Below are 57671 nucleotides of genomic sequence, written 5' to 3'. Positions count from 1 at the left end.
CCCCGATGGGGTCCACTGGAAGACCGGCCCTCTCCTGGACTACGCCAAGGGACGCCCCTTCGCCTGGGTGGACGACGAGCAGGGCAGCAGCGACGAGCGACACGTAGCCGCCCATCACCCGGGGCCAGGGCTTCTTCATCACGTCAACCCGCGCATCGGTATGCGCGGGGACGACTTCCACAGGCTTGCCGATTTCGCCCGATCACTGGACACCCGACAAACCGATGGCTGAGCAGGTCACGTATCCATCAGACCCGTACAGGCCACCGTGATCATGAGGGGTGCCTTTGAATAGGCCCCGCCGGCGGAGCGGCTCGCGCTGTGCCCGCCCTTCGGCCGGACGACGGCGCTTTGTTCACAGGCTCTCAGCCGAACCGCTGACGGTTGGTTCCGGAATACGCCGGAGAACCGCCTTCTGCCCGCGGCAGAACACCGGCCCGACCGGGCTCGACGATCACTACCGTCAAGGCTCATGACGACGGGAACCACGCGCACGATCGAATACGCGGCCGACGGCCTGACGATGCTCGGGCACCTCGCGCTACCGGCCGGTGTCGACCGCCGGCCCGCGGTCCTGGTCGGGCCCGAGGGGGTGGGTCTCAGCGACGTCGAGCGCCGCCGGGCCGATGCACTCGCCGAGCTGGGATACGTGGCGCTGGCCTTCGACCTCCACGGCGGACGCTATTTGGGCGACCCTGACGAGATGCTGGCCCGCTGCATGCCGCTGCTCGCCGACCCCGACCGGATGCGAGGCATCGGCCATGCGGCGCTCGACGTGCTCCGCGCCGAGCCGCGGACCGACCCGGACCGGATCGCCGCCGTCGGCTATGGCACCGGGGGCGCGATCGCGCTGGAGCTCGGGCGAGACGGCGTCGACCTGCGTGTGATCGCGACAGTCAACGCACTGACTACGGGCCGACCGGGCGAAGCGGCGCGTATTCGCTGCCCGGTGTGGGCCGGGGTCGGGTCGGAAGATCCGATCATGCCGCCCGCGCAATGGGACGCATTCACCGCCGAGATGCAGGCCGCAGGCGTCGACTGGCGCCTGGTGGTCTACGGCGGTGCCTTGCACGCCTTCCATCACCCACCGGTCGACCACACCGTGCGCCCCGGGGTCGGCTACCACCCGCAGCACGCGCGGCGAGCCTGGCGGGACGTTGTCGACCTGCTTGCCGAGTGCCTGCCCATAGCGGAGTGATCTGGTCGGCAACCACGATCCCGGACCGCAACCAAGCCGGTTGACCGGGACTTTTCGGCAACGCCACCAGTGTGCGTGCCGGACGCCACCGGGCGGACGGGGGTTTGTTCACAGGCCCTGAGCTTGTCTTCTGACCTTGGTGTGCTTGGGCTGCGGGCGCTTCACCAGTAGGTCGTGGTTTCTGATCACGTGGAATGGGGGAGCTGTTCGCGCACCCATTGGGGATCGGGGTTCGTGTGTGGCTGGCCGGCCACGACGACCGTCGGCACGGTCTCGTTGCCGCCGTTGGCTGCTCTCACCGCTGCGGCTGCTGCCGGGTCGCGCCAGATGTTGACCCAGTGCAGTTGGCGGGCGCTGCGGCCCAGCCGGATACGCAGTCGTATGCAGTACTTGCAGCCCGGCCGCCAGAAAACGACGGGCCGGCCGTCGACCGCGCTCCGGCGTTGCGCCTCCTGCGCACCCATCGGCCTCGGGAAGATCAGGGGTGAGTTCACGCCTGCGAGCGCCAGGAACGCGAGCAGGAGTGCCGCGGCTGTGCCGGTGTTCCCGTTGAAGATCTGCCCGGTCGCGACGACTGAACCGCTGAGCACAAGCAGCATGGGCAGGATCCAAGCGCGCATCATGGTGATGCAGGCTATCGATGAGTCGAAGTGCTCCTCGAACCAGGTCGTTCACCTGGGTGTTCGCCGGACGTTGAGGCGGCCTTCGTCTGATCATGTGCTCCGGCCGAGGACACATGTGACCACGACTGCCTGACCGCGTGCGGGGACGAACTGTTCGACCTCACTGACGCGTGAGCTTGAGCTGGTGGTAGCGGGCATAGGCACGCAGCGCGGTGAAGACCAGTGGACGCCGACGTCGATGACGTCGGTACGCCCGCCAGGCGCCGGGTAGACCAACCAGCAATCGCGGCAGAAGAGGCGAGAGCCCGCGTCTCCCGGGTGTGCGGCAACGCGTCACGGTGGGGGAGCGGAGGTGAGGCGCGGGACGGCGTCGCGCAGGGTGCGGGTGGCGGCGTGCTGAGGGTGGTGGAGCAGGTCGGTGAGGTCACCTTCCTCGACCACACGGCCGTGGTGGAGGACGAGCACGCGAGGACAGAGCTGCTCCACCACCGCGAGGTCGTGGGAGATCAGCAGGCAGGAGAGCCGGTGTTCGGTGCGGAGCCGGCGGAGCAGGTCGAGGATGCGGGCCTGGACGGTGGTGTCCAGCGCGCTGGTCGGCTCGTCCAGGATCAGGAAGCGTGGCCGCACGGCCAACGCGCGGGCGATGGCCGCACGCTGGCGCTGGCCGCCGGAGAGCTGGTGCGGGAAGCGGGCGGCGTGTTCGGCGCTCAGGCCCACGTCGGCGAGGAGTTCGGTGGCGCGGCCCGGCTCGGTGCCGCGGGGCACCATCCGGTGCGCCCGCAGCACTTCGCCGATCGCCCTGCCCACCCGCATCCGTGGATCGAGTGCACCCTCGGTGTCCTGGACGACGATCTGTACGGCACGGCGATACGCGCGCGGCCACCGCATCCCGCTGAGGTCCACGCCGCGGAACCGCACCGTGCCGCTCGTCGGCGCCACCAGGCCCAGCAGGCACCGGGCCACCGTCGTCTTGCCCGAACCGCTCTCACCGATCAGGCCCAGCCCGAACGGACCCTCGGGCAAGGTCAGGCTCACCCGGTCCACCACGACCGTGTTCCCGTACGCGACGGTCAACTCGCGCGCTTCAAGCACCATCGGTGGCCCCCTCGTCATTTCGTGCGTCAAGTCCGTCGTCGCATCCGCTGCCGGCTCCCTCGCGGTCCTCGCCGTCGTGTCCTTCGCCGTGCTCGTCACGCGCCCCGGGCACCGGCAGCCCGCCCAGTCGTGGTGCGGCCGCGAGCAACTGCCTGGTGCGCTCGGCGCGAGGCGAGGTGATCAGGTCGGCGGCGGGCCGGTCCTCGATCACCCGCCCCCGGTGCAGCACGGCGATCCGGTCGCACAGCCCGGCCAGCAGCGCGAGGTCGTGGCTGATGAACAGCACGGCCGTGCCGTGTTCCGCGCGCAGCTCCGTCAGGAGTGTGCAGATCTGTGCCTGGGCCATCACGTCCAGCGCGCTGGTCGGTTCGTCGGCGATGAGCAGTCGCGTCCCTAGGGCGGACGCCAGGGCGATCGCCACGCGTTGGAGCTGCCCGCCGGAGAGCTGGTGCGGGTGGCGGGCGAGGTGTGCGGCGGGCAGCCCCACGCGCTCCAGTCCGGCCTCCGCGCGACGTCGGGCGTCGGCGCGGGTGCATCCGTGCAGACGCAGCGCCCGCAGCAGCGTCACACCCACCGGCAGAACCGGGTTGAAGGCGGCGGCCGGGTTCTGCGGGACGAGTGTCATCGTGGAGCCGCGCAGCTGCCGCAGCCGTCGTTCCGGCATCGCCAGCAGTTCCTCGCCGGCCAGCCGGATACTGCCGGACACATGGGCGCCCGCGCGCCGGGTGAGCCCCAGTACAGTCAGGCCGACCGTCGTCTTGCCCGCTCCGCTCTCTCCCGCCAGCCCCAGAAACTCCCCCCTTTCCAGGGCCAGTTCATCGACGCGGACCACGGGTTCGACGTCGGCCGAGCCGAACCGGACGTGTACGTCGCGCAGTTGTAGCCATGCGGAGTCACGGGCGGTGGTCACTGCTCAGGCCCGTTGGGTGGGCCGCGGCACGTGACGGGGGTCGAGACGGTCGCGCAGGACGTCGCCGAGGAGGAAGCACACGCCCGCGACCAGCATGATGGCGAGGCCGGGAAAGGTGCCGATCCACCACTGGGTGGTGAAGTAGTTCTGCGACTGCTCCACCATCAGGCCCCAGTCGGGGGTCGGCGGCTGGGGCCCGAGGCCGAGGAAGGACAGTCCGGAGGCGACGAGCAGCACCCCGCCGACGTCGGTCGACGCCTGGACCAGGAGCGGGGTCGAGGCGTTGGGCAGGACGTGCCGCATCAGGATGCGGCGGTGGCCGAGACCGAGTGTCCGGCACGCCTCGATGTACGGGCGGCCGACGACCGACACGGTCTCCCCGCGCACCAGCCGGGCGTACCACGGCCACCACGTCACGGTCAGCGCGACGGTCAGTCCCACCGGACCGGGCGCCAGCACCGTGGCCAGGGCCAGTGCCAGCAGCAGAGCGGGCACGGCCAGGAAGACATCGGTGAGGCGCATGAGGAGCTCGTCGAACCAGCCGCCGAAGTAGCCGGCCACCACGCCGATCGCGGTGCCCGCGAGCAGTGAGGAAGTCACCACCGTCACCGCGACGAGCGGACCGATGCGCGCGCCGTACAGCACGCGTGAGAAGACGTCCCGGCCGAGTTCGTCGGTGCCGAACCAGTGCGCGGCGCAGGGCGGGCGCAGCATCCGGGCGGTCTCGGCGGCACCGGCTGCGTCTGCCGGATACGGGGCCAGGACCGGTGCGAACAGGGCCACGAACACGATGAACGCCACCGCCCCGAGCACGACGAACAGCACCGTGCGGCCGCCCTCGGTGCCGCGCGCCATCCCCATCACCTCACCTCGCTCCTCTCGCTTCACCGCAGTGCGACGCGCGGGTCGAGGGCGGCCTGTGCCAGGTCGACGGCCAGGTTCGCGGCGAGGTAGAGCAAGGCGACCAGGAGGGTCACCCCGACGACAGCCGGTACGTCGAGGGACTGGACCGCGTCGGCCGCGTACCGGCCGAGCCCCGGATAGTCGAACACCGCCTCCACGAGGAAGGTGTTGACCAGCGAGTACCCGAAGATGAGCGCGAGCGTCTGCAGGACCGGGTTCCATGCGAGCCGCAGAGCGAAGCGGCCGATGACCGCACGTTCGGGGAAGCCGAGGGCGCGCACCATCTGGATGTGCGGCTCACCGACCGCGTCCAGGACGCTCGCGCGCACCATGCGGGCGAGGACGGCGGCAGGGTAGGAAGCCACGACGAGGGCCGGGAGCAGCAAGTGGTCGAAGAGATCGACCGCCGCCGCACCGTTCCCGGTGAGTACGGCGTCGAGCAAGGGCAGGCCGGTGACGGTGGTCACCGGATGCGCGGCGCGCACCGCGCGGTCGTAACTGCCCGCGATCGGCAGCAGGGAGAGCCGGCTCGCGAAGAACATCTGCAGGAGCAGCGCCAGCCAGAACGTCGGGATCGAGGCGCTCAGCAGCGCGCCGGACCGCACCAGCCGGTCAGGAGCCCTTCCGTTCCACCGTACGGCCGCCAGCCCCGCGGGGATGCCCACCGCCACCCCGATGAACAGCCCGGCGAGCACCAGTTGCAGGGTGTTGGGCAGCCGCGCGAGCAGATCGGTGAGGACGGGACGGTGGGTGAGCACCGACATGCCCCAGTCGCCCCGTACCACCCCGGCCACGTACGAGACGATCTGCTGGGCGACGGGGCGGTCAAGTCCCAGCTCGGCGCGGATCCTGGCGCGTTCCGCGGCCGAGGCCCGCGGTCCCGCCCAGACGCCGGCCGGATCACTGGGCACCACCCGCGCGATCAGGTACGTCATCACCACCACGCCGACGGCGACCACGACCGCGAGCACCGAACGGCGGACCGCGTAGCGGATCGCGGGCAGACCGCGGCCGTCGTTCACGGCACGCTTCATGCCCACCTCCGGGGTTCGGCCTCCGCGGATCCGTCTCAGGGCTTCACTTGTGGGTGAGGTCGTGGACGAACACGACGTTCGCGTACGCCGGGTTGTCGACGAAGCCCTTGACGTCGCTGTTCAGCACCCGCTGATAGGTGTTGGTGCCGAGGAAGAGCTGCGGTGCGTCCCTGATGATGAACTCTTGCATCGTGCGGTAGGTCCGGACGGCTTCGTCCGGGTCCGTCGCCGTGAGCGCCCCGACCTGATCGATGAGCCGGTCGAGTTCGGGGTTGGAGTAGTAGGCGAGGTTGTAGGAGATCTCCTTCTCCGTGCGGAACACGTTCCGGAAGTACGACAGGGGTTCGGGGTCGTCCGGCCACCACCACATGACGAAGATGTCCTGGCGCTCGTTCACGTTCTTCTTCTTGGCGCGCGGCCACTGCGCCGATGCCCAGGCCAGGCCCTCGACCTGCAAGTCGATGCCGAACGGCCGCAGTTGTGCCTTCATCAGATCACCGAGGGTGCGGACGGTGTCCTCGCCCGCGGGATAGGTCATCTCCAGTTTGACGGTCCTGCCGCTGTCCGGGCCGTACCCGGCCTCCTTCAGCAGTTTCCGGGCGCGGGCCTGGCCACCCGGCATGTCGAGTGTGGTGGTGTGTCCGAACATGCCCTCCGGGATGACGCCGTCGGAGGCCACGAGGGCTCCCCTGCTCGCTTTGACGAGTTCCCGATAGTCGAGCGCGTCCGCGACCGCCTGGCGTACCCGGACGTCGTCCAGTGGCTTCTTCTCGGTGTTCATCAGGCCGATCAGGGTCTGCCAGGAGGGCCGTTCATACACGGTGACGTTCGGTCGGCCGCGCAGCGTGTCCAGGAGCTGAGGGGGCAGCCCACCGGCGTAGGTTGCCTCGCCCGAGTCCATGAGCTGCGCCTCCGTGGACGACTGGGGCGACGCCTGGAAGACCACGTTCTTGTAGCGGTTTCCGCGCCACCCGCCCCAGTAGTCCGTGAAGGCCGTCAGCTCCACCTCGTTCTCGCTGGCCGGATTCCATGAGGCGATCGTGTACGGTCCGGTGCCGCGCGCGGTGGCCCGGTAGTCTTTGGCGTCGTCCGAAACCTCGTAGATCCAGGCCGCATAGGTGGCGGAGGCGATGAGGTCCAGCGGTGCCGGGCGGGACAGCTCGAAGCGGACCTGCCGCGTGCCGATCGCGGTGATCTTCTCCACCGGATCCCATACGTACGAGGCACTGGCCTTCAGCCTCATGGTGCGCTCGAGGGAGGACTTCACCGCCTCGGCGGTGAGCGGGTGCCCGGAGTGGAACCGCACGTTGTCCCGCAGGGTGAACGTCCAGGTCCTGCGGTCCTTGGACGCGGTCCACCGGGTGGCGAGCACCCCCTGGGTCTTGCCGGTCACGCCGTTGTACCGGGTGAGGGTCTCGTACACGTTCGACAGGACCACCACTTCGTCCGAGTAGGAGCGCGCCGGATCCCACTCCGTCACCAGCCCTCTGCTGGACAGGTACACGAAGGTGTTGTCGTCGCTGGGTTCCTCGTCGCCCCCACCGGAACAGCCGGCCGCCGGAAGCGACAGCGTCAGGGCGGCGACCACTGCGACGACGCGGTACCGCCAGCGGCGGTGCGCGGGCCGAGACCCCAGGAGGAGATGCATCGACATGGGCGTGTCCCCGGAACATCCTGGAACGGGTAGCCGTGCCGTCCACCGCGCATGTGCCGCGCGACAATTGCCAGCATGGCACTCGGCCGTCCGGAGGGGCAGAGGCGATTGCGCCGTCAGGCCCGCCCGTCGCCATTCCCTCCAAGCCTCATACGACTCTCAAGCAGCTCAGCCACCTTGAGTGCGAGAGGGCAAGTCCTTCGTCAGTCGGTCAGGCGGGTGGATCGGCGGGGTCCGCGTAGCGGGTCATAGTCCGTATTCGCGCAGCCACACCGGTCAGGCGGCTGCGGCGGGGGCTCCGTCGCTGGTGGCGATGTGCACCGCAGCGCGGTTGGCGCCTGCGCGTAATACGCCGACGCCATCCCGCCTGAAAAGACACCGCGCGGTGCTGTGTGCCGATCTCGGCCGACGGCGCACGAAACTCCGCGACATCCCAGCGGTGGCTGATCCCCGACAGGCGGGCGATGTCAGGTGTCCTGCCCGCGCGCACAGGTGAACGCATGGGCCAGCAGTGCTGCGGAGAAGTTGGGGCCTCGGGTGAGGGAGTCCTCGAAGCCGGCCAAGCGTCCCCCCCCGGATGTTCGTCGCGTGGTTGCACGACCGTGTCCCGTAGGCCGAGCTGCACTGGATCGAGGGCGCTGGCCACTTCCAGCAGGAAGACGCCCCCGACCGCTGTGTGCGCGGGCTGCGCCGGCTCCCGCCATCTGGTGAGCCGTCTCGGTCCGCCTCAGGACGGGTCGTCGGGGACGGCGGACAACAGGTGACGCAGGATCGGGCCGGCCGAGCCGCCGCCCGTGACGCCCTGCTCGACCACGCACGCCACGGCCACGTTGCCGCGCCTGGCCACGAGCCAGCCGTTGTTCTCCTCATCGTCCGCTACCTCGGCCGTGCCGGTCTTTGCGCCGATCTCGCCCGGCAGGTCGGCCAGGACGTGTGCTGTGCCGTCGGTAACGGTCGCCCGCATCATCGTGCGCAGGTGGCTGACCACGGAAGGGGGGAGCGGTGTGGTGGAGGTGCTGTCCTTGCTGCCGGGCACGATCGTGGGCTGGTGGAAGCGGCCGGACGCCGCGGTCGCGGTGACCGACGCCATGATCAGCGGGTTCGCCTGCACGCGGCCCTGACCGATCATCGCCGCCGCCTTCTCGGTCTCGTCCTTCGGCACCGGCACCGCTCCGTCGTACGAGGGGATCCCGACGTGCCACTCCTGGCCGACGCCGAAGTACTTGCGTGCCACGTCGCCGCTCTCGGCGTCCCCGAGCTTGCCGCGCAAGCTGATGAACGCGGTGTTGCAGGACTCGGTGAAGTCCTTCTGGAAGGTGGCGCCGCGGAACTCCGAGGTCTCCACGTTGTGGAACTCCTTGCCCACGGTGAGGTGTTTGGGACAGTCCACGACCGTGTCCGGCGTGACGGCGTCCTTCAGCAGAAGCGCGCTGCTGGTGACGATCTTCCAGGTGGAGCCGGGCGCGTACGTTCCCGAGACGGCGCGGTTGAAGCCGGTAGCGGGGGAGTTGGCCATGGCGAGCACCTCACCGTTGTCGACACGCAGCGCGACCAGTGAAGCGTTCTTCCCGTCGGCTCCGGCGGCGAGCGCGGCGTCGGCGCCGGACTGCCAGGCGGCGTCCAGAGTGGTCTTCACCGGTGCGTCGTCCGCCTCTCCGCTCTCGGCCCCGTCGCCCTTCGGTCCTTTCCCGAACGTGGTCTCCGTCCCCGTCGTCTTTCCGGTGACTCTGTCGACGAGCCGGATGGCTCCGCGCGGCGCGCCGCTGCCGTCGCCCGTGAACTGGGTGAGCAGAGGCTGCAACGAGGGATATGCGTCGCCGGTGAGCGACTTACCGTGACGGTCGGAGACCCGGGGCGGGGCGGTGTCCTCGCGATCAAGGCGGAACTTGGCCTTCTCGCTCAGGTGTGGGTGAACGATTCCCAGGGACCAGTCGACTTTCCAGTCGCCGTTGTCGCCCTCACGGAGCGGCAACTGTGACGTGTACGTCCAGGTGCCCAGCCCCTTCACCGGCATCTTCGCCGAGAACGGCACCCGTACGGTGCCGTCGTCCGCGCTCTCGGCCGCGGACGCGGTCAGCCGCGGCTTGGTGATGTCGAGGCCCGCGGTGAAGCTCTGCAGCACGTCCGCTGCCCGGGCCGGGTTGGTGGTGCGCCCGGCGGCCCCGTCGTAGCGACCGTGGGACCAGTCGGCGAGGAAGGCCCGTGCCTGAGCGGCGGCGGCGGGATCGCGAGTGTCTGAGCTGCGGTCGAAGGGACCGAGCCCCGCGGCGTAGGCGCCACCGGCGGCGACGGCACAGACCACGGCGACAGCGCAGACGGCTTTGAGCGGAGAGCGCGAGGCTCTCCTCCTGGTGGGAAGGTGTGTCATGCCGTGAGGAGAGCAAGCAAGTCCACGACGTGTCCAAGTCCGATATGAGTTGGCCACTCATTAAAATTGGATATGGTTGCTGGTCGTGGACCTGATTCGGCACCTGGAGTGCTTTGTGGCTGTTGCAGAAGAGTCACACTTCGGCCGGGCCGCGACCCGTCTGGGCATGGCGCAGCCTCCTTTGTCGCAGCGCATCCAGCGCCTCGAGCGAGAGCTGGAGGTGCGACTGTTCGATCGGACCAGCCGACAAGTCACTCTCACCAAAGCCGGGACGCTGCTGCTGCCCGAAGTGCGGGAACTGCTCGAGAGGGCCGGGGCACTGCGCGCCGCTGCCCGCCGCATCAGGGATGGGGAGAGCGGTTTGCTGCGCGCGGCGCTGCCGCCCGACATCGCCGGTGTCACGGTCGCCGCTGTGCTCACGGAGTTCCAGAACCGGTGCTCCGAGGTGGAGCTGGAGCTGCATGAGCTGTCGACCGCCGAGCAACTCGACCGCTTCGGGAAACGGGAGCTCGACGTAGGGCTGGTGCACCATCCCTGTGACGTGACCGGCCTCGAGCTCGGCCCGCTGCTCCGCCGCGACCTGGGCGTCCTGCTGCCGCCCGGCGCACCCGCCGCCGAGCACAGTGCAGTACCGCTCGCCGCGCTCACCGGCCACGACCTGGTCCTCTTCCCTCGGGCCGGATCTCCCGCGCTCTATGACGATCTGCTGACCACCTGTGCGCGCGGCGGCTACACGCCGCCCGCGATCCGGCACGGCCGGGGCGCCAGCTTCACCCGAGGCCTCGTTCTGTCCGCCGCGGCCGTCGCCTTCACTCCGCGTGACCCCCAGGGCGACAACGCAGACCCCGATCTCGTGTGGCGCCCGCTGGCCGGCGCACCACTGGCCTGGCGGCACTCCGTCGCCTGGCCCCGCCTGCACGGCGACGCCGCCGTACGCGCCTTCACGGACGCTGCCGAGCACGCACTGCGCACCACGGCCGACGCCCGCCCTGACACCCCCGCACGTCCCATGCATCTGCGCCCCGCAGCGGAGTACTGGCTATGACCGACACATCCACCGCCTTCCGCACGGCCTTCACCGACGCCGGCGTCAACGGGTGGCTGCACGCCCTCGACATCGACACGGGCGCGGAACTCGACTGGCAGGGCAACCAGTTGGTGTGCACCGCCAGCGTTCACAAGCTGCCCCTGCTGGTTGCGCTGCACGAGCGGGCGGCGGCCGGTGAGCTGGACCTCACCGAGCAGGTCGAGTGCCCGCCCATCGGGCGCACGGCCGGGCCGACCGGCCTCGCCGCCATGCTGGACCCGGCCCGGCTCTCGCTGCGCGACCTCGCCTACCTCATGATGGCCGTCAGCGACAACGCCGCCGCCGATCTGCTCCTGGCGCGCGTCGGGCTGGACGCCGTCAACCGCACGACGCTCCGCATCGGCCTTACCCACACCCTGGCCGTGCACTCCTTCGGGGCGGCGATGACCATGATCAAAGAGGACGCGGGACCCGACGGCGCCCGGGCCCTGGCCGACCCGCACGTCATCGCCCGGCTGCGCGCACTCGACCCGACGCGGGCCAACCGCAGCACCCCACGCGACCTGACCCGGCTGCTCGCCGCCATCTGGCGGGACACTGCCGGCACGCCTGAACACTGTTCCGCCATACGGCGTCTGATGGCCCTTCAGGTATGGCCGCATCGGCTCGCGTCCGGCTTTCCCTTCGACGACGTGCACGTCGCGGGCAAGACCGGGTCGCTGCCGACCCTGCGCGGCGAGGTCGGGATCGTGGAGTACCCGGACGGTGGCCGCTACGCCGTCGCCGTCTTCACCCGCTCCGTACGCAGCTCCGCGATCCTGCCCGCTGCCGACGCCGTGATCGGCACAGCCGCGAGGGTCGCCGTGGACGCGCTCCGCGCGAACAGAAAGGCGAGCTGAACCTCGGGCGACGCTCAGCCGCCCCCGTCTCTCCCCAAATGTCCTTCGCCCGTGTCCTGCCCCGCCATGGCCACCCTGCCGCCGTCCTCGAACGGGATCCTGACCCCGGCGCCCGCCCTCCGGGCGGCACGCTGGACCTGCACGAGGGGCTGGGCCAGCGTGCGCTGGACAGGGCCGGGCTGCTGTCCGAGTTCCAGGAGCTGTCCCGTCCCGAGGGGCAGGCCATGCGCGGTCGATGCGCCACATCTTCTGGCCCGGCGGATCAGCGAGCCGCGGCGCGTACGCGAACCCGGCCAGGGTGAGGAGCCCGAAAACGATGTCGCTGTACGGGCGGTGCCAATGACGATCGCCTCCGGGCGCTTGCCGCCGTCCCGGTCGTAGCGGACATCGAGCACATACAGGGAGTCGCGCGGAGTGACGGCCACTACCTTCTCGCCGAGCCCCGCCGCCGGGTCGTTGATCATGCACCGGCTTCGCGGGCTGGAACAGCAGTTGCGACGCGCGGCCGATCCCCCTGGAGCAGATGCGCGAGTGGCAGGGCGCCACCCTGGAGCGCATACGGGAGCTGCCCTGCCGCCCGGGGGCCCCGCAGTTCAGCAGCGCCTCCCACGCCGCGTCCCGCTGCGGTCAGGGCCAGCGCCCGTTGCGAGGCCCAGGTGAAGGAGCGCGTGAGAAGCCGGCCTCTTGTGCTTGCCGGTAGGGATGATCAGGTCGGGCTGGATGTGCTCGAGGGACTCGCCGCCCGCGCGGCGCCGGAGCACGGTGTGGAGCATGTCGTCGGTGATGACGGGCGGCCGACCGCCGTGCTTGCCCTTGCGTGCCGCGGTGTCGAGCCCTTCGAGCGTCGATTCCCGGATGTTCCCGCGGTCTGGTGGCTCGCGGTTGATCCTGCTTGGGGCAAAGGGGAGTTTGTGAGAATTCGACCGTCGCGAGGTCACGAGCTTGAGTCTCCAGCAGGGGGAGACCAGAGAGTGGAGACATGAACGGCCGCACGCTCTACTCGATCGGCGAACTGGCCCGACGGGCCGATAGCACGGTCAAGACCATCCGGTTCTACTCCGACTCCGGACTCCTACCGCCCGCTGACCGCAGCTCAGCAGGCTACCGCCTTTACGACCACGACGCCGTCGCACGACTGGACCTTGTGCGAACCCTGCGCGACCTGGGACTGGACCTCACGGCCATCCGGAAGATCATGAACCGGGAACTCGCGATGTCGGAGGTCGCCGCGGTACACGCCGACGCGTTGGACGTGCAGATCCGAATCCTGCGGCTGCGGCGCGCAGTGCTGACCGCGGTGGCGAACCGCGGGGCTACCCCTGAGGAGACACATCTGATGCACAAACTGGCCAAGCTGTCCGAAGTCGAACGCCAACAACTGGTCGGCGACTTCTTCGACGCCGCGTTCGGTGGCATGGGTACCAGCTCAATGTTCGCGGGAATCACGCGCTCGATGACTCCGGAACTGCCGGACAACCCCGATACGGAACAGGTCCAGGCATGGGTGGAACTGGCCGAGCTGTCGCAGGACCCGGACTTCCGCAGCCTTGTACGAGACCTGGCCCAGGAGCAGACGGCCAGGCACATCCCGGGCCGTCCACCCGCGCTGCACAACGACTTGGCTGCGATCGTCCGTGACCAGATCGCGCCGGCCGTGGCAGCAGGTGTCGAACCGGCTTCGCCCCAGGCCGATCCGGTCGTCGCGACTCTCATGACCCGCTGCGCACATCTCCTCGACTGCGGTGACGATGCCACGTCGCGGGGGCAGCTCCTGGTCCGGCTGGAACGTATGAATGACCCTCGGAGGGAGCGGTACTCCTCGCTGCTTGCAGTGATCAACGGCTGGCCGGATCCGGAAAGCCTGCGGCCCGTGCTCGACTGGGCCGTCCATGCTCTGCAGACTCGGACACGGAGCTGACGGGACGCCTGCGGGGCGGCATGGCTGCCGCTACCTCGACCGCTCCCGCGCTTGCCCTTCGCCCCTGGTGCGCGGAAGACGTTCCCGCGCTGGTTGAGATGTCAGAATGCGCAGGGTGGTGGGCAGGAGGTCTTCGCAGTCGAGATCTGACCCGAACGAGTGCAGACGGCCTGAGCAGCGTGTGGCCCCGACGGGAGTGCCACACGAGGCATTCACTGGAGTAGTGCCAGGAGTGTGTCGGTGGCAGACCGTGCAGCAGCAGGGGCGATCCGGCTGAGTGAGGCAAGTACCGGTGGGCATGGGCTGATGCGCAGTGCCTCGGCGAGGAGCCGGACGCTGGACGGATCATCGGGTGCGGTGTCGGCGCGGCGTAGCAGTGCCTCAGCCTGCCTCCCTGGCGAAGTGTCGGTGTCCGAGGTGGTCGACGGCGGGACGGTATGCGTGCGGCGCCCTTCAGATGTCGTGGTTTGTTGCGTGCTGCGCTGGTCATGAAGGGCGCTGAGCGCGAGTTGTTGCCATGCCGGGTCGGCGATGGCGGCCACGAGACGCTCCGCGCGGACGAGGTCACCGGCGCGCGCGGCTTCCCAGGCGACGGCGACCAGGGACGGCGCCTGGGCGCTGCGGAGGGTGATGGCGTGCGCTGCGTCTTCAGCGGCGTCGAAGTCGCCGCGAGCCGCTGCCAACTGGGCCACGTCTGTCAGGGCGTCTGCCTGCCGGTCCGGGATCGCAATGGTCAAGGCGAGGGTGATGGCCGGGCCGGGCTGTCCGGCCGTGGCCATGGCGCGTGCGACATCCGTCAGAGCGAGTGCTTGCTGGTCCGGGTGGTCGATGGCGCAAGCGGCGGCCTGAGCCTGTGGGAGATCGCCGATGTGGATGGCAGCAGTCAGTCGGGCCTGTTCGGCGTAGAGCCGGTTGTGCGGGTCGGTGATCCACGCAGTGAGCGCGCCCAGTGCGGCAACCTGCCGCCGGGCCGCGAATGGATGGCCGCGATCGGCTGCCGCCATGGCGGAAGCGGCAAGTCGTTCCACCTGCGTACAGGGAATGGGGAAGACGCGTGCAGCCTCTTTGAAGATCCGGTCCGCGTCCCGCTGGCCTTGTGAGGCCATGACTACGGTGGCGACGTCGACGAGCGCAGTCGAGTGTGCTGCCGGGTCCAGGATCTGGCCGGCCGCGGCTTCGGCCCGTTGCACCAGCATCCCGATCCTGTCGGCATCGCCATGCTGTATGAGCGCGCGGGCTGCCGTGGTCAGCGCGGCAGCCCGCCACCCCGGATCCGGGCTGGAGCGTACGGCGGTCTCCGCGGCCTCGAGAAGTTCCCGGGCGCGCTCCGTTGGTGCTGATACGACGGCTGCTTTTGCCACGCGCATCCTCAGCCGTACCTGGGCATCGGGTTGACCGGCAGCGGCCACCAGGGCCTCGGCGACATCGAAGGCCTTCTCGTCGAGGGCTGCTTGGACGAGTGCGGACACGTTCGCCTCGTCAAGAGCCAATGAGTCGGGCAGGCTCTGCGCGACGGCCAGTGCCGCCGGGCGGTCGTGAGCTCGCAGATGCGCTCGGAGGAAACCCGGCAGCAAGGCATTGAGGTCTGATTGATCCGTGATCCGGTCACAGAGCTCCGCGGCCGTATCGAGGTCGTCGGCATCCAGCACACCTTCGACAACGCGGACCAGCACATGCCGTCGGACCTCACGATCGGCGATCTGCTGTGTCTCGGCCAACGCCTCGTCGGCCCGGCCCAGACGAGCCAGCAGGCCGACCGCGTGGTACAGGTTTCCGGACGCCTCCGTCGACTTCGCCCATCTCCGTGCCATGTCGGTCGCCAGAGCCCGGGCGATCTCGTCGCCGTCGGCTGCGGCCTCTGCCACGATCAGCAGGGCCCACTGTCTGGTCGTCTCCTCCTGGCAGGCGCTGGCCGCAGACACAGCAGGTTCGAGGTTGCCGGTCTCGACCAGGGCCCGCAAAGTGTCCGCGAACGCATCGGCGGAATTCCACAGAAGGGGGAACCGTGACGACTGCACCTTCTCAAGCGCCTCAAGTGCCTCATCGAGCAGCCGTCGAGCATGTTCGGCCTGGCCCGCCTTCCACAGGGCGACCCCGACGCTGACGAGTTCAGTAGGGTTGCCGTAGGTCCTGCACAAGGTGCGGGCGCTGACCTCCGCGCTGGCCGGCGCCCCTGTCGCCAGGGCTGTCTCGACCAACCGGTTCAGGACCCTGGACCTGAGGCCACGGTTCAACGGCCCCAGGGCGATCCTCTCGGCACGATCCGCATTGCCTTTCCTCACGGCGCTTTCGACCACGTCGGCGAGGTACTCGAACCAAGAGTCGCTCTGGTGAAGCGCCTCGACGACTGCCTCAGCCCGATCGAGGTCGCCCAAGGCGAGGAACCGCCGGGCGACGCGGTCGGTCAGCTGGGACGGCGGGGTGGCGGGAGCGAGCACGGAGCCGGACTCCTCGGAGAGTTCTCTGGAGACGGCGGCCGATCCTTGTGCCCAGCGGATGGCGTTCCACAAGTTCACGCGCAGTTCGGGATCCCGCACTGAGTAGGCTGTGATCTCTGCCGCGTCGAACCACTTTTCCTCGGTACCGCTGACCGACTGAGCAGCCACGATCAGCGCGTGGACGTCTTCCTCCAGGCAGGCGTCGTCCATCAACCCGGCGTCGTCATTGACTGTGTCGATTGCAGAGGCACTCTGAGCCGCTATGGGCGGATTGCCGGCGACCGAATCCGGCGCTGTGGGGCTGATCTCCGTGGCGGCCGCGATCAACCGCAGTGCCTGCCCGCGCTGCTCCTCGTCGCTGATCGACTGGGCCAGCGCCTCGGCGCGTGCGGGCAATCCGAGTTGGGCCCAGAGCACGGGCAGGTCCGCAGGAATGCTGCGGTTGCGCCGTACCAGGACGTCACGGTGTATCGCGACGATCGCCATGGCGGTGATGTCGGGGACGTCCTGCGCCAGGATCAGGTCCTGCGCCAGGGTGAGTTCCGTCATGGCTGCGCGGTCAGCCCCGGAGCGGGAGAGCAGCCGTGCCTGGCGCACCGGATCGGTGACGAGACCGGCCAGTCGCGCCACGTCGTCATCGGTCTGCAGGAGGCGCAGATACCCCTGCAACAGATAGTCGGGGGTGTCGGCGGGCCAGCCGCGCTGCCGATAGGTGTCGGCCCAGACGTGCAGCCGTTCGCGGTAGGTCTTCAGCGCCTGCTCGCCGAGAAGGTCGACGGTGCTGTTCTGGAGTTCCTCGTGGCCGAGCACGTAGGTGTCCTCCGGCCGCCAGATGCCCGCCCGGGTGCCGAACGTCCTTCCGGCCGTGGCGTGCAGGCGATCCTGGACCTGCCAGGCGAGCCGGTCGGTGAGTTCGGCAAGGTCCAGCGCCGTCAGACCGCCGCCGGCGGTGGCGATGAAGCCCAGCAGATCGCGGTCGGCCGGGTCGGCAAAGAGCCGTTTGACCTCCTGCTGCGTGACATTTCTGGTCGACGCGGCATGGGGGGACTGGGGCAGGGTCCGCACCGTCGTGGCGTCGCGCAGCGGATGGTGCTCGCTCACGTCGGGTGGCAGTGGCGGGTTGGGGCGGCCGGTGACGATGATGCGCATCCCGGCGACCGTCCGCTCCGGCAGCAGCGCGGCGATGCTGTGACCGTCGGTGCCGCGGTCCTCGTCCAGCCCGTCGACGACCAGGACCAGCCGCTCCCCGCGTGCACGGCAGACGGCCGCGGCCTCGTTGAGCTTGGCCAGCAGATGCGCGTCACGGGTCGTCTCGGTCAGCAGCGGGGGCACCTGCTGCCCGAGCAGCGCAAGGGTCTGCTCCAGCACGGCTTCCGCGAAGGCGACCCGGTCGTCCTGGCGCGCGAAGCGGGCGGTGACGAAGAACGACACCATCCGGACAGCCGGAGGAGGGTGCAGAACGAACCACGACATCAAAGCCGACTTGCCTGCCCAGGCACCCGCTCGCAGCCACCGGTAGGTGACACCGTCGGGTTGCGTACAGAACCTGGCCAGCTCATCCAACTCTGCGTCACGTCCGAGCAGTTGCTCTGGGGCGACTCGTTCCACCTGGGACTCGTACGCCGACCGGCGCGGTTCCGCGGCCCATGCCGTGGACGGCTTCGGCACGGGGTGCAGGTGTGCCGGACCGTCGGCGGCACCGAGCTGGCGCCACCACGCCAACGGATCGGGGACACCCGGCCCCCAGCGGGGCCGGTCCGGATCCGCTTCCAACGCGGTCAGCGGCAGCACGGTGACGGTCGAGGACCCCTCGGCGAGCGCATGCTCGACCACCACGCCCAAAAGCCGTTCGTCGGCGACCACAGGGCCGCCGGACATCCCCGACCACGGCGATTCCCCCGACCGCGCCGACGCCGACTGCGGGCCCAGCGGTGCCGGTTCGAGGGAGACCACCATGCTCAACAGGCCCCGGGAGAGCTTGGACAGAGGTGCGATCGCGCCGACCGCGTGGACGCTGTCCCGAGCCGGCCGCGGCTCCGAAGTCTCGGCGAACCCCGGGAAGCCGAACGCGTGGCAGCGCTCGATCACCACGGGTGTCTCGCTGTCCCTCACCGCCCGCCCAAGACCCAGCGGCGGATATCCGTCACCTGGAAGGCCGTAGACCTGCAGGAGCGCGAAATCCGGGACGGGGCCTTCGGGCGAACCCGTGAACGCGGCGTCGACCCTGGCCGGGTAGGACCGCTTACGGGTGTCGCGGATCGTGACACCCACCGCGCCGACGATGACGTGCGCGGCGGTGAGCACCGTCTTGCCGGCCACCACACATCCCGACCCGTAGCGGAAGCCGGCCGGACCGAGATCGGCGATCACCTCGACCAGACGTTCCGACCACGAAACGCCGGTCAAGGCGTCAGTCCTTCAACTCATCGCCGCTGCGCGCGACTTTGACAGGCCTGCCCTGCGCGTCCACAGGGCTTCCGAAGGTGACAGTCACCCGCTGCTCGTCGCCGCGCCCGAGGGTTCCGCCGCCTCCGACCTCGACGAACGGCACCTTGAATCCCGCCTTGCCGTCCACGGACCGCGACGCGGTCACTGTCAGTTCGACCGTCATGGACTCGATGGGGAGTTGCACCGCCGCCTCCGCGCCTGCCTCACGTGCCGCGAGCAACTCGTCACGCAAGATCCCGATCGCCTCCGCCAGACCGAAGCCGGCCACAACCCGTTCTTCACTCACCTTTGTCACCCTCCCCTCCGGACATTGTCTGCCGGGAAAACCCTTGGCCGCCGCGTTTCCGTCAGATCTCTCACGATCATTTGCGTGGAGACCGCCAGTTGGGCCGCTGCTTTGGGCCCTGAACACGGGCGGCCACAGCCTCGGGGTATCCCACAATGCGCAGGGCATGTCCGCGCACGATGAACTCCAAGAGGTCCACGGGTTCACCGAGGTGGTGGGGGCCGTTGCCGCGGTTTGCGTGGATGAAGAACGCTGTTGTCGCCGGGCTCACACCAACCTGCAGCTCAGGACAAGTCGACGGCCAAGCCATCCGGGTCAAGCTGACCAAGCGAGCGGGATACGGCCGAGCCGAAGTCGACCTCACGCTATTGCCCTGGCGGCGAACGTCAACGACATCACACCCGAGCCGCCGCAGGCACGGGGGAGGCTGTCGAGTAGCGCATGGCCGATGGCATCTCTGCCAGGCTGACCGGGCGGGCGATGCCGTGGCTGCGACCATCACCCGCCCGGGGTCTTCAGACGGGCAGCACCGTCCCGTGCTGCTCGTGCGCGCAGGCATCCTGGGCCTCCGGGACGTTCCAGAGAGGGAAGGGATCCTCCTCGCCGCCGGTCCATTCGCCGTCCAGGAGGCAGTCCTCCAGGGCGGTGTGCAGAGTCGCCGGCTCCAGTTCGGTGCCGATGAACACCAGCTCCTGGGCCCGCTGCTCGCAGGCCCCTGGTGCGCTGCTTCCGAGGGGCTCGAAGCGGGCGACGGACCCCGCCTGGGACCACAGCCCGGTCACCCCGGGGCGCCCGGCCAGTGTGAAGAAGCCCTTGCTGCGCAGGATCGTTCCGAACTCACCACTGTCGAACCGCTCGGTGATCAGTTGCCACAACCTCCCCGGGTGGAAGGGCCGGTCGGCACGGAACAGGGCCGAGGAGATCCCGTACTCCTCGGTCTCCGGAATGTGTTCGCCGTTCAGCTCCCTCACCCAGCCAGGTGCCTGCTGCGCCTGTTCCACGTCGAACAGACCGGTTCCGAGTACCTCCGAGGCGCGCACCTGCCCGCGGACCGTCTCGACGAGGCGTGCGCCGGGGTTGAGCCGGGAGAGGATGCCGCGCAGCCGTTCGGCTGCGGTGCTGTCGACGAGGTCGAGCTTGTTCAGGACGATCACGTCGGCGAACTCGACCTGGTCGATCAGCAGATCGCTCACGGTGCGCTCGTCGTCCTCGAAGGGGGCGAGGCCGCGCTCCGCGAGTTCGTCGCCGGTGCCCAGCTCGGTCAGAAAGTTGGCCGCGTCCACCACGGTGACCATGGTGTCCAGCCGGGTGAGGTCGTCGAGGGTCGCCCCGTCGTCGCGTGCGAAGGAGAAGGTGGCGGCGACCGGCATGGGCTCCGAGATGCCGCTGGACTCGATCAGCAGGTAGTCGAAGCGTCCCTCCCGGGCGAGGCGGTCCACCTCTTCGAGGAGGTCGTCGCGGAGCGTGCAGCAGATGCATCCGTTGGTCATCTCCACCAGCCGTTCCTCCGTGCGTGAGAGGGCGGCCTCGCCGCCGCGCACCAGCGCGGCGTCGATGTTGATCTCGCTCATGTCGTTGACGATGACGGCGACCCGCAGGCCCTCGCGGTTCGACAGCAGGTGGTTGAGCAGGGTGGTCTTGCCCGCTCCGAGGAACCCGGAGAGGACGGTCACCGGCAGGCGGTTGTGCGGCATGCTGTGTCAGTCCTCCGGGCGGAGGAGGCCGCGCTCGAAGGCCTTCCGCAGGTGTTGGGGCACCAGGTAGGCGCTGCCGTCGACGGTGACGGGGACGAGCGCCGGGGCGGTCGCGCGCCACTGGGCGCGGCGGTGGCGGGTGTTGCTGCGGGACATCTTGCGCTTGGGGACGGCCATGATCGTCCTTTCGCCGGCGGAAAGCCGGTACGGGGTGGGAGGGGGCCAGCGGCTGGAGTAGGGGTGTGTTCCTGGTTCGCGTGCGGGCGGGCCCGGTGCGGTCAGGGTTCCTCGCGGAAGTCGACATGGCGCCGGGCGAGGGGGTCGAACTTCTTGAGGACCAGCCGGTCCGGTTTGTTCCGGCGGTTCTTGCGGGTCACAGACGCTTAGTCGGTGCTGGCGGTTGAGCGGAGCTTGATGATGGGGCGCAGTTCGTTGCGAGCCATGCGAGCAGCATACGACAATGATTTCCATTACCGATAGCCGGGTCCGCAGAAGGATCGAGCCCGGATGTTCGCTCACTGCCGACTGGCCGGCGCCGAGCCGGTCCTCGGCAAGAAGATCTCCCACTCGCAGAACCTCAGGCCGTCCTGGTCTCGCCGAACACCACGGGCGGCGAGAAGGCGGCCGCACGGGCGGAACTCCGTCGGTAGCTCAGGGGCGCGAGCGCGATCCGCGTGCACGACCGTGGCCGGTCGCCCACTCGGCCACCGGGGCACCCGCGCTGAAAAGCGATGCCGCCCCAGCGCCTGGACTGGATTGTTCGGAGCGATCACTCCCTGGGCGGGCAGCGATCGGTGACCGTGTCCGTTTCGACAGGGTCAGTCCCACCAAAATGTCCAGTAGTTGAGGTCGATGAGCCCCTCGGCGTAGGACGCCAGGTCAGGGTGCGAGCCCTGCCAGATGTTGTCGGGGCAGAAGGCGAAGTGTTCGGCGGCGAGGGCCGAAGCGTCCTCGATCCGAGTCGGTGGTCTGGCGATGCTGAGGTGGAGGGTGCTGAATCCGACGCCGATCACGCGTGCGCCGAAATGGTCTTCCCAGTCGCGCACGACGGCAGCGAAAACTGCGGTGTCGTTGTGGTAGTTGGCGGGACCCATCCACCCGGCCGCGGCGAGGGCGTCGGCGCCTCGGCCGGCTGCGACCAGGCCAAGGCGCGCGTGTGGATTCTGCGCCAGGAAGGCTTCCGCGTACCGTTCGGCAATCTCCTCGGTGTGTGTCGACGGCACCGGCGTGGAGGGCCTGGGTGCGAGGCCGGGCCAGGTCCGGCCGAAGGGGGCGGTGACGGCCACGCGTTCTTCGACGGTGAGCTGGTCGTCGTCTTCGCCGGTGACGGTGTAGTCCTGCCACCATCTGGCGAGGACGGCTGCGGGAGCATGGTCCGCTGGAGAGGACATGAGCTCGGGCCACAGATTGCCGCACCCCCAGGGTCGGAAGTCCTCATGCTGTGGGTCCAGGGCGTCGAGCAGGAGAGGCTACAGACCTGAGATTGCGTGCTCGGCGCGTAGTCGTGACCAAAGTTCGACCGTAGTCGAGTCATCGCTCAGCCATAGCGGCTGCCGGTCGCTGTCCCCGTCGTCCGAGGTGATCGTGCGGCCGGGCGGCAGAGCTGTGCCATGGGTCAGGAGGGATTCGAGGTTCACGGGCGGATGCTATGTCCGGGGGCTGACAACGCATGACTGCGTAACGGCTGGGACCGCGGAGGTAACCCGCCGCCACCCGCGCGCCAGCGCGGCGCCTCCGCCCCACGCAGCGCCGCGGACGGCCGTCGGAGAGACCGGAGCCAGCCCTCACGCGCAGCCTCGCCTGGCGGGCCGGCGCAGCGGCAGAGGGGGCTCGATGCCTAGCTCTGATGGCTGTGGAACGGACATCGGGGCATATGCGTTGGGAGTGATGCTGAGCCGGCCAATCGAGATGCTGGCCTGGAATGGGAGGGCTCTGAACGGTGGACTGGCGCGACTTCGCGGTGCACATGGCGTCGATGGCACGGGGTTTTCTGGCCCGGGACAGTGTGGACACGACCCTGGACAAGATCACGGACGCGGCCGTCGCCTTGGTCGACGACTGCGACGCGGCAGGCATCCTGACCTTGAGCAAGGGGCAGGTGACGACCTTGGCCGCGTCCGGGCACATGGTCGATGAGAGTGACCGGCTGCAGGAGCAGCTCGGCGAAGGGCCCTGCTTCGACGCCGCCCGCATCGGGCACCCTGGCTTCCGTATCCACGACCTGTCCACCGAGACGCCGCGCTGGCCCGTCTACGCCGCCAAGGCCCACGCCCTGGGGATCGGCAGCATGATGGGCTTCCTCCTCTTCACCGACGACCAGGACAACCTCGGCGCCCTCAACCTGTACTCCCGTCGGCCCGGCGCGTTCACCGACGACAGCGAGACCGCCGGCTGGCTGCTGGCCTCCCACGCGGCAGTCGCGCTGTCGGGGGCGCGTGAGCACGCCGGGATGCAGCAGGCCGTGGACACCCGCCACACCATCGGGCAGGCCATGGGCATCCTGATGGCCCAGCATCACATCGACGAGCACGAGGCGTTCGATGTGCTGCGCCGCTACTCACAAGAGAGGAACATCAAACTGCGTGACGTGGCACGCCAGTTGTGTGAACACGGCACGCTGTAGCAGGCCGGGGCCCTCTCCTGGCTGCATTCCGAATTGGGTGTGGTCTTCCTTGGGGGAGAGGGCCGATCTGGACGATCGTCTGTGTCATGCCGGCAGCCCACGACGGCGAGCTCCAGCCGGACACTCCACACCCGGCTCCGCGCACGCACGACGGCATACCCCGCCTCAGCAACCGCCTCGTGCAGGAACGCCAAACCGCCGGGTCGACGCACGCCGCAGTGGCGACATCAAGTCGCGTACGTCGGAAGCCTGTTGATCCATTGCGTCCGTCCAAATTGGTTGACATCCAGGTGCGGAATGTCGGAGGTTCTGCCGGGCACACCGATGCGCCACAGAGACGGAGAGATGGCACGCAGATGACTTTCAGCGGAGGGAACCCGACGCCAGGGCGCGGGAGGCGTCCGGCGGCGCCTGCCGCGGTGGACGGGAGCCCGCGGGATGAGCCGGGGCAACCGGTGCCCGTGGAGGGCGTCTTGGGGCAGGTGCACACCGCAGGGCGGGTCAAGGATCTGGGGGAGACGGTGGAGTTCAGCTGGCCCGGGGTGTACTTCGAGGGCCGCTTCCGCGGGACCGGCCTCGGGGTGGTACTCGACTGCGCGGCCGCCGACTACGACGTCCAGGTCGACGGGGCCACCGTCGCCACCCTGGTCACACCCGGTGATACCACGCACTGGATCAACGGCCTGCCCGACAGCGAGCACACGGTACGGGTCGTCAAACGCAACGACACCCCGGGGGACACCAGCACGTTCGCAGGCTTCGTCGCCGTGCCCGGGGGCGCCGTACTGGGCAAGCCGGCGCCCCGGGACCGCCAGATCGAGTTCATCGGGGACTCTCTCACGGTGGGCTACGGCAATGTCTCGGGCACCCGCGACTGCAATCCGGAGCAGCTCAAGCGGAGCACCAACACCGATCTGAGCCACGGCGCCCTCACCGCCCAGCAGTTGGACGCCGATTACCAGATCAACGCCTTCTCCGGCCTCGGTATGGTGCGCAACGTCGCCGGCATCTGCCCGGACGTCACGTACCGGACCTACTACGACCGCGCGCTGCTGAACGTGGACGGCGACGTCTGGCGGAACCCCGGAACATGGCGCCCCCAGATCGTGGTGGTCAACCTCGGCTCCAACGACTTCTCCGGCCTCACCCCCGGTGAACCGTGGACGCCCGACAGTCTCGCGGCCGCCTACCGCACCGCCTACGGTGAGTTCCTGGGGAAACTGCGGACTCGCTACGGCGCGGGCACCATCCTCGTGGCCGTCGGCTTCGACAGGAACGCCGAGTACGTGCGGCAGGTGGTCCAGGCGCGCAACGATGCCGGCGACGGCGAAGTCCGCTACTGGTTCCTCGACCAGTCGGGCCTGGACTTCCTCGGATGTGACGGGCACACCTCGGCTCACGACGACCGGCTGATCGCCGACCGGCTTGCCCCGTTCCTCAGCAGCCTGCCGACGGGATGGTGAGAGGCACGGCCACCCGCGAACCGGACCAGGGACTGCCGCCCCTCCCTCCGTCGGCGCGAGAACGGTCGGCGTAGGCATCGACCGACGGCATCACGTGGCGCAGCGCGGACAGCGGGTTGCAGACCTGACGGGACACGGCACGGCCTCGCGGGTGGGAGCAGCGAGCGCGGCGCGAGCACGTGATCGGCCGGATGAAGAACTACAAGATTCTCCGCGACTGCCGGCAACGCGGCGACGGGCTCCACCACGCCGTCCAGGACGTTGCCCAGATGCACAACCTCGCTCTCGCATCATGACCGGAGGACCGTGCTCACGCGCCCTGAATCGCCTGAACATGGCCTTGTGCAACACCCACGGACGTCCAGTTCGACCTGCTCAGCGACGAGGACCTGCAAGCCGTAGCAGACGGACTGCCGGCCGAATCGTCGGCCCTGGTCGTGGCATGGGAGAACACCTGGGCCGCGCGCCTCGCCACGGCGATCCGCGGCTCGCAGGGAGAGCTTCGGCTGTTGGAACGCATCCCCAGCGACACCGTCGTCGCGGCCGTCGCCGCGCTCGACACCGAATGACACGGAAGGAAGCGGACCCGCCATGCCTCAGCGCTTCGGACGGCCCGGCCTGCTGGGCACCATCGCCCGTACGGCGGTCATCTCGGGCACCGCGTCGGCTGTCTCCAACCGCGTCAACCGCGGTGGCCGAACGCGACATGCGCCGGGAGACCGAGATGCAGGCCCAGCAGCAGTGGGCGGCACAGCCGCCAGCGCCCCCTGCGGCCACCGACCGCGTGGCCCAGCTGACCGCACTGGCCGACCTCAAGGCCCAAGGACTCCTGACGGACGCGGAGTTCGCCACCGAGAAGGCACGGGTGCTCGGCTCCTGAACGGACGACAGCCGCGCAGCGCCGACGCCACGATGCCGGACAGCCGCCACGCCCTGCCGTCGACCGCGAAGGCCGTCAGACGCTCCACCGTCGTACAGCTCGTGCGGTACGGCGGCCGAATGCCGAGCGCGCCGTAACGCAGCCGGGTGATCGCCTCGTATACGGCGCCCGGGGGACGCGCCCCTTCTTCCCAGCCCCGCCCATCCGCGTCGCTCAAGGCATCGCTCCAGAAGCCTGGAACGTGGACCGAATTTCGGTCGACGGCGGCGACGTTCGACCGAGTTCAGGCCCATCGTCACTCTGGTGCCGAAATGCGCACTCAGTCACCTGAGGGAATACTTCGTTAACCACCAGCGCGTGAATCTGAGCCCGGTAGAAGGATCCGTCAGGAAAGAGGACGTCATGGACGACTACCCGCTTCTCGACCTCTTCCTGACGATGCTGTTCTTCTTCCTGTGGATCATGTGGCTGTTTCTGCTGTTCCGGGTCGTCATGGACATCTTCCGCGACGACGACCTGAGCGGCTGGGCCAAGGCCGGCTGGCTGATCTTCTGCATCGTTCTGCCCTACCTCGGCGTGCTCGTGTACGTGATCGCACGAGGGCGGGGCATGGGGCGCCGCGACGTGAAACAGGCGAAGGACGCCGAATCGGCCTTCAAGGACTACATCCGCACCACGGCCTCCGAAGGGAACGCCGGGTCCGGCGGCACGAACGAACTCGCGCGGCTCGCCGAGCTCCATGACTCCGGCGCCCTCACCGACGAAGAGTTCACCCAGGCGAAGACGAAGCTGCTCGCCTGATTTCACTGACGGCACGACGTGGAGGGCAAGTCCGACGTGGATTCACGGAACGGTTCCTACGGCCGCTCGAATACGCCGTACAGAATTCCGCAGCCGTCGCCCGAACCCCCTCCTCCGGCCGGGCCGCGCCTCGACGCGGGCCGGCTGTGGGCGGGCGGCGTGATGACCGCCGTGGTGGCTGCCCTCACCGCGGTCGTCGCATTGCTGCTCGTACGAGGAGTGCTCGGAATTGCCGTCTTCGCCCCCGAAGGGGACGGAGCCATGGGAAACGCCACCACCGGGGCCCTGGCCGGTAGCGCCGCCGTCGCGGCTCTTGCCGCAACAGCCCTGCTGCACCTGCTCATGGTGGCGTCGCCGCGCCCGGACCGTTTCTTCATCTGGATCATCACCCTCGCCACAGCCGTGCTGGTGCTCCTGCCGTTCACGACAGGGGCCTCACTTTCGGCGAAGTGCGGCACCGCGGCGGTTTATCTCCTCATCGGCATCGCCATCGGGACTCTGCTGTCCTCAGTGGCTCGCAGCGCGGCGCGGAGCGACTGATTCGGCAGAGTGTCACCAACTGCGCGCGCCGCCTCACCGCTGGGGCTGACGGAGCGACACCTCACCGCCGTAACTGATCCGCGCAGTCCTTCTGCCTGCAGAACCTCGCCGCCCTGCTGGGAGGCGAAGACCAGGCCGTCACGCCGGCCATGGCGACCTGGCGTGAGACTGCCGAAGATGTCGCACACGTTCCCGACCGCGCCGGGCGAGGTGGCACCCTCGTCGTGCGCACCCCGAGCATCGAGCGCATCGCCTTGCGCCGCCTGGAATGCATCGGCGACGTCAACGGACGGAAATGCCCGGCCTGCGAAACGGAAGTAGTCCGTGCGACGAAGCGATCGGCCCGCGCTCATTTCCATGGGCATTCTTCATGGCACATCGGCCGGACTCCGGCGCTGGTTGCCGTTGAGGGCGACCATCATCAGATGCTTTGCCCATCTTTGTTCGCACCATCAACTCGGGGAGCTTGGGTGCCGTCCCCCAGTGCGCGCGGTGTGTCCGAGACGACGCGGGCGAGGTCGAGGACGGCCTCGGTCGCGTGGGCGGTGGGCCAGATCAGCGCCCAACTGACCGTCGGGGCGTCCACCGGGCGCAGATAGCGCAGGCCCGGCCACGGGTAATAGCGCGACGCGACTTCATGGACGAGGCAGATCGCCGCCCCTGCTGCGACCACGGCCGCAACCTCTTGGAACGTCGAGACCTTCGGCCCGCGCCGGATGGGCCGGCCGCTGGGAGTGTGGGCGGGTACCAGGGTCTGTTGCCAGTATTCGGGGATGGAGGAGGCGCAGTGCGGAAGAGTCCAGTCGGCGAGGTCCTCCATCCTGACGGCTTCGCGCCGGGTGAGGGGGTGGTCGACACTGACCATGAGGAGCGCGGGGCCGGAGATGAGGACGGGGCCGACGGTGAGGTCGGGTTCACGCACGGGCAGCCAGGCTGTCGCGACGTCGACCGAGCCGTCCCGCAGCGGGCCGAAGGGGTTGGCGAAGGTCATCTCCTTGACGACGAGTTCGGTGTGGGGGTGCCGTTCGCTGAACCGGTCGAGAAGGTGTGCCTGGTCCTGTGGCTGCGGGCCGTGCAGCCCGAGCCGCAACGTTCTTTTGTCGGGCGTTGCTCGTGCGGCAGCGGCGGCACGGGCGACGCCGTCCCGGATCTGCTGAAAGCCGGTACTGAGATCGTCACGCAACTGAGCCCCGATTGAGGTCAGTTCGACCCTGCGACTGGTTCGGACGAAGAGGCGCGCACCGATGTGCCGTTCTTGCTTGGCGATCGACTGACTCACTCGGGCTTGGGAAACGTGCAGCCGGGTCGCGGTCCGGCCGAAGTGCAGTTCCTCGGCCAGCGCCAGAAAGATCTCGATGTCACGCAGCTCCACCGTGCCTCCGCCTTCGTCGATAACCCGACGCTTATCTGACCATGCGCATCCGCTCGTTGTTCGAGCTTCTGTCCTACGGCAGCCTGAGATCGCTTCTAGTGCCTGGGCGCGCCGCACGAGACACTGGGCCACGACAGCCTGACCCGCGCGGGAACGCCTGTCGGCTGCACGGGTCGGCACGTGTCCGACTTTTCGAGGACGGTTGCGAGGCCCCTCGTACTCAGGACGTGACTTGCTGGCCCAACAGCCGGGCCTGTTCCTTTTTGAGTGTGGTGAAGCCCTGGCGCGCATAGGTTGCGAGTTCGCCGCTGGGGAACGACACCACCGACAGATGCTCGTCGTGGTGGCCCTGCGCCCACCGGGCTGCGGTGATCTCATACCCCGACACATGTGCGCACAGAGTGAGCAACAGTGGCGGCATCATGTGCTCGTTCAAAAGGTCGCCATGCTTGACGACCAGGTCACGCATGGCCTGGATGTTCGGCAGGAACACGGTGGTGACCCACAGGCGCCACTCGGCGAGCTCGTCCTCGGTCGGTGCAACTCCGCCGGCGAACGGCGATCGGCCGCCAGGACGACCGTGCCGTTCCACGAACGCCGCGAACGTTCGGCTGTTGGCCTCCGTGAGAGCGAACAGCGGCCCGTAGAACGAACCGAGTTGACGATTCACGCGAGCCAAACGCTCCTGACGCTGCGCCAGGCGCACGCTGTTGAGATATGTGACGACATAGCCGACCAGCGCCAGCCCGATAGTCACGACCAGTGCGATCATGAAAGGAGATCCTAGCCATCGGCCTTACTCAGGTCTGGCTTCCGGACGAGGCCAGGCTGAGGAGCTCGGCCAGTTGGGCACTGGTGGATCGGTCGGCCGGCAGGAATGCCTCGAGACGTAGTTCGGCGATGGTCACGTCGGTGGCGGTGCCGAAATGTGTGAGTGTGGTGATGAGCGTCAGCTCCCTGCCGTCGGCTGGATCAGGTGCCCGCAGGCGCAGTGGTACGGCGAAGCCGAGGTGGTGCGATGACGCGCTTGGGCGTGGTGGTGCCAGGTGGGTCAGATCGCGGGCCAAGCGCCCGAGCCGGTCGTCCGGGTTGCGCAGGTTCTCGGCCTGAACGCTGTCGATGATGTGCCACGCCCACTCGTCGAGGTTGATGATGCGCGACGCGAGTCCCTGGGGGTGCAGCAGCACCCGGGGGACGCTCACCGGCGCTTCGAGCAGATGTGGAGCGACACCGGTGGTGAGGACGTGGAAGGCGGTGTTGGCCGAGACCAGGTCGCCGTGCCGGTCGACAACCACTGCCGGGTACGGCAGGTGGCCGTGCAGGATGCGTTCGAGAGCGGCGCGAATCGGTGCGAGTTGGGGGCCGTCCAGGCGGGTCTCGGGGTAGGCCGGTGCGAATCCGGCGGCCAGGAGCAGTTCATTGCGCTCGCGGATCGGCACGTCCAGGGCTTCGCCCAGCCGGATGATCATTGAACGGCCGGGGGCCGATCGTCCGCTCTCGATGAAGCTGAGGTGCCGCTGCGTGGTCCCGGCACGCAGGGCCAGTTCCAGTTGGCTGACGCGCCGCCGGGTGCGCCACTTGCGCAATGCTCCGGCGAGCCCGTCTCTGGTCGATTCGCTGGTCACGGTCCTTGTGTAACGCGATCGGTTACTGATCCGCCATTCCCTGCGAGGAATTGCCGCGCGCCGTCCGGCGCAGCAGGGTCATGGCCGCACGCCGACCGTTCACGACCGAGGAGTCCGCCATGGCCGACATCGACATCGACATCCACGACCTGACCGACCGCTACGTTGCCGTATGGAACGAACCCGACCTGGAGCGCCGCCGCGCTGCGATTCGCGAACTGTGGTCCGCCGATGCCGTCCATGTTCTGCAGCCTCCGAAGGAGATCCTGCAGACCGTTGAAGGGCTGGGCTTTGACCGTCTCCTTCTGGAGGCCCGCGGGCACCGCGCCTTGGAGTTCCGTGTGACTCGAGCCCACGAGGAGTTCGTCGCTCCGGGGACCTTCGTCTTCCGGTCGCGCGGGAACAGCGACCGGCTCCACGACGTCGTCAAGTTCAACTGGGAGATGGCACCCCGGGTCGGTGGTGAGGTCGCCGGTGTCGGTCTGGAGGTCCTCGTGCTCGGCCCTGACGGTCGCATCGTCAGCGACTACCAGTTCATCGAGGGATGAGCACGGCGATGGCGATACGCTCAGCGATGTGCCGCGGCCGCCCCGAAAGCCGTCGGCATCGCTGTGCGGGCCACAACGGGCCCATCTCAGCGGCGAGTTCAGCGATCACATCCCTGGCCGGCCCCGTGATCCGCGAACGGTTGACGATCACCGAACGGGCTACGGTTCCCATGGAAGCGACCGCCTAGCAGGCTCAGTTCGAGGTCACCTTGGGTGCGCTACCTGCGGTCATGCCCACCACCCCGCTGACGCCGCGCGCGGATCGCTGACGGATGCGTCCCGTTGCGCGGGCAGCAGGTCCAGGTCGCTTGCACGCGCGCTCAGACCGGTGACCGGGCCAGGAATGGGCAGACGGCGAGCCCGCTACTCATCCTTGAATCGATAACCCCAGGCTTATCCGATCATGCAAAATCGCTCATTGTTCGAGTGCTGAGGTCACGGCATTCTGAGATCGCTTCCGGCACGAGGGGTGCGCTCCGGGGTGGAGCGTGCCCTGCCACCGCTGTGTGGTGGCTGTCACGGACAGTTGTTCACCGGAAGTGCCGGCGCATCGGACAACGGGGGACGAGGCCCGGCAGCGAGCCTGCCAGGGGGGGGCAGGCTCGCTGCAACGACGCGTAAGACGTGGGGGATTCAGTGAGATCAGTCGTGCGGGTGGCGGCTTTGGCAGCTGCCTTCGTGGTGTCGTTGGCCGCGTGCGACGACGCCGGAAGCGGGGATGACCACGGCGCGCGCAGCACCCGTCAGGTCGGGGAGGGACAGGAGGGAGGCGGCACGGACGAGAGTCCGGCAGCACTGTCCCCGGCGCAGCTGCAGAGCGCCGTTTCGGGCGACAGCGGGATCCCTGAGGGCTGGCACGGCAGGGGATCCGATGTCTACCAGGGGGCGGAGGCGGTGAAGTACTGCGGTCTCGACGCTGAGACGGGGTGTGCCGGGCTGACGGCCATGACGATGAGGACACTGGAGAACCAGACCCTGGAGGAACTGCAGGCGGGCAGCGACGGCCGGTCGATGTTCATCAAGATGTACTCCTTCGACTCCTCCGAGAACGCGACGGTGACGGCCAAGGCCATCGCCTCGGCCGAGCGGCACGAAGCCAGCGACCCGCGCCGGCTGAAGGTCACCACTGCGGCCGAGTACACAGACGCGTTCTGTGAAGAACTCGGTCTGGACGAGTACAGCGCCACTGCGGTCATGCGCACCGGAGCTGTCGTGATCACGGTGTGGGGAACGGACCTCAAGACCACCGCCGACATCCAGCCCATCGCCAGGAGCCGAGTCGAGCGCGTCCTGAAGATTGCGGCGGGACGCAACCCGGACGCCTGAAGACCCACGCGCCACACCACCAACTCCGCATAGGAGTACGCCGGAACGCGGAGCCGACTACATTCTCCGTCGGCTCCGCCAAGACGAAGAGATGCGGAGCAATGAAGAGACGTCTGTGCGTCGTGGGCGCTGTTCTCATGTGTGCCCTGTTCGGCCTGCAGGGACCGGCCACGGGTGCGCAGCGCCCGGCAACCGCCACCGCTGCGGCTGGGTGGCCCGCGGTGAGTTCCGCCTCCGGGGCCCATGTCGAGAGCGGAACGCGCGCTGATACCGCCAGCGCCACCAGCAACAGTGTGGTTCGCCACGATTACAACGGCGACGGTCGCAGCGACTTCGCGTCCTGGTACGACTATGCCGAGGGCCAGGACGCCATTCATACCTTCACCGCCCGGGCCGACGGCGGCTTCGCCCCGCCGGCTGTCGGCTGGAAGACGCCAAAGGGCAACTTCTGGGCCGAGTACATGAAGAGGGTCACCGGAGACTTCAACGGGGACGGCATCGGCGACATCGCCGCCTTCTACGGCTACGACGACGGGAGAGTCTCCCTCCTCACCTGGCTCGGCACGGGCAAGGGAACCTTCGCCGACCCTTTCTCCTCCTGGTCCGTCACCCCGGGAAACTGGACCTTCGACGCCATCAACGCCCAGGCCGGTGACTTCGACGGAGACGGCCGCGACGACATTGCGGCCTGGTACGACTACCGCAACGGCGACGACAAGCTCTTCACGTTTCTCGCCGAGGCCGACGGCGGTTTCGCCAGCCCCTTCTCCTCCTTCGCACGCACCAACGCGGACGGCTGGCAGGTCGAGCGGATGAAGTTCACCACCGGTGACTTCGACGGGGACGGCCGCGACGACCTCGCAGTTCTGGACAGCTACACAGCAGGCACGGTGCGGCTGATGGCTTTCAGCGGCACGGCAGAGGGCGGCTTCTCCGACCCGGTGAGCGGCTGGCAGGCCGGCGGCTGGCAGTTCGACCGGGTGAGCGTGCTCTCAGGAGACTTCGACGGCAACGGCCGCGACGAAGTCGCGACCTGGTACGACTACGCCGACGAACACGACGCCCTCTTCAGCTTCAGCCTCGACACCGACGGCAAGTTCGCGAACCAGCGTCAGCTGTTGAACATGAAAGCGGGAGACTACGACCGGGCCCGGATGTACCTGGTCTCCGGCGACTACAACGGCGACGGCCGCGACGATGTCGGCGCCCTGTACGGCTACTCGGACGGACTGGTGGCCGCGCTCACCTTCACCGGCACCAGCGACGCAACCCTGCGGGACGCGCTGCACAGCTGGAAGAGCACCGCGGACGACTACTGGACCTTCGCCAGAGTCGCCACCATCGGGCCCTACAACAGCTCGCTTCCGGCCTGCCCGGCGGTCTTCGGGCACGGGGGATACCCCACGGGCGACGACGCCTGGGCACGGGACCAGGTCCGCCAGCCGAACCACCCCACCGGCCTTGCCCAGCAGAAAAGCTGGGGTGCGGCGGGCGTGGAAGCCGATCTGCGGCTCACGCGGGACGGCACCAAGGCAGTGATGTGGCACAACAACACCACCAGAGGCCTGTCGGGTACCAAGTCCGACATCGCAGCCATGTGGTGGGCCACCGGCGCCGACCAGCTCAAGGGCCGCACAATCGTGACCGGCCCGTACAAGGGCGAGACGGTCTACACCTTCCGCGAATGGCTCGACAGTGCTCAAAGCCAGCAGATGGCCGCGTTCGTAGAGCTCAAGAAGGAGACCGAGCCGGTCCTGCTCCGCGGCGAGGCATCCGTCCGCGAGGCCGCCTGGAACGAGGTCATCGCACCCATCAAGGAAAGCGCAGCCAGACAGAAGATCCAGATCTACACGCAGAGCGATGAACTGCGCCCCGAACTCGAAAAACGCGTCAAAGCGGCGGGTCTCGGCGCAGCGCTGGACAGCTACCCCCGATGGATCGACGATGCAGACTTCGGCTGGGAGGAGCCGGCGCCACCGGCCTACAAGCACTATGCCAACTGGCAGTACAAGCTGAACAAGTACGGCTCCCCGGTCACGGCCGTGCCGATGGTCACCTCCTGGACGAGTGACTTCACGTCCTGGCTGAAGGGAAAGTGCCGCTGATGCAGTCGCAGGCTCGCTCGCTGAAGATCGAGTGCTCCAACCCGAAGCACCCACTGCCGTCTGTGGCAGTTGGCGACGGTCACCTGAAGTCAGCGGTTCCGCTCCGGGCGTCGAAGGCGTCGGACGCGGCAAGGGCAGCACGGTGGCCTCGGCTCGCACGCAGCGCACGTGCGAGCCCAATCCGTCATCGGCCCGGTCTTTGGTCGCCGGTGATTGCCAAGACCACCATGAATCGCATCTCCGCCCCGAGCGATCCCCACCGCCCCGCCGACGCCGTTTCAGCGGGCCCCGCAGCTACATGAGAGCAACCAGTGCATCCTTCAGCGGCAGATGGTGTCCTCCGCGCCTTCTGGGCGGCTCCGGTGGGCGATCGCGTGCCTCGGTTGCCCCAGCTTGCGGGCGCGGTGTCGACAGCGGTCCGCCCGACTTCTTTCCCGCAGCCTCTGACGGGCGACCGCTTGTCGCGGCCGGTCGGTGGGAAGCCCGTCAGGGAAGCTCTATCGGATACGAGTGGCGAGGGGGCCCTATGGCGGCAGAAGTCTGGGCGCCGTTGTTTTCACTCGTCGGCGTCGTGCTCGGCGGAGGTCTGACCGCTCTGTCGCAGCGCGCTACTCAGCGTTCGGCTGAGCGGCTGGATGAACGTCGGCAGATCACTGCCGGGCGTGCGAGCCGACGGGCCGAACAACTGCAGGCGATCAAAGACTTTCTGGCCTGTGTGCAGGAAGCGGAAGGCATGGCGTATCGACGCCCCGAGGGGTGGGGCGAAGACGAGGACGGAGGGTGGCATGCGGCCGCGTCGGCGGCGATGGGCAGACTGTGGGTCGCCGAGCGGCACCTGGTGCTCCTGTGCCACGCCAGTCTCCACCTTCCCGTACAGGCATATGTCCGGGCGCTGAACCAGGCAGTGTGGCGCGAGATCGGTGACGTCGAGGTCAATGAGCACGTCGAAGAGCACAAGAATGCCTTCATGGCCGCGGCCCGGGCGAGCCTCGCCGCCGACTGACTTCTTCCCATGGGCGGAGCCTGCATCTCTGGCGTGACTGGTGGGTGTGTGGAGAGGAAGAAGGACTGCGCGGATGCCTGTCCAGCAACGATGCCTCAGTCAGCTGACCCGTACCCTGCCCTCCTCCAGACAAGTCAACGACCCGGTCACTGAGCGTCTTCAGGTTGGCCACTGATCGCGTGACGGGGCGGTGTGTGGGAGGTGATCCCGATCCTGGAATGCAATCGAGCACCCCGCCGGCGAGTGGGTACTCCCGCACGCGGCCGGACCACCTCAGTAAGGCGCAGCAGGGCACCGGCTCCTGCGATGGGGCAGTGGTGTGTCACGACCAGACGAGTCGGCCTGCCTCGACCTCGCAGACGGGATGCCGGCCATCGGCGATCTTCGTCAGCATTTCCGCCACGGAGTCGAAATAGTGCGCCAGGGATGCGTACTCGCCCGTGATCGTGGGTTCACCCACAAACCACCTGCCTACCCGTCCGTCCCGCGCGTCGACGAACTTCCCCATCCAGCCGTCCTGGTCGGACAGGAACGGGATCCACTCATTGCGCCAGAACGGATTGTCCGGCTGGTCGGGAGGGTCGAACCCACCGGGCATGGAGCGGTTCGCGTAGAGGTTTTCCATGGCCCGGATGCCCAGAAAGAAGCTGCCCTCATCGGGGAAGCCGGCGAACCCGCAACATGCCACGTCGTGATCCACATCTTCCTCAGGAAGATCCAGATTGTTCTGCAGCAGCCACGCCCGCAGATCCTGAGGCAGCGACCTACCCATCCGTTCCTCGGCGGCCGTGAGCGCCTGCTCCGTAGCGGGCCCGGGAAGGTCCGCGTGTTCGGCCGGAGCATGCCGCGCAAGAAGATTCATCACGTGGGACCAGCTCTCCACCACGCTCATTTCCCTCTGCCCTCTCTGCAATGACCCCTGCGGCTGCGCCACTACGGGGGCGAAGCGTCGATGCCGCGAGCTGTAGCCCCAAAGCGTGTGCAGAAGGGCCACGTAGGGCAGCGCCGACCGGAAAACCCCGCAGGGATAGTACTCCGAACGTGCGTGCTGTTCCGCCCCTCACGATCACCCGATGCCGGTCCGAAGCGCAGGACCGCCCGCCCCTTTACGACACGGGGACAGGCGGCACTTCCAGATCGGCATTGCTGCTCCCGGGGCCTTCCACGTAATAGCGGCCGCCTCCGATCGGGACGGACCGCGCCCGCATCCGGGCTCCGCCTCGTCCCCCTGATGGCCACGCGCCCCTCGGCGGCCCGCGCCCCTTGTGGCCCGTCGCGACGTCGCTCCGCCGCGCTATAGCACCAGAACAGGCCGCGCGCACCTGCGACAGGAGCGGAGGGCGAGAGCCAAGGCCGCGTGGGCAACTACACGGCGACCAGCTGTCCCAAGGCATGCAAGCCGCAGTGCTGCTGACCAGCCTGGCGAACCTGGCGCGGCCTGGCGATTGCCCGCCAGGCCATGTCTGTGCGTGTGATCGGACGTTGACCGGCTATGCATGACGACGGTCACGACCACGCGGCGGCCATGGTTGAACTGACCGAGGCGTACTGGCTCACCACCCCGGCCGATCTGAGCGGCCACACGTCCTGCCCCCGCTTCTCCGTGTCCATGTCCTCGCCGCGGGCGGAGCGTGGGCTGTGCCGGCGTGTGCACTCGGCCATGACAGCGACGTCCGTACTGACCGTGGCAGCCGCCGCGCCCTGCTCCACCAGTTCAAACGGCCAGCCACGCGATGGGAACGCCGCCTCGAACTCCATGACGCCTTCGTCTCATTGGGCTGCAGCATCTTCTGGAGACGCCTCAAGAAGACCGAAGCATGCTCGTGCTGCTGGCTCGCAGAGCTGTGACTGACTTTGGCGCGGGTTTCTGCCGGGGAACTCGAGCGTGTGCCGGCCATGCCGGGTCCCTGTGGCTTCTTAGTTTTTCTGCAGGGCGCGGGTGAGCCCAGCCAGGCCGGCTGTGGTCAGCACCCAGCCTGAGGCGATCAGGACGTAGACGAGGCACTGGGGGCCGGTGTTGGGCCAGTACCAGCCTGACCGCTGTCCCAGGCCGCCGATGGGGATCAGGAGGTCCAGGGTGTAGACAAGGGGCTGGAACGGGGCGCCTTCCCCTGCCTTGACCGGTGTGGGCGTGTTGGTGCTGAAGACGCCGGTTCCCAGGATGCTCAAAGCGAGGAGCCACAGGCCGGCGAGCCATGGCCGATAGCCGTAGCCGACGGTCACGTCGAGGAGGTGGCCCCAAGCGCGCGCGGGCCAGGAAAGGGTGCTTCGCCGGTGGCGCTGTCGGGCCAGCAGGACGCGGCGTGCGTCGCCGTCATGTCCGATCGTCCGGTACCAGATGGCCAACTGCTCGTACGGTTGAGGGCTGTAGCGCGGGCTGCGACGGATCCACGCCACTCTGTGCCCTGGCGAGTCGCGCCCCTCGCCGACCCCCGCGTCCTTGAGGGAACCGTAGACGAATCCCTCCAACGCCACCACAGGCGGCCAGCTTTGTGCGCTGTCGGTGAGGTATGACACCTGGGCGCCGCGCAGGTCGACTGCCGCGGCCGGCGGGCGGGCGAAGGTGAGGTCGGCGTCGACGGCCTGCATATGCTGGCACTGCACGGCAGGAACCGCGCCGTCGGCTGCCGTATGGACAGTGGCTCCGGCGAAGCTGACCTTGTCCAGGATCTGTGTCCTCCGCAGTTTCACCGTACCGCCCGCCGTGAACCCGTCTGAGCAGTCGAGACGAGAGAGCACGGCGTTGTTCAGGTCCAGGGCGACGCCGCCGGGCCCGGGGTCATCGAGCCGTGAACCCCGCAGGTACAGCCCGCGCGAGAGCTGGGATCCCGCGAGGCGAATCGTTCCGCGGGCGTGGAAGCCGCGGTTGCCATACAGGGCGCCTTGAACGGCCAGCCCACCCGCGGCCATGGCCAAGCCCCCGGGCGCGTTCAAGCGTGCTCCGTTGAGCAGCAGGCCGCCGGCCACCCGGGCGTCACTGAGCGACAGGGCCGTGGGCACGTCGTTGAAAGCCGAGGAAGCGAGGCTCTCGAGGAGAGAGCGCCGCAGGTCGACATTGCCTTCGAAGCGGGCCGAGTCGGCCTCCAGCCCCGGCAGTTTGCAGCCCGTCAGCACCAGGCTTCGCATCGATGCTCCGAGCAGGTCTACCCCCTCGTCGAACCAGCACTCCTCAGCGCACACGAGGTAGCCGACGTCAGCTCCAGCGAGATTCAGGGATCCGGTGATGCGTGCCCCGGCTAGCCGCAGACTCGCCGACGAGCCGGGGCGAGCCGGATTCGCGCCCAGCAGAAGACTTGTGATCACGTCGCCCCGAACCGTACGTGCGGGACCCCACCGCCCGCCCGTATCGATGTCGACGACAGCCCGGCCAGCGGGGCGAAGATCCACGCGGCGCCCCTCAGGAAATGCATCCCACAAGGTCCGCTCGGGAAGCGTCAACTCCGCATATGAGATCACCTGGTGAGAGTAACGGCCCCACGTCTTTCCTCCTCCCTCACCCAGGGGCCAACGGACCCCGCTATCCAGCCGATCGGAGTGGACCTCTCTTCGGTCGACCACGGGCTCCGCTCATGCTCACGACGCGAATCGTCGGTCCAACGAGCGAGCCTCTTCGACGCGCCGCCGAAACCGCCCGCGATCTCCGGCAAGGCGCGCCGAACGTCCAGGGCCCAGGCAGGCAACGCTACGTCGCCGAGCAGACCTTCGTCCTGGGGGAGGCGAATCAAGAGGGCCGGACCATCATCGCGGTACGCGCTCAAAGGGTTCTCGAACTCAATGGGCGCGGATCCTTTTGAGTGGTCGTCGGAAGGGCGTGGGTCGGTTATGAGGTGCGTAGGGACGAGGTGTTCGGCGTCAGCATCGGCAGCGATGCCAGGTGTTCCTCGGGTACGTCGAACGCTTCTGTCAGGGTCGCCAGGTGTGGTGCGAGTCCGGCTGTCAGGTCGCGCACTGTGTCGGGGAGGGAGCGGACCTGTTCGGCGGTGAAGGTGTGTTCGGCCAGCAGGAGCCCGCTGAGCGGGGCCAGCCGATCGAGCAGGAACAGGGTGCGCAGATCATTCAGGGCGGCGCGGGTACCCGGGTCGGTGACCTGCGAGCAGGCCGCGGCGAAGGCATCGGCGGCCTGTCCCACCGTGTGTGTCTCGACCAGGGCGAGGGCTGCGGCGGAGGCATGGTTCCAGCGCCCGAGTGCATCGCCCGTGCCGGCGCGGACGTCCCGGCGCGCGGTCAGGTGCCAGTGCCGCTCGGCGGCGGCCAGGGCGCGGCGCAGAAAGGCGGGGTCGGTGAGGGACTCCCGGCCGGTCGCCGCCGTCTCCGGTTCCGGGGCGGCTCCGTGACCGAAGATCATCTCGGCTCCGGCCTTGCACCAGACGGCCAGGTTGTCGCCCTCGGCGGTGATGGCCCCGTCGGCGTTGGCGGTGAACTCGGCGAGGCCGTTCACGGGAAACAGCGCGCGGGCGCCGCAGCGTTCGCGGGCCTCGATCGTGATGTCGCGGCCCTGCCAGGTGATCCAGCCCTTGGCCATCGCCACCAGCCGTTCTGCCTCGTCCCGGTCCTCGGGGCTGTGGGAGATCCAGCGTTCGGTGACGGCCCGGTGCAGAAAGGTCATGGCGTACGCGGTGGCCGTGCAGGACAGAAGCCGGGCATGGTGGCTGCGATGCGCGGCCAGCGGGACACGCTCTCCGGCCACCGGCCCCGAGATGTGGCGCAGGTACGCGTAGCGCGCCGCGATCGTCAGCGCCGCACGGCTGCCTCCCAGAACGCTCGCGCTCATGCACAGCTTGCCGACCGTCACCCGGCGGATGGAGTGCAGGAACCGTTTGCGCGCACTGCCCACAGCGCTGGTGAAAGTACCTTCGTGCGCGAGTCGTCCGTGCGCGCCCTGAAGCAGTGCGGTGCGGGGCAGCCGCACGTGATCGAAGCCGGTGACGCAGTGGTCCACCGGGCTGCCGATCCGGTCCGGCAGCATGGTCACGGTGATGCCCGGCAGGGTTCCCCGCTGGTCACTGAGCGGGGTGAGGAAGAGGAAGACGCCCTCGTCCCGGTCGTCGACCTGCAGCCGGGCCGCGACCACGGCGGTCTTCGGCCCGCCCGCGGGGCTGGTGTTGGGCATGTATTTCTGCGCGCCCTCGTGCGGGGTGTGCAGCACGAACTCGTCCCGCTCACGGTCGTAGCGGGCGATGGTCTCCAGCGCCGCGGCATCGTTGCCGTGCGCGTGCTCGGTGCACAGGAAGGTCCCGGTGGCCGCAAGTGCGGTGAACGCGGCCAGGTCGCGGGCGGGGGACACTTCGTCGTCGAGAAGGCTGCCGAGGAAGAGGTTGTAGTGGATGCCGGCGACGGTGGCCGTGGCCCCGTCCACCACCGAGGTCCACTCGTGCACGGCGGCCAGCGCGCGCGGGTCCCGGACCAGGTCCTGCACGCAGAGCACTTCCTCGTTCAGGGCCCGAAGCCGGTCGTACGACTGCTGCCACCGCTCCTCGACACGCAGATCGGCGCGGTGGCGGAACAGGTCGGTCGAAATGATCTTGCGCCACGTCGTGTGAAGGTCGGGTCCGGTATCGCCGTCCCGGAAGAGGACTCCGGTCAGCTCCTGCGAGCGGGGTGCAGGCCGCGGACCGTCCTCGACCTGCGCACTTGTATTGATCGTCATGCCCGACCAACGACATGACGCGTGTACGGAAACCGGGACGAAGTAAACAGCCGGTTAAAGATCACACGCGACGGCCAACCGCCCGCCCGCGGCCCACTCGCCTCACGGTGCCGCGTCATGCGGCCCCACTGCGATGTTCCCGATCGGCACTCCAAAGGAGCTGGCACCCATCGTCGCTTGGCTGTCATTGGTTGTGGGGGAGCGGCCCGGAAGAGTGCGTCGGCTTGACGGCGGAGTCTGTTGGGTCGCTACCGGTACGGCGATGGTCCCGGCCTCGCACCGGGACCGCGCCCGTGAACGCCGGTCACTGCAGCGTGCGTTGTCGATGCCGACTCCATGCGGTGAGGTCCTGCCCGACGGGCAGGACCTCACCGCATGCCGATCCAGCGTTCGCGCCAGGGGCTGAGGAATCGGCGCGCCGAGTGCCGCAGGACGGTACGCGACGCCCGGATGTTACTTGTTCACCGTGTTGGCGCTCGCCTGGTCCATGAAGATGGCGACGTGGGCGGGAGGCATCCCGGCCAGCGTGCCGCCGACCGGTGACGGTCGCTCCGCGCTGTCGATCATCGTGCGGGCGGCTTCGGGGGAGACGGGCGGGACCGGGTGTTCGAGGTAGAAGCGCTTCTCCTCATCCCCGGTGATCCCGTCGGGGATGGCAGGGGCGTACGGCCAGAAGTAGAGGGGCGTCTCGGGCTCGATCCGCCAGCTCTCCGCGAGCGAGCCGGCATCGACCACCTCGTAGCCGACCGCCTCCAGGAACCGCGTCACCGCCTCCTTGGCAGCGGGATCGTCGCCCGCGATCGGCAGGGTCGTCCGTTCTGCATCGCCCTTCGGGCGGGCGTTGGAGTACATGTGGTTCCAGTCCAGATTGTGCAGCCCCTTCACGACCAGGGAGTCCTTGAGGTGCCGCTGCACGAGTTCGCTCGAGGTGAGCTTCCCGGCATCGAGCTCGGCGTTGCGCCAGAACTCCGGGTAGTAGTTCGTCTGGTCCAGGACGACCTTCCCGGCCAGCTTGTCGACCGGCAGGGCCTCGAAACTCGCGAGCGGGACAGGAAGGGCAATGATGTCGCCGGCCTCGATCGCCTCATCGACCGTTGCGGCGCGCGCCAGCGGACCGAGCTCCGATACGAGTTCCGCGATCGATTCCGGGCCCCGCGAGTTGCTGAGCACGACGCTGTAGCCGGCGTCGACGGCCAGCCGGGCGACGGAGCCGCCGACCAGACCAGAGCCAATGATTCCGACGGTGGGTGCCATCGTGGGTATCTCCTAGTACAAAAGGCGCCGCGAGCCGGCGGCAGGTTCCGCCGGGCCTCTGACGCACTTGGGGACTGACACGTCGATACTCGGCCTGGCCCCTGGGGTGCACCAGGCGCTGTCGTCCCTGGTAGCGCCAGTACCACCCACCCCCTCACCAGCAGACTCATACTGGATCCATGACCACTCACACCGAGCTCGGCCCAGCACTGCGTGCATGGAGAGAGCGCATCGGCCCGGCCGCGGTCGGTCTGCCGGTCGCAGGCAACCGACGCGTTCCGGGCCTGCGCCGTGAGGAGCTGGCGGTCCTGGCCGGCATCTCCGTCGACTACCTCGTGCAGCTCGAACAGGGCCGCGCGAAGAACCCCTCCCCCCAGATTCTCGCGGCGTTCGCCCAGACACTGCGGCTCAACGCCGTGGAACGCGAGCTGCTCTACCGGCTGGCAGGGGCGGTCGTCCCGCCGTCCGGGACGGTGCCACGCGAGGTGCCACCCGGCGTGCAGCGCATGATCGACCGGATGAGCGACACCCCGCTGGCCGTCTTCACCGCCTCCTGGGACATCGTTCAGAGCAACCCGCTCTGGGCCGAGCTGTTCGGCACCCCGGCCGAGGCCGATGCCCGGTCGAGCAACCTGATCTGGGGGCACTTCGCCGCCCCGCCCGCACCCGGCGCTTCCCGCATCGAGCGCGGCGCCGCACATGCCGAAGCCTTCGAGCGCATGATGGTGTCCGACCTGCGCCGGGCCGCCGACCGGTACCCCGACGACCGCGCCGTCACCGAGCTGATCAACGGACTACGAGAGACCAACCGACGCTTCGCCGATCTCTGGACCCGCTACGAAACCCGGCCGATCGGACGCTCACACAAGACAGTTGTCCACCCCCGACTCGGCGAGATCGTCCTCGACTGCGACATCATGACCATCGAACGCGCCGACCTGCACATCGTGTTGAACTGGGCCGCTCCGGACACGGGCGCGGCCGAGAAGCTCGCCCTGCTCCGCGACCGCGTAGCCGCAGCAGCACGCTGAACAGCGGCACTACGCGGTTGCAGCCATTGAACTCACCCCGCAGGACTTGCTCTGCTGGAACTTCGCCGCCGAATTCGCACGGTGGCCTCCCAACGAAAGCTGCGCACAAGGGCCAAGCTCTGGTTCCTCAACTCCGCGTCATCGTGCATGCCATCCAGGACGCCGCCGAGCAGACCGCACCCCCGCAGGCCCGGCCCTAGCCGCCGATGTCAGTGGCATCAGCGAGGATCTCGGGCATGACTGCGACTGCTGCTGACTACGTATGGTTCGAGGAGTGCTTCCCCGAGCTCGCAGAGGCATACTGCTTCACCCTGGTGCACAAGCTGTCGCCTTCAGAAGTTCTCCGTCGCCTCCAGGGACGTGAGGAGTCTCCGCGGACCGGGGCGGAGCAGATAGTAGAGGCGGCCTTCGACCTCCTGGAATCCGACGACGCCCGGCAGCTGATCGCCATGACGACCATCGGGGACTGGACGCTGTTGATCGAGCCCAACGGTTATCTCGGCGTCACCGAGGAGAAGGCCTTGCCTGCATCCGCGGGTACCAACTGGGTCTCGCACTTCGTCAACATCAACGGCGTCGACACGTTTCTCTGGGCCGAGGACACGACGAACCGCTTGGCCTTCGAGCCCGGATTCCCCGACAGCCGGTGGGGAACGACCCCCGACGAACTCCTCAAGGCCATGCACGACAGCGGTTTTCAGTTCTGGGAGGAGACCTCCGATACGGCGGAGAACCTGTCCGCGCCGGCAGCGTTCGCGCTGGCCGAGTATCTGACCGGCGTCCGCATCACACCAGAACTGCTTCAAGAAACGACGTTCACCTGCGGCAGCGCAAAGATCAGGTGACCCCATCGTGGCCTTGCTTCCTCACGACGTGCGTGCGAGCGCGACCTGGACAGCCGGCGCGCTGGGTCGTGGTGACAGAACCCCTACCTCTGTGCCGCAGGCGACCCCGTCAACCGCATCGACCCCACCGGCCTGCTGTCGCTGGGAGAGGACCTGGGCCTGGCGGGAACTCTCGTCAAGAATTCTGGGTATTGGTGGTCTTCGGTCCTGTGACCGGAAAGCATCCGTCGATGCCTCGCTGTAGCGTGCCAGGAGCATTCTTCAGCGGGCCGGATGGTTCCCTGCCCATACCGTGGGGATTCGGCCTGACCACGGACTTGCCTGTTCGAGTTGTCCGGCAAGGCGGAAGAGCCGGCCTTCGAGGCCGTATCCGGCGGCGAACTGCATGCCGACCGGGAGTCCCGTCCCGGCGTCGGCCGTCACGGGTACGGACATGGCGGGCGTGCCTGTCACGTTGAACGGCAGGGTGAACGGCGACAGGTCGTTGATGCGCTCGATCCAGCCGAGGCCGTCCAGTGTCTCCGCACCCTCCGTATGAGTGCCCAGAGACATGGGAGGCTCCGGCAGGGTTGGCGTGAGGAGGATGTCGTACTCGTCGAAGTACCGCGCCAGGCTTCGGGCCACCCGGTTCCGCATCGCGAGAGCGGTGTGGAATTGCGCGCCGCTGACCCTCTGCCCGTAGTGGTAGCCGGCGAGGGTCGCCGGCTCAAGGGTCGAGGAGTCGATGGGACGGCCGAAGGCGGCGGCCAGCCCGTCGACCAGGGTGGTGAGGTTCACCGTCATGAGTCGGGCGTTGGCCAGGACGAATTCCTCCCAGTCGGCGCCGAGGCCGACCTCGACCTCCGTTACCTGATGACCAAGGAATTCAAGCAACCGTACGGTGCGGGAGAGGGCGTCGGTCACCGGTGCGGTAGTACGGCGTCCGCCCCACGCCTGGGCGAGGACGCCGATGCGCAACGAGCCAGGATGACGGGTGACTTCCTCCGCGTACGGCCGTGACGGCTGCTGGGCGAAGTAGGGGTCGCCCGACTCGGGGCCGCGTATCTGGTCGAGCAGCACCGCACTGTCGCGTACGGTGCGGCTGACGCTGCCGTGCACGGCCAGGCCGCTGAAGACCTCGTCGACGTCGGGCCCCATGGACACCCGGCCACGGGTGGGCTTGATCCCGAAGAGGCCGTTGTAGGCGGCGGGGATACGGAGCGATCCGGCGGCATCGGTGCCATGGGCATTCGGAACCACCCCGGCGGCGACCGCGGCGGCCGCGCCTCCACTGGATCCGCCTGCGCTGCGCTCCAGATCCCACGGGTTACGGGTCACGCCGTACAACGCAGATTCCGTCGAGATGCCATAGGCCATCTCCGGTGTCGCGGTGCGCCCGAACGTCACGAGGCCCGCGCGCCGGAAGCGCTGCATCAGCGAGGAGTCGGCGCCGACGACGTTACCGGCCGCGAGGCGGCTTCCCAGTTCCATCCGCCTCCCGGCCATGGCCACCGCGATGTCTTTGATCAGAAAAGGGACGCCAGCCAGTGGTGTGCTGCCAGGGGCAGGTTCGTCGTCGGTCAGCCAGGTCTCCACGACGGCGTTGATCTGCGGATCAACTGCCTGCACAGCCTTGCGTGCGGCTGCCTCCAGCTCGGCGGGGAGTACCTCGCCCTTGGCCACCAGCTCCGCCAGTCCGACCGCGTCGAAGCTCACGTACTCAGAGACTTTCACTGTCACTCCCCACCAGACTCAATACCGTTGAGTGCCGAACGATACCCGACGGTATCGCATGGGTCCGACTGGTACCGTGGAGGGGTGTGGACCGCACGATCGACCGGAGTGACGGAGTAGTCATGGCATCGACCCTCAGCAGGCCGAGCAGAGTGGCGAAGCTGCCGCCTCGTGAGCGCATTCTCGACGCCGCCGAAGAGCTCTTCCAGAGAGAAGGGATCCGGCAGGTGGGGGTGCAGGCGATCGCCGACAAGGCCGAGACCACCAAAATGGCGATCTACCGGCACTTCGAGACCAAGGACGCGCTGGTCGCGGAGTGGCTGCGGATCGTCGCAGCGGACTATCAGGCGGCCTTCGACCGGGTGGAAACCGAATATCCCGACCGGCCCGAGGAGCAGATTCTGGGCCTGGCCCGCTTCATCGCCGAGGGGCTGCCGACGATTTCATACAGGGGCTGCCCGTTCATCAACTCCCTCGCCGAGCTTCCCGACCGCCTTCATCCGGCACGGCAAGTGATCGAGGACCACAAGGCCCATCAGGCCCGCAGGCTGATCGGCATGTGCACCGAAGCCCAGATGCCCGACCCCGGACAGGCCGCGGCCGAGATCACCTTCGTACTCGAAGGTGCCCAGGTCAGTACACAGAACGGAAGCATCGATCAGACGGGAGACCGCCTGATGAAAATCGTCGGGGGAATCGTGGACCGGCACCGCTCCCACCTCGGCGCACACACGGCGGCTGACTGACCGCCCGCGCCCCCGCCCGACCACCGCTCAACGTGGGCATGCGAGTGCGACCGGGCCGCTCGTCCGTGCCCTGATCAAGTAAGCAGAGAACGCTCCCGATCTGCAACGACGGGACTTGGCTAGGGTCCTGTCGGTTACCGCAAAATCAGCAGCGCTGGCGCCGTGGCGGAAGGCCCGGGCAGTGCACGATCGGGCAAGATCCTGCTGGACGTGGCTCTGGCGGTCGCGCTGGGCGGGGACTGCCTCGCCGATGTGGGGATGCTGCGGGCCGAGCCGACCGTGTTCGGGCCGGCGTCCTCCGACCCGACCGTCTCCCGGCTCATCGACAAGCTCGCCGGGGGCGGGCACAGGACTCTGACCGCGATCCGGACGGCGCGGGCCGAAGTGCGGCAGCGGGTCTGGAAGTTGGCCGGCGCATCGTCACCGGACGCGGGTGGCCGGGTGATCGTGGACCTGGACGGGGTCCTGGGCCTGGCCCACTCCGAGAAGCAGGACGTTGCCGCGACCTGGAAGAAGTCCTTCGGACATCATCCGCTGATGGGCTTCGTCGACCACGGACGCGGCGGCACCGGGGAGCCGGTGGCCGCGCTGCTACGGCCCGGGAACGCGGGCAGCGACACCGCTGCCGACCACATCACCGCCACCCAACTCGCCCCGGCCCAGCTCCGGCGCACCCGTACAGCACGTCCGTATACCACTGAACAGCGGATCCGGAGCAGGCGTCATGCGGCTCCGGCCAACGTCCGTGCAGTGGACGAGCGCATGAGTGTCAGCCGTGGCGCACCAACGCTCCAGGCATGTCGCGGCGCGGGGAAGAGCGGCGCACGACGAGTTCCGGGCGCAGGATCACCTGCTGGTGGGTGTGTACGGCGGGAGAGGCTGATGAGGTCTTGTCGATGAGCAGGTTGGCCGCGCGTGTGCCCATGAAGCGGGCTGGACGGCGCACTGAGGTGAGCGGCACTGCGGCGGCCGCCGCGTGTTCGATGTCGTCGTAGCCGACCAGTGCGATGTCGTCGGGAACGTGGACTCCCGCCTCGAACAGGGCCTGCAGAACTCCGGTGGCCAAGAGGTCGTTTGCGCAGAAGATCCCGGTCGGACGGTTGGGCATGCCCAGCACTCTGGCCCCAGCATCTCTGCCCGCGGCCACTGTCATCTCCTCGCAGCTGAGCTCGGTCACCGTGGAGGCGGGGAGGCGGGCTTGAGCGAGCGCGCGGAGCGTTCCTTGGCTGCGGGCCCGCACCTGTGGCAGATGGGGCGGGCCGCCGACGAACACGATGGACCGGTGGCCGGCCGCAAGCAGGTGGGTGGTCGCGAGTTCGCCGCCCAACACGTCGTCGACGGCGACCGAGCACACGTCTCGGCCGGGCTTGCAGTCGTCGACGACGACCAGGGGGATCTGGCTGTGCCGCATTGCCCGGACGGTCTGGCCGGTCGAGTCCGTGGGGGCGATCAGGGCCCCTCGGATGCGGTGTTCGATCAGCAGAGATGCGTAGCGCAGTTCCTCGGCCGGATCACCGGCACTGTTGCAGACCATGACGCCGAGCCCGGCCCGGCGCGCGGCCTGTTCTGCGCCCTGGACCAAGGCGATGCAGAAGGGATTGGCCAGGTCATGCACGACAACGGCCATGATGCGGGAGGGGCGGCCACGCAGCACCCGTGCGGTCTCGCTGCGCACATAGCCGAGCCGGTCGATGGCGGCCTGGACGCGCAACCGGGTGTCAGGGGAGACCTTTTCGGGCTGGTTGTAGACGTTGGACACGGTGCCCAGGGAGACGCCGGCCTCCCGGGCGACATCGACCATGCCCACGCGTTGCTTCACGGCCGTCACCTCAACTCCTCCCGGGCGCACTTACTCGGCTGCGGTCGTGGGCGCCGCGGTGCTGGCGCGGACCACGAGGCGGGGGGTCATGGTGGCTTGCACGGCGCGATCGCGCTGGCCCTCGACCCGCTCGATGAGCAGACGGGCGGCGGTGGCACCCATGTCGTGTCCGGCCTGGTCGACGCTGGAGAGTTGAACGGTGGCCAGGTCGGCGACGGCGGTGTTGTTGTAGCCGACGATCGAGACGTCCTGGGGGACGCGTAGGCCGAGTTCGTGTGCGGCACGCCAGACGCCGAGCGCGGCGACGTCGGCGCCCGCCATGATCGCGGTGGGCCGGCGAGAGGACGACAGCAGGCTCAGGCCGGCCTTGTGGCCGCCCTCGTCGGAGTAGGCGGACTTGCAGACCTGCGCATGCTCGCCCAGGCCGTGGCGGTCCATGGCCTGCGTGTATCCGTGGGTCAGCTCGATCTCCGGGGTCTGCTTCCAGTGGCTGGCGCGGGTGCCGGGGGAGGAGACCAGGGCGATGTCGCGGTGGCCGAGCTCGACCAGGTGGTCGACGACGAGAGCGGCACCGGCCGCGTCGGCGTCGGCGACCGAATCGTGTGCGTCGGACGTGTCGTGGTGGCCGATGACCACGGTCGGGGTGGCGCGGGCGACGGCGAGGACTTCCTCGCGCGCGGTGCCGGGGGCGATCAGGATCAGCCCGTCCATCTGCCGGTCGACCATCGACCGGATGACCCTGTCCTGGTCCTGCGGGCCGAAGCCGGCGGCACCGATCATGACGGTGTAGTCGGATTCGCGCAGCTGGTCGCGCACGCCGTCGAGGATGTCGGCGAAGAACGTGTTGCGGATGTTGTCGAGCAGTACGCCGATCGTGTAGGTACGGCCGCGCATGCCGCGTGCGGCGGCGTGCGGCCGGTACTCCAGGGCGGCCATCGAGGCGCGGACCTTCTCCTGCATGGCTGGGCTGACGCCGTAGGCGTTGCGCAGCACCTTGGAGACCGCCGCGGTGGACACGCCTGCGTGCTTGGCCACGTCTGTGATGGTCACGCGCTTCTTCTGTTCCGGCTCCGGCATGCTGCGCATCCCTCGTGCTCTCACTCGATGATGTAACGGTCTACACGATTCCTGCCCGCGAGCGCCAGGTGTTCGCGGGCCTTCTCCGATGTTACGACGTCGTGTCTTGACGTCCGCGCCAGCGAAGTGCACTGTGGTCGCACTTCGCGTGGAGAACGTTATACACACGCCCTGTCGAGGATCCGCCCCATCCCGCAGGCCTCGCGCACCCTCCGTTCAACGATGACTGGGAGCATGCCGTGAACACCGACTCGTCCGCCGCCAGAAGGGCCCGCCTCGCCGCCCTGACCGCGAGCACCGCCGCCCTGGCCCTCTTCACTGCCGCCTGCGGCGGCAGTGGAGGCGGATCCGCCTCTGCTCCCAAGGACTTCAGCTACCTGACCGTCAACGAGAACGCCACGGTCAAGACCGCTCTGGGCACCCTGTCCAAGGGGGCCTGCGCGGACGAGAACAAGGCCCTGCCGCTGAAGGTCGAAAGCGTCCCCCAGACCGGCCTCGACCAGAAGCTGCAGCTGCTGGCCGGACAGAACGCCCTGCCCGTCCAGTTCGCCGCCGGCAATGCCCCCGCCCTGACCGACAAGCTCTACAAGTCCGGCAAGGTCGCCGACCTGGAGAAGGAACTCGACAAGCTCGGCGTCCTCGACCAGATCCAGCCCGCCGCGATCTCCACGATCAAGGCCCTGTACGGCGGCAAGATGGAGGTCCTGCCGTACGAGTACAACATCGAGGGCATCTTCTACAACAAGAAGATCTTCGCGAAGAACGGCATCAGCGAGCCCGGCACCTGGGACGAGCTGACGACCGCCGCGGCCAAGCTCGAAGCCAAGAACGTCCAGCCGTTCTCCGCCTCCGGCCAGCAGGGCTGGCCGCTGACCCGCCTCATCAGCGGCTACCTCTACCGCAGCCTGGGCCCCGACGCCCTCAAGGACGTCCAGGACGGCAAGGCCAAGCTCACCGACCCGCAGTACGTCAAGGCCGCCCAGGAGATCGCCGACCTCGGCAAGAAGGGCTACTTCGGCAAGGGCGTCGGCTCCATCGACTACGACACCGCCGCCAACCAGTTCCTCACCGGCAAGGCCGCCATGTTCTACATGGGCAGCTGGGCCCTGACCAACATCGCCGACAAGAAGGCGAACACCGTCGGCGCCGACAACATCGGCTTCATGCCGTTCCCCGCCGTGTCCGGCGGCAAGGGCTCCATCGACCAGTACCCCTCCAACGTCGGCCTGGGCATCACCCTGGGCAAGAACATCGACCCCAAGACCGGCGACTGGGTCAGCTGCATCGCCAAAAACTACGGCAGCACCGCCCTGAAGGACCAGGGCTCCATCTCCGGCTTCAAGACCAACACCGACGTCAAGGACGCCAACGCCGTCACCGGCAAGGTCCGCAAGACCATCGGCGACTCCAAGCAGAACGTCCTGTGGTTCGAGGCCCTCTTCAGCACCAAGGCCACCACCGTCTCCCAGACCAACGCGGCCAGCCTGGTCAACGGAACCATGAGCCCGAAGCAGTTCATGCAGACCGTGCAGGACGCCCTGTCCAGCAAATGAGGCGCGCGCACTGACGGTTCAGACCCGCCGGGTCTGGACCGTCCCCCTCCCGCCCCACCGCCGCATCCCTCACGAAGTGGACTCCACCCATGCACCGCGTACTCGGTGACCGCCGGGCCGTCCTGATCCTCCTCGGCCCCGCCCTGCTCGTCTACTCCCTGATCATGCTCGTCCCGACCCTGTGGTCACTGGGATACAGCTTCACCACGGGCAACACGATCGACGGGTTCACCGGCAACGGCCTGGACAACTTCCACCGCCTGTTCACCGACCCCGACGTCCGCCACGCCCTGTGGTTCACCGCCAAGTACGCGGTCACCGTCACCGTCGGCCAGGTCGTCGCCGGCTACCTCCTGGCCCTGCTCTACGTCTTCTTCCTCAAGAAGGCCTCCGCCCTCATCCGCACGCTCGTCTTCTTCCCCGTGGTGCTGCCCACCGTCGCCGTCGGCCTGCTCTTCAAGAACTTCTTCCAGGTCGGCCCGCAGACCGGACCGGTCAACTCGCTGCTCAACGCCGTCGGCATCGACTCCATCGACTTCTTCGGCAGCTCCGGACACGCCTTCTGGGTCCTGATCGTCATGGACATCTGGCGGTCCATGGGCTTCTACGCAGTCCTGCTCTTCGCCGGCCTCGTCGACATCCCCGACGAAGTCCTCGAATCCGCCCGCCTCGACGGCGCCTCCGGCCTGCGCCTGATCCGCCACATCGTGCTGCCCATGTCGTTCCCGGTGCTCATGTCCTCGCTGATCTTCAGCATCAACGGCACTCTCAAGGCCTTCGACTCCATCATCGCCCTGACCAACGGCGGCCCCGGCAACAGCACTTCACCGCTGACGCTCTACATGTTCCAAACCTCGTTCACCTACAGCGACTACGGCTACGGCAGCACCATCGCCCTGCTGCTGACCATCGTCTGCCTGATGGTGACTCTGGTCGTCTTCCGCGCCTCGCGGCGCGACCTCACGAAGGACTGAGCCCATGGCCCTCGACACCACCCACCCCGCCGCGGCCACGGGCACCAGCAAGCTCCCCGCCGCCCCCGCGTCCCACCGCACCCCGCGTCCCCGCGGCACCCGCCTGTGGGTCAAGATCGTCATCACGCTGCTGCTGATCGTCGAGATATACCCGCTGATCTGGATGTTCCTCACGTCGCTCAAGTCCAACAGCGACTACCTCAACCACTCCACCTGGAGCCTGCCCAGCACTTGGGAATGGGGCAACTACGCCGACGCCTGGACCACCGGCCACATCGGCCTCTACGTCAAGAACAGCGTCCTGGCCGTCGTCCCCGCCCTCGCCCTCATGCTGCTGCTGGGCACCGCCGCCGGATTCGCCCTCCAGGCCATGGTGTGGAAGGGCCGCAGCCTCACCTTGCTGGTCTTCCTCGCCGGCATGATGGTGCCCCCGCAGATGATCCTGCTGCCGCTGTTCACCGTCTACTTCCAGACCGGACTGTCCGGCACCCTGTGGCCGCTCATCCTGACCTACACCGGCACCGGGCTGCCCCTGACCGTCTTCATGATGGCCACCTACTACCGGTCCGTGCCCCGCGAACTCTTCGAAGCGGCCACCATCGACGGCGCCGGCATCCTGCGCGCGTTCTGGACCATCAGCATCCCCCTGGTCCGCAACGCCCTGCTGACCGTCGGGCTCGTCCAGTTCTTCTTCATCTGGAACGACCTCCTCATCGCGCTCACCTTCACCAACAACCAGGACCTGCGCACCATCCAGGTAGGCCTGCTCAACTTCAGCGGCGACTTCGGCGCCACCCAGTACGGCCCCCTGTTCGCCGCGATCTGCATCAACGTCTTCGGCACACTCGTGATCTACCTCTTCCTCAACCAGAAGGTGATGAAGGGCCTCACGTCCGGCGCCGTCAAGGGCTGACCACCACCGCCCCTGGTGATCAACGCCCACCTCGTGAAAGGCCCCCAACCGTGATCTCCCAGCCCACACCCGTCACCTTCGAGCACCTGCGTGACGGACTCGGCACCGGCACCCCCGCCCCCCGCCTGTCCTGGCAGCAATCCACCCCCGCCGACCGCCAAGAGGCCTACGAACTCGAAATCGACCGCGCCGGCACCCTCCACCGCACCGGCCGCACCACCACCGGCGACCAGCTCCTCGTCCCCTGGCCCACCACGCCGCTCACCTCCCGCGAACGCGCCACCGTCCGCGTCCGCACCTGGACCACCGGCCACGACACCCCCTCCCCGTGGAGCGCCCCCTCCATCGTCGAAGCCGGCCTCCTCGACCCCGCCGACTGGTCGGCCCAACCCGTCGGCGCCCCCTGGACCGAGGATCCCGACAGTGACCGCCGTCCCGCCCGCGTCCGCAAGACCTTCACCCTCACCCAGCCCATCGCCCACGCCCGCCTGTACATCACCGCCCACGGCCTCTACGAAGCCGAGATCAACGGACGCCGTGTCGGCGACGACACCCTCTCACCCGGCTGGACCGTCTACGGCCAGCGCCTGCGCTACTACACCTACGACGTCACCGACCACCTCACCGACGGCGCCAACACCCTCGGGGCCTGGCTCGGCGACGGCTGGTACCGCGGCCGCATCGGCTTCGACGGCGGCACCCGCAACGTCTACGGCACCGACCAGTCCCTCATCGCCCAACTCGAAATCACCCATCCCGACTCCAGCACCACCACCATCGCCACCGACCACACCTGGCAGGCCGCCCCCAGCCCCATCCTCACGGCCGGACTGTACGAAGGAGAGACCTTCGACGCCCGCCTGAACGACCCGGCCTGGTCCACCACCCAACACAACGACACCCCCTGGCAGCCCGTCGCCGTCCACCACCGCGACCCCGCCACCTTGACCGCCCCGCACACCTCACCCGTGCGCTGCACCCAGGAAATAACCCCGGCCACGATCACCCGCACCGGCGACGGCCGCTACCTGCTCGACTTCGGCCAGAACCTCGTCGGCCGCCTCCGCATCACCCTCGACGGCCCCCGCGGCACCCACATCACCCTGCGCCACGCCGAAGTCCTCCAGGACGGCGAACTCGCCACCCGCCCCCTGCGCGAAGCCGTCTCCATCGACACTCTCATCCTCGACGGCACGGGCCCGCTCGCCTGGGAACCGCGCTTCACCCTGCACGGCTTCCGCTACGCCGAAATAAGCGGCTGGATAGGTGAGTTGACCCCCCGGGACGTCACCGCGCGGGTCTACCACACGGACATGCGGCGCACCGGATGGTTCGAGTGCAGCGACGACCTGATCAACCGCCTCCACGAGAACGTCGTCTGGAGCATGCGCGGCAACTTCGTCGACCTGCCCACCGACTGCCCCCAGCGCGACGAGCGCCTCGGCTGGACCGGCGACATCCAGGTCTTCGCCCCCACCGCGAGCTTCCTGTACGACTGCGCCGGCATGCTCGACTCCTGGCTCACCGACGTCGCCCTCGAACAGCTCCCCGACGGCACCGTCCCCTGGTACGTGCCTGTCATCCCCGGCGGACCGCAATGGACGCCCATTCAGCCCGGCGCCGCCTGGGGGGACGTCGCCACCCTCACCCCCTGGGTCCTCTACCAGCGCTTCGGCGACCTCGAACTCCTGCGCCGCCACTTCCCGATGGCCCGCGCCTGGGTCGACCTGCAAACCCGCCTCGCCGGACCCAGCCGCCTGTGGGACCAGGGCCGGCAACTGGGGGACTGGCTCGACCCGGCGGCGCCCCCGGAGGATCCGGCTGCCACCCGCACCGACCGCTATCTCGTCGCCACCGCCTACTTCGCGCACTCCGCACGCCACCTCGCCCGTGCCGCCGCCGAACTGGGCAAGACCGATGCCGCGCACAGCTACGGACTCCTCGCCGACGAAGTCGCCCAGGCCTTTCGCGACCGCTACCTCCTCCCCGACGGCCGCATGACCAGCGACAGCCCCACCGCCTATGCCATCGCCCTCGTCTTCGACCTCCTCGAGACCAGCGAGCAACGCGAACAAGCCGGCACCCGCCTGGCCGAACTCGTCGACGACAACGACGCCAAGATCGCCACCGGCTTCGTCGGCACTCCGCTGATCTGTGACGCGCTCACCGACACCGGCCACCTCGACACCGCCTACCGGCTCCTCACCCAGACCGAATGCCCCTCTTGGCTGTACACCGTGACCATGGGTGCGACCACCATTTGGGAACGCTGGGACAGCATGCGCCCCGACGGCACCCTCAACCCGGGAGGCATGACCTCCTTCAACCACTACGCCCTCGGAGCCGTCGCCGACTGGCTCCACCGCGTCGTCGCCGGCCTGGCCCCGGCCGAACCGGGCTACCGCACCATCGAGTTCCGCCCCCGCCCCGGCGCCGGACTGACCTGGGCCCGCGCCCGCCACACCACCCCCTACGGCGACGCGGCCATCGCCTGGGAACTGTTCGAAGGCGTACTCAACGCCGAAGTCACGGTCCCGCCCGGCTGCAGCGGGATCGTCCGCCTCCCTGGCCGACTCGCCTTCACCGTCGGCCCAGGCCGGCATCAGCTCAGCAACCAGGAAACCGACGGCCGGGCCGCCTGAGCGTCCCCGCCGCCCAGCAATACGGCCGCCCCGCAGGGCGGCGGCGCGGGGGGCTCGGACACCTTGAACGGTGTTGAAACGTGTGTCCCCTTGGCGCCAGCGCCTCTTTAGCACGCGCATGTGGTTGCGGGAGCCACCCTCGAAGAACACCCAGCACTGGCTCACGCCGTCACGCAGGGCCCGGCGTGCCATCGGCGACTTCAAGTGGGCGGGAGAGCTGCCCCATGTCCATCCGTCGTCAGCTGGGTCTCCAGGTCACCGAGGGAGTCTCCGCGCTGCCAACGTCGTACGAGCTGTCGGCTTCCGGCCTCACGCGGGAAACGGGGCAATGTGCCAGGGGACGCATGCTCCCCGGAAACCCATTTGGGCGTGCAGATGTTCTCCGGCGGCTCAGCGGCTTGCTGTGGATGCCTGCACGTGCAGAGCCGTGCCGGTGAGCTTCCGAATGTCGTCCACGGTCACACCGGGCGCTGTCTCCACCAAGGAGAGGCCGTGTTCGGTGACGTCGAGGACGCAGAGGTTGGTGATGATGCGGTCCACGCACCGCTGGCCGGTCAGCGGCAGGGTGCACTGATCGAGGATCTTCGCGCTGCCGTCCTTGGCAGTGTGTTCCATCAGCGCGATGACCCGGCGTGCCCCGTGTACGAGGTCCATGGCGCCGCCCATGCCCTTGACCATCTTTCCGGGGATCATCCAGTTCGCGAGGTCCCCGGCGGCGGAGACCTGCATCGCGCCGAGCACCGCGATGTCGACGTGCCCGCCGCGGATCATGCCGAAGGAGAGCGCGGAGTCGAAGAAGCTGGCGCCGGGGAGCACGGTGACGGTCTCTTTGCCCGCGTTGATCAGGTCCGCGTCCACGGCATCGCCGTCGGGGTAGGGCCCAGTGCCCAGGATTCCGTTCTCCGAGTGCAGCACGACGTGCACACCCGCCGGCAGGTAGTTGGGGATCAGCGTGGGCAGGCCGATGCCCAGGTTCACGTAGGAGCCGTCCTCCAGCTCTTCGGCGGCGCGGGCGGCCATCTGTTCACGCGTCCATCCGGTGGGCGTGCTCATGCGCGTACGGTCCTCTTCTCGATGGTCTTGGCGGCCGCCTGGGCGGGGGTGAGGGCGACGACGCGCTGCACGAAGATGCCGGGCAGGTGCACGGTGTCCGCGTCGAGCTCTCCGGGTTCGCAGAGTTCTTCCACCTCGGCGATGGTGACGCGTCCGGCCATGGCGGCGAGTGGGTTGAAGTTCGCGGCCGCCTTGCGGAAGACGAGGTTGCCGTGCCGGTCGCCGCGCCAGGCCCGCACCAGTGCGAAGTCGGTGGTGACGGCGTGTTCCAGTGCGTAGGTCGCGCCGTTGAAGGTGCGGGTCTCCTTGGCGGGGGATGCCGTGTGCACGGTGCCGTCGGTGCGGTAGCGCCAGGGCAGGCCGCCGTCGGCGACCTGGGTTCCCACCCCGGCCGGGGTGAAGAAGGCCGGGATGCCGGCGCCGCCTGCGCGCAGGCGTTCGGCGAGCGTGCCCTGCGGTACGAGTTCCACTTCCAGCTCACCGGCCAGGTACTGGCGGGCGAACTCCTTGTTCTCGCCGACGTAGCTGCCCGTCACCCGGGCGATGCGTCCGGATTCCAGCAGGACGCCCAGGCCGCGGCCGTCGGTGCCGCAGTTGTTGGACACCACCTGCAGCCGGCCGGCGCCCTGGGCGTGCAGTGCCGCGATCAGTGTGTCGGGAATGCCGCTGAGGCCGAAGCCGCCGACCGCCAGGGAGGCGCCGTCGGGAATGTCGGCCACCGCGGCGGCGGCCGAGGTACTGACCTTGTCCATGAAGAATTGTCCTTTCAGCCGGGCCGGACGGCGGACCAGCCGCCGTCCACGACGAGATGGGCGCCGGTGATGAAGGAGGCCTCACCGGAGGCGAGGAAGACAGCCGCATTGAGTAGGTCCTCCGCGCGCCCGGCCCGGCCCACCGGCGCGCAGCCGCCCGCTTCGGCGGGCGTGGGCCCGGCGCCCTCCAGGGCGATGCCGGCGGGACTGAGGCAGTTCACACGGATCCCGAACGCAGCTCCTTCGGCCGCCAGCTGTCGGGACATGGAGACCACGCCGCCCGCGGCTGCGGCCTGCGCCCCCAGGCCGCGATCGGGCGAGCCGGCCACCGCGGCCGCGGAGGCGACGGTGATGATGCAGCTGTCGCCGAGCGTCAGGTGCGGCCACACTGCCTTCGCACACAGCCACACCGAATCCAGTTGGCTGCGGATCGTGGCCGTGTAGTCGTCGAAGGACTGGTCCTCGATGTGCGCGCCTCGGGCGGTGGGGGTATGGGCGAGGAGCAGGTCGATGCCGCCGAAGGCGTCGACGGCCTCCTGCGCCCAGACTTGGACGCTGCCCGGGTCGGTGAGGTCCAGCTTGGCGGCGTTGAGGGCGATGCCTCCTTCGCGCCCGATCAGGCGCTGGGTCTGCAGTGCGCTGACGTGGTCGGTGTCGCCGCCCACGACGAGGGCCCCTTCGGCTGCGAAGCGCAGTGCGGCGGCCCGGCCCAGCCCGCTGCCCGAGCCGGGGACCAGCGCCACCTTTCCTTCCAGCCGCTTCATGCCGGTGTGACCGGGGAGCGGAGGGCATCGGAGATGGACTTCACTCCGCCGTGGGCGGTGAGCCCGCCGTCGACGGGGATGTCGGCTCCGGTGACGAACGCGGCGGC

Annotated in this window: 49 protein-coding genes and 5 pseudogenes (2 of these 54 running past the window's edge); 25 read left to right on the top strand and 29 right to left on the bottom strand. The window is 68.6% G+C overall.

Features of this window, described 5'->3' with window-relative positions:
- A protein-coding gene (locus tag ABZ930_RS07855) for a hypothetical protein (protein WP_361543188.1) crosses the window boundary here: on the top strand, window positions 1-232 show its 3' end. 314 nt of this gene lie to the left of the window's left edge; the window shows 232 of its 546 coding nt (coding positions 315-546); the start codon falls outside the window, past its left edge; its stop codon occupies window positions 230-232.
- A gap of 240 nt (window positions 233-472) precedes the next feature.
- Window positions 473-1198: a dienelactone hydrolase family protein gene (locus ABZ930_RS07850; protein ID WP_361543185.1), complete on the top strand. Its 726-nt coding sequence runs from the start codon at window positions 473-475 to the stop codon at window positions 1196-1198.
- Window positions 1199-1383: 185 nt separating this feature from the next.
- Here ABZ930_RS07850 and ABZ930_RS07845 read toward each other — a convergent pair whose 3' ends face one another.
- The 7 genes from ABZ930_RS07845 to ABZ930_RS07815 form a co-directional block, all read right to left on the bottom strand.
- Window positions 1384-1821 (bottom strand): glutaredoxin domain-containing protein, encoded by a 438-nt coding sequence (locus ABZ930_RS07845; RefSeq protein WP_361543182.1) that lies wholly within the window; start codon window positions 1819-1821, stop codon window positions 1384-1386.
- Window positions 1822-2154: 333 nt separating this feature from the next.
- A complete protein-coding gene (locus tag ABZ930_RS07840; RefSeq protein WP_361543179.1) occupies window positions 2155-2916 on the bottom strand; it encodes an ABC transporter ATP-binding protein in 762 nt (253 codons plus the stop codon).
- A complete protein-coding gene (locus tag ABZ930_RS07835; protein WP_361543176.1) occupies window positions 2906-3826 on the bottom strand; it encodes an ABC transporter ATP-binding protein in 921 nt (306 codons plus the stop codon). The genes ABZ930_RS07840 and ABZ930_RS07835 overlap by 11 nt, the downstream gene beginning before the upstream one ends.
- Window positions 3827-3829: 3 nt before the next feature.
- Window positions 3830-4681: an ABC transporter permease gene (locus tag ABZ930_RS07830; protein ID WP_361543173.1), complete on the bottom strand. Its 852-nt coding sequence runs from the start codon at window positions 4679-4681 to the stop codon at window positions 3830-3832.
- A gap of 29 nt (window positions 4682-4710) precedes the next feature.
- Window positions 4711-5763, bottom strand: coding sequence for an ABC transporter permease (locus ABZ930_RS07825; protein WP_361543170.1), 1053 nt, complete (start codon window positions 5761-5763; stop codon window positions 4711-4713).
- 43 nt (window positions 5764-5806) lie between these two features.
- On the bottom strand, window positions 5807-7417 hold the full coding sequence (locus ABZ930_RS07820) for an ABC transporter substrate-binding protein (RefSeq protein ID WP_361543167.1): 1611 nt from the start codon (window positions 7415-7417) through the stop codon (window positions 5807-5809).
- Between the two features lie 727 nt (window positions 7418-8144).
- The gene (locus ABZ930_RS07815; protein WP_361543164.1) at window positions 8145-9785 is read right to left on the bottom strand and encodes a penicillin-binding transpeptidase domain-containing protein; all 1641 of its coding nucleotides are present in this window, start codon (window positions 9783-9785) and stop codon (window positions 8145-8147) included.
- Window positions 9786-9870: 85 nt separating this feature from the next.
- On the opposite strand from ABZ930_RS07815, the gene ABZ930_RS07810 reads away from it, so the two are divergent.
- The 3 genes and pseudogenes from ABZ930_RS07810 to ABZ930_RS07800 form a co-directional block, all read left to right on the top strand.
- The gene (locus ABZ930_RS07810; RefSeq protein WP_361543472.1) at window positions 9871-10830 is read left to right on the top strand and encodes a LysR family transcriptional regulator; all 960 of its coding nucleotides are present in this window, start codon (window positions 9871-9873) and stop codon (window positions 10828-10830) included.
- The gene (locus ABZ930_RS07805) at window positions 10827-11711 is read left to right on the top strand and encodes a serine hydrolase (RefSeq protein WP_361543161.1); all 885 of its coding nucleotides are present in this window, start codon (window positions 10827-10829) and stop codon (window positions 11709-11711) included. The genes ABZ930_RS07810 and ABZ930_RS07805 overlap by 4 nt, the downstream gene beginning before the upstream one ends.
- 38 nt (window positions 11712-11749) lie before the next feature.
- A pseudogene (locus tag ABZ930_RS07800) lies at window positions 11750-11941 on the top strand (FAD-dependent monooxygenase); the annotation flags it as partial.
- On the opposite strand, the pseudogene ABZ930_RS07795 reads toward ABZ930_RS07800, so the two are convergent.
- Window positions 11940-12175, bottom strand: a pseudogene (locus tag ABZ930_RS07795) (Tn3 family transposase); the annotation flags it as partial. The pseudogenes ABZ930_RS07800 and ABZ930_RS07795 overlap by 2 nt on opposite strands.
- Window positions 12176-12690: 515 nt before the next feature.
- Between ABZ930_RS07795 and ABZ930_RS07790 the strand changes: the two are divergent.
- Window positions 12691-13629 (top strand): MerR family transcriptional regulator, encoded by a 939-nt coding sequence (locus tag ABZ930_RS07790; RefSeq protein ID WP_361543158.1) that lies wholly within the window; start codon window positions 12691-12693, stop codon window positions 13627-13629.
- 212 nt (window positions 13630-13841) lie between these two features.
- On the opposite strand, the gene ABZ930_RS07785 is transcribed toward ABZ930_RS07790, so the two are convergent.
- The 6 genes and pseudogenes from ABZ930_RS07785 to ABZ930_RS07760 all read right to left on the bottom strand — a co-directional run bounded on the left by ABZ930_RS07785 (window position 13842) and on the right by ABZ930_RS07760 (window position 21781).
- Window positions 13842-18473 (bottom strand): serine protease, encoded by a 4632-nt coding sequence (locus ABZ930_RS07785; RefSeq protein ID WP_361543156.1) that lies wholly within the window; start codon window positions 18471-18473, stop codon window positions 13842-13844.
- A 4-nt stretch (window positions 18474-18477) separates the two neighbouring features.
- Window positions 18478-18801 carry a trypco2 family protein gene (locus tag ABZ930_RS07780; RefSeq protein WP_361543153.1) on the bottom strand — a complete coding sequence of 108 codons (324 nt, stop codon included), beginning with the start codon at window positions 18799-18801 and terminating at the stop codon, window positions 18478-18480.
- Window positions 18802-19316: 515 nt separating this feature from the next.
- Window positions 19317-20495 carry a GTP-binding protein gene (locus tag ABZ930_RS07775; protein WP_361543150.1) on the bottom strand — a complete coding sequence of 393 codons (1179 nt, stop codon included), beginning with the start codon at window positions 20493-20495 and terminating at the stop codon, window positions 19317-19319.
- 6 nt (window positions 20496-20501) lie between these two features.
- Window positions 20502-20672: a 50S ribosomal protein L32 gene (rpmF, locus tag ABZ930_RS07770; protein ID WP_361543147.1), complete on the bottom strand. Its 171-nt coding sequence runs from the start codon at window positions 20670-20672 to the stop codon at window positions 20502-20504.
- A gap of 101 nt (window positions 20673-20773) precedes the next feature.
- Window positions 20774-20938: pseudogene (rpmG, locus tag ABZ930_RS07765) on the bottom strand (50S ribosomal protein L33).
- A gap of 375 nt (window positions 20939-21313) precedes the next feature.
- Window positions 21314-21781, bottom strand: a complete 468-nt coding sequence (locus tag ABZ930_RS07760) for a DUF4253 domain-containing protein (protein ID WP_361543144.1) — start codon at window positions 21779-21781, stop codon at window positions 21314-21316.
- A gap of 653 nt (window positions 21782-22434) precedes the next feature.
- Here ABZ930_RS07760 and ABZ930_RS07755 point away from each other — a divergent pair.
- From ABZ930_RS07755 to ABZ930_RS07725, 7 genes and pseudogenes are all read left to right on the top strand, one after another.
- Window positions 22435-23118 (top strand): GAF and ANTAR domain-containing protein, encoded by a 684-nt coding sequence (locus ABZ930_RS07755; protein ID WP_361543141.1) that lies wholly within the window; start codon window positions 22435-22437, stop codon window positions 23116-23118.
- A gap of 356 nt (window positions 23119-23474) precedes the next feature.
- Window positions 23475-24581, top strand: coding sequence for an SGNH/GDSL hydrolase family protein (locus ABZ930_RS07750; protein ID WP_361543135.1), 1107 nt, complete (start codon window positions 23475-23477; stop codon window positions 24579-24581).
- A 155-nt stretch (window positions 24582-24736) separates the two neighbouring features.
- Window positions 24737-24877: pseudogene (locus ABZ930_RS07745) on the top strand (IS5/IS1182 family transposase); the annotation flags it as partial.
- A 75-nt stretch (window positions 24878-24952) separates the two neighbouring features.
- Complete coding sequence (locus tag ABZ930_RS07740) at window positions 24953-25150, top strand: DUF6325 family protein (protein ID WP_361543469.1); 198 nt, start codon at window positions 24953-24955, stop codon at window positions 25148-25150.
- 137 nt (window positions 25151-25287) lie between these two features.
- Window positions 25288-25461, top strand: a complete 174-nt coding sequence (locus ABZ930_RS07735; protein ID WP_361543132.1) for an SHOCT domain-containing protein — start codon at window positions 25288-25290, stop codon at window positions 25459-25461.
- Between the two features lie 402 nt (window positions 25462-25863).
- On the top strand, window positions 25864-26262 hold the full coding sequence (locus ABZ930_RS07730; RefSeq protein WP_361543129.1) for an SHOCT domain-containing protein: 399 nt from the start codon (window positions 25864-25866) through the stop codon (window positions 26260-26262).
- Between the two features lie 18 nt (window positions 26263-26280).
- On the top strand, window positions 26281-26802 hold the full coding sequence (locus ABZ930_RS07725) for a DUF6069 family protein (RefSeq protein ID WP_361543126.1): 522 nt from the start codon (window positions 26281-26283) through the stop codon (window positions 26800-26802).
- 421 nt (window positions 26803-27223) lie between these two features.
- On the opposite strand, the gene ABZ930_RS07720 is transcribed toward ABZ930_RS07725, so the two are convergent.
- From ABZ930_RS07720 to ABZ930_RS07710, 3 genes are all read right to left on the bottom strand, one after another.
- Window positions 27224-28174, bottom strand: coding sequence for a LysR family transcriptional regulator (locus ABZ930_RS07720; RefSeq protein ID WP_361543123.1), 951 nt, complete (start codon window positions 28172-28174; stop codon window positions 27224-27226).
- Between the two features lie 220 nt (window positions 28175-28394).
- Window positions 28395-28946: a hypothetical protein gene (locus tag ABZ930_RS07715; RefSeq protein WP_361543120.1), complete on the bottom strand. Its 552-nt coding sequence runs from the start codon at window positions 28944-28946 to the stop codon at window positions 28395-28397.
- Window positions 28947-28974: 28 nt separating this feature from the next.
- On the bottom strand, window positions 28975-29799 hold the full coding sequence (locus ABZ930_RS07710) for a helix-turn-helix transcriptional regulator (RefSeq protein WP_361543117.1): 825 nt from the start codon (window positions 29797-29799) through the stop codon (window positions 28975-28977).
- A 119-nt stretch (window positions 29800-29918) separates the two neighbouring features.
- Between ABZ930_RS07710 and ABZ930_RS07705 the strand changes: the two genes are divergently transcribed.
- The 4 genes from ABZ930_RS07705 (at window position 29919) to ABZ930_RS07690 (ending at window position 34781) form a co-directional block, all read left to right on the top strand.
- Complete coding sequence (locus ABZ930_RS07705; RefSeq protein ID WP_361543114.1) at window positions 29919-30347, top strand: hypothetical protein; 429 nt, start codon at window positions 29919-29921, stop codon at window positions 30345-30347.
- A gap of 648 nt (window positions 30348-30995) precedes the next feature.
- Window positions 30996-31673 carry a hypothetical protein gene (locus ABZ930_RS07700; protein WP_361543111.1) on the top strand — a complete coding sequence of 226 codons (678 nt, stop codon included), beginning with the start codon at window positions 30996-30998 and terminating at the stop codon, window positions 31671-31673.
- 137 nt (window positions 31674-31810) lie between these two features.
- Window positions 31811-33778: an FG-GAP-like repeat-containing protein gene (locus ABZ930_RS07695; RefSeq protein WP_361543108.1), complete on the top strand. Its 1968-nt coding sequence runs from the start codon at window positions 31811-31813 to the stop codon at window positions 33776-33778.
- A gap of 526 nt (window positions 33779-34304) precedes the next feature.
- Entirely contained in the window at window positions 34305-34781 is a 477-nt protein-coding gene (locus ABZ930_RS07690; RefSeq protein WP_361543105.1) for a hypothetical protein, read from the top strand.
- 322 nt (window positions 34782-35103) lie between these two features.
- Here the strand turns inward: ABZ930_RS07690 and ABZ930_RS07685 are convergent, their stop codons facing one another.
- From ABZ930_RS07685 to ABZ930_RS07665, 5 genes are all read right to left on the bottom strand, one after another.
- Window positions 35104-35673, bottom strand: a complete 570-nt coding sequence (locus ABZ930_RS07685; RefSeq protein WP_361543102.1) for an SMI1/KNR4 family protein — start codon at window positions 35671-35673, stop codon at window positions 35104-35106.
- Window positions 35674-36287: 614 nt separating this feature from the next.
- Window positions 36288-36539 (bottom strand): hypothetical protein, encoded by a 252-nt coding sequence (locus tag ABZ930_RS07680; RefSeq protein ID WP_361543099.1) that lies wholly within the window; start codon window positions 36537-36539, stop codon window positions 36288-36290.
- A gap of 159 nt (window positions 36540-36698) precedes the next feature.
- A complete protein-coding gene (locus ABZ930_RS07675) occupies window positions 36699-38237 on the bottom strand; it encodes an oxidoreductase (RefSeq protein WP_361543096.1) in 1539 nt (512 codons plus the stop codon).
- A 364-nt stretch (window positions 38238-38601) separates the two neighbouring features.
- Window positions 38602-40428, bottom strand: a complete 1827-nt coding sequence (locus ABZ930_RS07670; protein ID WP_361543093.1) for an acyl-CoA dehydrogenase — start codon at window positions 40426-40428, stop codon at window positions 38602-38604.
- A 453-nt stretch (window positions 40429-40881) separates the two neighbouring features.
- Window positions 40882-41682, bottom strand: a complete 801-nt coding sequence (locus tag ABZ930_RS07665; protein WP_361543090.1) for an NAD(P)-binding domain-containing protein — start codon at window positions 41680-41682, stop codon at window positions 40882-40884.
- 179 nt (window positions 41683-41861) lie between these two features.
- On the opposite strand from ABZ930_RS07665, the gene ABZ930_RS07660 reads away from it, so the two are divergent.
- Entirely contained in the window at window positions 41862-42713 is an 852-nt protein-coding gene (locus ABZ930_RS07660; protein WP_361543087.1) for a helix-turn-helix transcriptional regulator, read from the top strand.
- Window positions 42714-42949: 236 nt separating this feature from the next.
- Window positions 42950-43558, top strand: coding sequence for a DUF6461 domain-containing protein (locus tag ABZ930_RS07655; protein ID WP_361543084.1), 609 nt, complete (start codon window positions 42950-42952; stop codon window positions 43556-43558).
- A gap of 261 nt (window positions 43559-43819) precedes the next feature.
- On the opposite strand, the gene ABZ930_RS07650 is transcribed toward ABZ930_RS07655, so the two are convergent.
- Window positions 43820-45271, bottom strand: a complete 1452-nt coding sequence (locus ABZ930_RS07650; protein WP_361543081.1) for an amidase — start codon at window positions 45269-45271, stop codon at window positions 43820-43822.
- A 122-nt stretch (window positions 45272-45393) separates the two neighbouring features.
- Here ABZ930_RS07650 and ABZ930_RS07645 point away from each other — a divergent pair, with 122 nt between their 5' ends.
- Together ABZ930_RS07645 and ABZ930_RS07640 are read left to right on the top strand one after the other, a co-directional pair.
- Window positions 45394-46017: a helix-turn-helix domain-containing protein gene (locus tag ABZ930_RS07645; protein WP_361543078.1), complete on the top strand. Its 624-nt coding sequence runs from the start codon at window positions 45394-45396 to the stop codon at window positions 46015-46017.
- A 145-nt stretch (window positions 46018-46162) separates the two neighbouring features.
- Window positions 46163-46683: pseudogene (locus tag ABZ930_RS07640) on the top strand (transposase); the annotation flags it as partial.
- 103 nt (window positions 46684-46786) lie between these two features.
- On the opposite strand, the gene ABZ930_RS07635 reads toward ABZ930_RS07640, so the two are convergent.
- A complete protein-coding gene (locus ABZ930_RS07635) occupies window positions 46787-47836 on the bottom strand; it encodes a LacI family DNA-binding transcriptional regulator (protein ID WP_361543466.1) in 1050 nt (349 codons plus the stop codon).
- 30 nt (window positions 47837-47866) lie between these two features.
- Window positions 47867-48886, bottom strand: coding sequence for a LacI family DNA-binding transcriptional regulator (locus ABZ930_RS07630; RefSeq protein ID WP_361543075.1), 1020 nt, complete (start codon window positions 48884-48886; stop codon window positions 47867-47869).
- A 266-nt stretch (window positions 48887-49152) separates the two neighbouring features.
- Here ABZ930_RS07630 and ABZ930_RS07625 point away from each other — a divergent pair, with 266 nt between their 5' ends.
- The 4 genes from ABZ930_RS07625 (at window position 49153) to ABZ930_RS07610 (ending at window position 54995) form a co-directional block, all read left to right on the top strand.
- Window positions 49153-50466 carry an extracellular solute-binding protein gene (locus ABZ930_RS07625; RefSeq protein WP_361543072.1) on the top strand — a complete coding sequence of 438 codons (1314 nt, stop codon included), beginning with the start codon at window positions 49153-49155 and terminating at the stop codon, window positions 50464-50466.
- A gap of 89 nt (window positions 50467-50555) precedes the next feature.
- Window positions 50556-51440 (top strand): sugar ABC transporter permease, encoded by an 885-nt coding sequence (locus ABZ930_RS07620; protein ID WP_361543069.1) that lies wholly within the window; start codon window positions 50556-50558, stop codon window positions 51438-51440.
- A gap of 4 nt (window positions 51441-51444) precedes the next feature.
- Window positions 51445-52353, top strand: a complete 909-nt coding sequence (locus ABZ930_RS07615) for a carbohydrate ABC transporter permease (protein ID WP_361543066.1) — start codon at window positions 51445-51447, stop codon at window positions 52351-52353.
- A 50-nt stretch (window positions 52354-52403) separates the two neighbouring features.
- Complete coding sequence (locus ABZ930_RS07610) at window positions 52404-54995, top strand: family 78 glycoside hydrolase catalytic domain (RefSeq protein WP_361543063.1); 2592 nt, start codon at window positions 52404-52406, stop codon at window positions 54993-54995.
- 390 nt (window positions 54996-55385) lie between these two features.
- Here ABZ930_RS07610 and ABZ930_RS07605 read toward each other — a convergent pair whose 3' ends face one another.
- The 4 genes in view from ABZ930_RS07605 to ABZ930_RS07590 are tightly spaced (at most 14 nt apart) and all read right to left on the bottom strand, a layout consistent with a single transcriptional unit that may run on beyond the window.
- Window positions 55386-56048 (bottom strand): CoA transferase subunit B, encoded by a 663-nt coding sequence (locus ABZ930_RS07605; RefSeq protein WP_361543060.1) that lies wholly within the window; start codon window positions 56046-56048, stop codon window positions 55386-55388.
- Window positions 56045-56800, bottom strand: a complete 756-nt coding sequence (locus ABZ930_RS07600) for a CoA transferase subunit A (RefSeq protein WP_361543057.1) — start codon at window positions 56798-56800, stop codon at window positions 56045-56047. The genes ABZ930_RS07605 and ABZ930_RS07600 overlap by 4 nt, the downstream gene beginning before the upstream one ends.
- Before the next feature lie 14 nt (window positions 56801-56814).
- Window positions 56815-57564 carry an SDR family oxidoreductase gene (locus ABZ930_RS07595; protein WP_361543054.1) on the bottom strand — a complete coding sequence of 250 codons (750 nt, stop codon included), beginning with the start codon at window positions 57562-57564 and terminating at the stop codon, window positions 56815-56817.
- Window positions 57561-57671: the final stretch of an SDR family oxidoreductase gene (locus tag ABZ930_RS07590; protein ID WP_361543051.1), read on the bottom strand. 648 nt of this gene lie beyond the right edge of the window; only the last 111 of its 759 coding nucleotides appear in the window; its start codon lies beyond the right edge, outside the window — the gene reads right to left on this strand; the stop codon is at window positions 57561-57563. Before ABZ930_RS07590 ends, ABZ930_RS07595 begins: the two co-directional genes overlap by 4 nt.

This window comes from Streptomyces sp. NPDC046716, from assembly GCF_040645755.1.
Lineage (GTDB): Bacteria > Actinomycetota > Actinomycetes > Streptomycetales > Streptomycetaceae > Streptomyces.
This window is presented reverse-complemented; position numbering and strand designations above follow the sequence as displayed.

What these genes read in the sequence shown, in the direction of transcription:
- ABZ930_RS07850 (WP_361543185.1), top strand. Translation starts at nt 473, where the DNA reads ATGACGACGGGAACCACGCGCACGATCGAATACGCGGCCGACGGCCTG.
- ABZ930_RS07845 (WP_361543182.1), bottom strand. Translation starts at nt 1,821, where the DNA reads ATGATGCGCGCTTGGATCCTGCCCATGCTGCTTGTGCTCAGCGGTTCA.
- ABZ930_RS07840 (WP_361543179.1), bottom strand. Translation starts at nt 2,916, where the DNA reads ATGGTGCTTGAAGCGCGCGAGTTGACCGTCGCGTACGGGAACACGGTC.
- ABZ930_RS07830 (WP_361543173.1), bottom strand. Translation starts at nt 4,681, where the DNA reads ATGGCGCGCGGCACCGAGGGCGGCCGCACGGTGCTGTTCGTCGTGCTC.
- ABZ930_RS07825 (WP_361543170.1), bottom strand. Translation starts at nt 5,763, where the DNA reads ATGAAGCGTGCCGTGAACGACGGCCGCGGTCTGCCCGCGATCCGCTAC.
- ABZ930_RS07820 (WP_361543167.1), bottom strand. Translation starts at nt 7,417, where the DNA reads ATGTCGATGCATCTCCTCCTGGGGTCTCGGCCCGCGCACCGCCGCTGG.
- ABZ930_RS07815 (WP_361543164.1), bottom strand. Translation starts at nt 9,785, where the DNA reads ATGACACACCTTCCCACCAGGAGGAGAGCCTCGCGCTCTCCGCTCAAA.
- ABZ930_RS07805 (WP_361543161.1), top strand. Translation starts at nt 10,827, where the DNA reads ATGACCGACACATCCACCGCCTTCCGCACGGCCTTCACCGACGCCGGC.
- ABZ930_RS07790 (WP_361543158.1), top strand. Translation starts at nt 12,691, where the DNA reads ATGAACGGCCGCACGCTCTACTCGATCGGCGAACTGGCCCGACGGGCC.
- ABZ930_RS07775 (WP_361543150.1), bottom strand. Translation starts at nt 20,495, where the DNA reads ATGCCGCACAACCGCCTGCCGGTGACCGTCCTCTCCGGGTTCCTCGGA.
- rpmF (WP_361543147.1), bottom strand. Translation starts at nt 20,672, where the DNA reads ATGGCCGTCCCCAAGCGCAAGATGTCCCGCAGCAACACCCGCCACCGC.
- ABZ930_RS07750 (WP_361543135.1), top strand. Translation starts at nt 23,475, where the DNA reads ATGACTTTCAGCGGAGGGAACCCGACGCCAGGGCGCGGGAGGCGTCCG.
- ABZ930_RS07735 (WP_361543132.1), top strand. Translation starts at nt 25,288, where the DNA reads ATGCGCCGGGAGACCGAGATGCAGGCCCAGCAGCAGTGGGCGGCACAG.
- ABZ930_RS07730 (WP_361543129.1), top strand. Translation starts at nt 25,864, where the DNA reads ATGGACGACTACCCGCTTCTCGACCTCTTCCTGACGATGCTGTTCTTC.
- ABZ930_RS07715 (WP_361543120.1), bottom strand. Translation starts at nt 28,946, where the DNA reads ATGATCGCACTGGTCGTGACTATCGGGCTGGCGCTGGTCGGCTATGTC.
- ABZ930_RS07705 (WP_361543114.1), top strand. Translation starts at nt 29,919, where the DNA reads ATGGCCGACATCGACATCGACATCCACGACCTGACCGACCGCTACGTT.
- ABZ930_RS07695 (WP_361543108.1), top strand. Translation starts at nt 31,811, where the DNA reads ATGTGTGCCCTGTTCGGCCTGCAGGGACCGGCCACGGGTGCGCAGCGC.
- ABZ930_RS07690 (WP_361543105.1), top strand. Translation starts at nt 34,305, where the DNA reads ATGGCGGCAGAAGTCTGGGCGCCGTTGTTTTCACTCGTCGGCGTCGTG.
- ABZ930_RS07685 (WP_361543102.1), bottom strand. Translation starts at nt 35,673, where the DNA reads ATGAGCGTGGTGGAGAGCTGGTCCCACGTGATGAATCTTCTTGCGCGG.
- ABZ930_RS07680 (WP_361543099.1), bottom strand. Translation starts at nt 36,539, where the DNA reads ATGGAGTTCGAGGCGGCGTTCCCATCGCGTGGCTGGCCGTTTGAACTG.
- ABZ930_RS07670 (WP_361543093.1), bottom strand. Translation starts at nt 40,428, where the DNA reads ATGACGATCAATACAAGTGCGCAGGTCGAGGACGGTCCGCGGCCTGCA.
- ABZ930_RS07665 (WP_361543090.1), bottom strand. Translation starts at nt 41,682, where the DNA reads ATGGCACCCACCGTCGGAATCATTGGCTCTGGTCTGGTCGGCGGCTCC.
- ABZ930_RS07660 (WP_361543087.1), top strand. Translation starts at nt 41,862, where the DNA reads ATGACCACTCACACCGAGCTCGGCCCAGCACTGCGTGCATGGAGAGAG.
- ABZ930_RS07655 (WP_361543084.1), top strand. Translation starts at nt 42,950, where the DNA reads ATGACTGCGACTGCTGCTGACTACGTATGGTTCGAGGAGTGCTTCCCC.
- ABZ930_RS07645 (WP_361543078.1), top strand. Translation starts at nt 45,394, where the DNA reads ATGGCATCGACCCTCAGCAGGCCGAGCAGAGTGGCGAAGCTGCCGCCT.
- ABZ930_RS07620 (WP_361543069.1), top strand. Translation starts at nt 50,556, where the DNA reads ATGCACCGCGTACTCGGTGACCGCCGGGCCGTCCTGATCCTCCTCGGC.
- ABZ930_RS07615 (WP_361543066.1), top strand. Translation starts at nt 51,445, where the DNA reads ATGGCCCTCGACACCACCCACCCCGCCGCGGCCACGGGCACCAGCAAG.
- ABZ930_RS07605 (WP_361543060.1), bottom strand. Translation starts at nt 56,048, where the DNA reads ATGAGCACGCCCACCGGATGGACGCGTGAACAGATGGCCGCCCGCGCC.
- ABZ930_RS07600 (WP_361543057.1), bottom strand. Translation starts at nt 56,800, where the DNA reads ATGGACAAGGTCAGTACCTCGGCCGCCGCCGCGGTGGCCGACATTCCC.
- ABZ930_RS07595 (WP_361543054.1), bottom strand. Translation starts at nt 57,564, where the DNA reads ATGAAGCGGCTGGAAGGAAAGGTGGCGCTGGTCCCCGGCTCGGGCAGC.